The organism is Streptomyces sp. NPDC012637 (assembly GCF_042954805.1).
Lineage (GTDB): Bacteria > Actinomycetota > Actinomycetes > Streptomycetales > Streptomycetaceae > Streptomyces.
Genome location: NZ_JBIBDS010000004.1, coordinates 333,672 through 390,886 on the forward strand (window position 1 = coordinate 333,672; position 57,215 = coordinate 390,886).

46 protein-coding genes and 1 pseudogene (2 of these 47 cut by a window edge) are annotated in these 57,215 nt (G+C 71.6%); 28 read left to right on the forward strand and 19 right to left on the reverse strand.

Annotation, left to right across the window (positions count from 1 at the left end; genetic code table 11):
• Window positions 1–231: the 3' end of a hypothetical protein gene (locus ACFY8W_RS18555; protein ID WP_391106111.1), read on the forward strand. The gene continues 777 nt to the left of window position 1, outside the view; only the last 231 of its 1,008 coding nucleotides appear in the window; its start codon lies beyond the left edge, outside the window; it ends in the stop codon at window positions 229–231.
• A gap of 64 nt (window positions 232–295) precedes the next feature.
• Here the strand turns inward: ACFY8W_RS18555 and ACFY8W_RS18560 are convergent, their stop codons facing one another.
• Window positions 296–2,374, reverse strand: a complete 2,079-nt coding sequence (locus ACFY8W_RS18560; protein WP_391106113.1) for an alkaline phosphatase PhoX — start codon at window positions 2,372–2,374, stop codon at window positions 296–298.
• Between the two features lie 211 nt (window positions 2,375–2,585).
• Between ACFY8W_RS18560 and ACFY8W_RS18565 the strand changes: the two genes are divergently transcribed.
• From ACFY8W_RS18565 to ACFY8W_RS18595, 7 genes and pseudogenes are all read left to right on the forward strand, one after another.
• On the forward strand, window positions 2,586–4,667 hold the full coding sequence (locus ACFY8W_RS18565) for a VWA domain-containing protein (RefSeq protein WP_391106115.1): 2,082 nt from the start codon (window positions 2,586–2,588) through the stop codon (window positions 4,665–4,667).
• A gap of 103 nt (window positions 4,668–4,770) precedes the next feature.
• The gene (gene metG, locus ACFY8W_RS18570; protein ID WP_391106117.1) at window positions 4,771–6,378 is read left to right on the forward strand and encodes a methionine--tRNA ligase; all 1,608 of its coding nucleotides are present in this window, start codon (window positions 4,771–4,773) and stop codon (window positions 6,376–6,378) included.
• 247 nt (window positions 6,379–6,625) lie between these two features.
• Window positions 6,626–7,183, forward strand: a pseudogene (locus ACFY8W_RS18575) (Uma2 family endonuclease).
• Window positions 7,184–7,287: 104 nt separating this feature from the next.
• The gene (locus tag ACFY8W_RS18580) at window positions 7,288–7,824 is read left to right on the forward strand and encodes an SseB family protein (RefSeq protein ID WP_391106119.1); all 537 of its coding nucleotides are present in this window, start codon (window positions 7,288–7,290) and stop codon (window positions 7,822–7,824) included.
• Complete coding sequence (locus ACFY8W_RS18585; RefSeq protein ID WP_391106121.1) at window positions 7,811–8,458, forward strand: hypothetical protein; 648 nt, start codon at window positions 7,811–7,813, stop codon at window positions 8,456–8,458. Before ACFY8W_RS18580 ends, ACFY8W_RS18585 begins: the two co-directional genes overlap by 14 nt.
• Window positions 8,458–13,032: a putative T7SS-secreted protein gene (locus tag ACFY8W_RS18590; RefSeq protein ID WP_391106123.1), complete on the forward strand. Its 4,575-nt coding sequence runs from the start codon at window positions 8,458–8,460 to the stop codon at window positions 13,030–13,032. Before ACFY8W_RS18585 ends, ACFY8W_RS18590 begins: the two co-directional genes overlap by 1 nt.
• A 245-nt stretch (window positions 13,033–13,277) precedes the next feature.
• On the forward strand, window positions 13,278–13,493 hold the full coding sequence (locus tag ACFY8W_RS18595; RefSeq protein WP_391106125.1) for a hypothetical protein: 216 nt from the start codon (window positions 13,278–13,280) through the stop codon (window positions 13,491–13,493).
• Window positions 13,494–13,570: 77 nt separating this feature from the next.
• Here the strand turns inward: ACFY8W_RS18595 and ACFY8W_RS18600 are convergent, their stop codons facing one another.
• Window positions 13,571–13,780 carry a DUF397 domain-containing protein gene (locus tag ACFY8W_RS18600; protein ID WP_391106127.1) on the reverse strand — a complete coding sequence of 70 codons (210 nt, stop codon included), beginning with the start codon at window positions 13,778–13,780 and terminating at the stop codon, window positions 13,571–13,573.
• Window positions 13,777–14,655 (reverse strand): Scr1 family TA system antitoxin-like transcriptional regulator, encoded by an 879-nt coding sequence (locus ACFY8W_RS18605; protein WP_391106129.1) that lies wholly within the window; start codon window positions 14,653–14,655, stop codon window positions 13,777–13,779. The genes ACFY8W_RS18600 and ACFY8W_RS18605 overlap by 4 nt, the downstream gene beginning before the upstream one ends.
• Window positions 14,656–15,052: 397 nt before the next feature.
• On the opposite strand from ACFY8W_RS18605, the gene ACFY8W_RS18610 reads away from it, so the two are divergent.
• Window positions 15,053–15,994 (forward strand): helix-turn-helix domain-containing protein, encoded by a 942-nt coding sequence (locus ACFY8W_RS18610; protein ID WP_391106131.1) that lies wholly within the window; start codon window positions 15,053–15,055, stop codon window positions 15,992–15,994.
• Window positions 15,995–16,043: 49 nt separating this feature from the next.
• Window positions 16,044–16,928, forward strand: coding sequence for a hypothetical protein (locus tag ACFY8W_RS18615; protein WP_391106133.1), 885 nt, complete (start codon window positions 16,044–16,046; stop codon window positions 16,926–16,928).
• A gap of 73 nt (window positions 16,929–17,001) precedes the next feature.
• Here ACFY8W_RS18615 and aspS read toward each other — a convergent pair whose 3' ends face one another.
• Complete coding sequence (gene aspS, locus ACFY8W_RS18620) at window positions 17,002–18,825, reverse strand: aspartate--tRNA ligase (RefSeq protein WP_391106135.1); 1,824 nt, start codon at window positions 18,823–18,825, stop codon at window positions 17,002–17,004.
• Window positions 18,826–18,965: 140 nt separating this feature from the next.
• On the opposite strand from aspS, the gene ACFY8W_RS18625 reads away from it, so the two are divergent.
• Window positions 18,966–21,203 carry a SpoIIE family protein phosphatase gene (locus ACFY8W_RS18625; RefSeq protein ID WP_391106137.1) on the forward strand — a complete coding sequence of 746 codons (2,238 nt, stop codon included), beginning with the start codon at window positions 18,966–18,968 and terminating at the stop codon, window positions 21,201–21,203.
• Between the two features lie 78 nt (window positions 21,204–21,281).
• On the forward strand, window positions 21,282–22,103 hold the full coding sequence (locus ACFY8W_RS18630) for an MBL fold metallo-hydrolase (RefSeq protein WP_391106139.1): 822 nt from the start codon (window positions 21,282–21,284) through the stop codon (window positions 22,101–22,103).
• A 4-nt stretch (window positions 22,104–22,107) separates the two neighbouring features.
• Here the strand turns inward: ACFY8W_RS18630 and ACFY8W_RS18635 are convergent, their stop codons facing one another.
• The 3 genes from ACFY8W_RS18635 to ACFY8W_RS18645 all read right to left on the reverse strand — a co-directional run bounded on the left by ACFY8W_RS18635 (window position 22,108) and on the right by ACFY8W_RS18645 (window position 24,985).
• A complete protein-coding gene (locus ACFY8W_RS18635) occupies window positions 22,108–23,214 on the reverse strand; it encodes an AI-2E family transporter (protein WP_391106141.1) in 1,107 nt (368 codons plus the stop codon).
• Window positions 23,215–23,423: 209 nt separating this feature from the next.
• Window positions 23,424–24,386, reverse strand: a complete 963-nt coding sequence (locus ACFY8W_RS18640) for a pirin family protein (RefSeq protein WP_391106143.1) — start codon at window positions 24,384–24,386, stop codon at window positions 23,424–23,426.
• A 110-nt stretch (window positions 24,387–24,496) separates the two neighbouring features.
• Window positions 24,497–24,985: an SseB family protein gene (locus tag ACFY8W_RS18645; RefSeq protein WP_391106145.1), complete on the reverse strand. Its 489-nt coding sequence runs from the start codon at window positions 24,983–24,985 to the stop codon at window positions 24,497–24,499.
• Between the two features lie 187 nt (window positions 24,986–25,172).
• Here ACFY8W_RS18645 and ACFY8W_RS18650 point away from each other — a divergent pair, with 187 nt between their 5' ends.
• Window positions 25,173–27,002 (forward strand): acyl-CoA dehydrogenase C-terminal domain-containing protein, encoded by a 1,830-nt coding sequence (locus ACFY8W_RS18650; protein ID WP_391106147.1) that lies wholly within the window; start codon window positions 25,173–25,175, stop codon window positions 27,000–27,002.
• A gap of 171 nt (window positions 27,003–27,173) precedes the next feature.
• Window positions 27,174–28,469: a M18 family aminopeptidase gene (locus ACFY8W_RS18655; RefSeq protein ID WP_391106149.1), complete on the forward strand. Its 1,296-nt coding sequence runs from the start codon at window positions 27,174–27,176 to the stop codon at window positions 28,467–28,469.
• Between the two features lie 202 nt (window positions 28,470–28,671).
• Here the strand turns inward: ACFY8W_RS18655 and ACFY8W_RS18660 are convergent, their stop codons facing one another.
• A complete protein-coding gene (locus ACFY8W_RS18660) occupies window positions 28,672–30,483 on the reverse strand; it encodes a thioredoxin-like domain-containing protein (RefSeq protein WP_391106151.1) in 1,812 nt (603 codons plus the stop codon).
• Window positions 30,484–30,546: 63 nt separating this feature from the next.
• On the opposite strand from ACFY8W_RS18660, the gene ACFY8W_RS18665 reads away from it, so the two are divergent.
• The 4 genes from ACFY8W_RS18665 (at window position 30,547) to ACFY8W_RS18680 (ending at window position 34,371) form a co-directional block, all read left to right on the forward strand.
• Window positions 30,547–31,263, forward strand: coding sequence for a hypothetical protein (locus ACFY8W_RS18665; RefSeq protein ID WP_391106153.1), 717 nt, complete (start codon window positions 30,547–30,549; stop codon window positions 31,261–31,263).
• 384 nt (window positions 31,264–31,647) lie between these two features.
• Window positions 31,648–33,084 carry a hypothetical protein gene (locus ACFY8W_RS18670; protein ID WP_391106155.1) on the forward strand — a complete coding sequence of 479 codons (1,437 nt, stop codon included), beginning with the start codon at window positions 31,648–31,650 and terminating at the stop codon, window positions 33,082–33,084.
• 24 nt (window positions 33,085–33,108) lie between these two features.
• Window positions 33,109–33,861: a hypothetical protein gene (locus ACFY8W_RS18675; protein WP_391106157.1), complete on the forward strand. Its 753-nt coding sequence runs from the start codon at window positions 33,109–33,111 to the stop codon at window positions 33,859–33,861.
• 18 nt (window positions 33,862–33,879) lie between these two features.
• Entirely contained in the window at window positions 33,880–34,371 is a 492-nt protein-coding gene (locus tag ACFY8W_RS18680; RefSeq protein WP_391106159.1) for an LURP-one-related family protein, read from the forward strand.
• 41 nt (window positions 34,372–34,412) lie between these two features.
• On the opposite strand, the gene ACFY8W_RS18685 is transcribed toward ACFY8W_RS18680, so the two are convergent.
• Window positions 34,413–35,624, reverse strand: coding sequence for an aminotransferase class V-fold PLP-dependent enzyme (locus tag ACFY8W_RS18685; RefSeq protein ID WP_391106161.1), 1,212 nt, complete (start codon window positions 35,622–35,624; stop codon window positions 34,413–34,415).
• Window positions 35,625–35,697: 73 nt separating this feature from the next.
• Here ACFY8W_RS18685 and ACFY8W_RS18690 point away from each other — a divergent pair, with 73 nt between their 5' ends.
• Together ACFY8W_RS18690 and ACFY8W_RS18695 are read left to right on the forward strand one after the other, a co-directional pair.
• Window positions 35,698–37,161, forward strand: a complete 1,464-nt coding sequence (locus tag ACFY8W_RS18690; protein ID WP_391106163.1) for an aminotransferase class I/II-fold pyridoxal phosphate-dependent enzyme — start codon at window positions 35,698–35,700, stop codon at window positions 37,159–37,161.
• A gap of 210 nt (window positions 37,162–37,371) precedes the next feature.
• Complete coding sequence (locus ACFY8W_RS18695; protein ID WP_391106165.1) at window positions 37,372–37,980, forward strand: hypothetical protein; 609 nt, start codon at window positions 37,372–37,374, stop codon at window positions 37,978–37,980.
• A gap of 50 nt (window positions 37,981–38,030) precedes the next feature.
• Here the strand turns inward: ACFY8W_RS18695 and ACFY8W_RS18700 are convergent, their stop codons facing one another.
• Entirely contained in the window at window positions 38,031–38,813 is a 783-nt protein-coding gene (locus tag ACFY8W_RS18700) for a nitrilase-related carbon-nitrogen hydrolase (protein ID WP_391106167.1), read from the reverse strand.
• Between the two features lie 172 nt (window positions 38,814–38,985).
• Between ACFY8W_RS18700 and ACFY8W_RS18705 the strand changes: the two genes are divergently transcribed.
• A complete protein-coding gene (locus ACFY8W_RS18705; protein ID WP_391106169.1) occupies window positions 38,986–39,813 on the forward strand; it encodes a maleylpyruvate isomerase family mycothiol-dependent enzyme in 828 nt (275 codons plus the stop codon).
• 154 nt (window positions 39,814–39,967) lie between these two features.
• On the opposite strand, the gene ACFY8W_RS18710 is transcribed toward ACFY8W_RS18705, so the two are convergent.
• The 8 genes from ACFY8W_RS18710 to pdhA form a co-directional block, all read right to left on the reverse strand.
• Window positions 39,968–41,284, reverse strand: a complete 1,317-nt coding sequence (locus ACFY8W_RS18710) for an MFS transporter (RefSeq protein WP_391106171.1) — start codon at window positions 41,282–41,284, stop codon at window positions 39,968–39,970.
• A complete protein-coding gene (locus ACFY8W_RS18715) occupies window positions 41,281–41,943 on the reverse strand; it encodes an FCD domain-containing protein (RefSeq protein WP_391106173.1) in 663 nt (220 codons plus the stop codon). Before ACFY8W_RS18715 ends, ACFY8W_RS18710 begins: the two co-directional genes overlap by 4 nt.
• 165 nt (window positions 41,944–42,108) lie before the next feature.
• The gene (locus ACFY8W_RS18720; protein WP_391106175.1) at window positions 42,109–42,879 is read right to left on the reverse strand and encodes a hypothetical protein; all 771 of its coding nucleotides are present in this window, start codon (window positions 42,877–42,879) and stop codon (window positions 42,109–42,111) included.
• Window positions 42,863–44,134, reverse strand: coding sequence for a hypothetical protein (locus tag ACFY8W_RS18725; protein ID WP_391106176.1), 1,272 nt, complete (start codon window positions 44,132–44,134; stop codon window positions 42,863–42,865). The genes ACFY8W_RS18720 and ACFY8W_RS18725 overlap by 17 nt, the downstream gene beginning before the upstream one ends.
• Before the next feature lie 108 nt (window positions 44,135–44,242).
• Window positions 44,243–44,590, reverse strand: a complete 348-nt coding sequence (locus ACFY8W_RS18730; protein WP_391106178.1) for a hypothetical protein — start codon at window positions 44,588–44,590, stop codon at window positions 44,243–44,245.
• A 191-nt stretch (window positions 44,591–44,781) separates the two neighbouring features.
• Window positions 44,782–46,167 (reverse strand): 2-oxo acid dehydrogenase subunit E2, encoded by a 1,386-nt coding sequence (locus ACFY8W_RS18735; protein ID WP_391106865.1) that lies wholly within the window; start codon window positions 46,165–46,167, stop codon window positions 44,782–44,784.
• A gap of 31 nt (window positions 46,168–46,198) precedes the next feature.
• Window positions 46,199–47,179 carry an alpha-ketoacid dehydrogenase subunit beta gene (locus ACFY8W_RS18740; protein ID WP_093875189.1) on the reverse strand — a complete coding sequence of 327 codons (981 nt, stop codon included), beginning with the start codon at window positions 47,177–47,179 and terminating at the stop codon, window positions 46,199–46,201.
• Between the two features lie 2 nt (window positions 47,180–47,181).
• On the reverse strand, window positions 47,182–48,360 hold the full coding sequence (pdhA, locus tag ACFY8W_RS18745; protein ID WP_391106180.1) for a pyruvate dehydrogenase (acetyl-transferring) E1 component subunit alpha: 1,179 nt from the start codon (window positions 48,358–48,360) through the stop codon (window positions 47,182–47,184).
• Window positions 48,361–48,697: 337 nt separating this feature from the next.
• Here pdhA and ACFY8W_RS18750 point away from each other — a divergent pair, with 337 nt between their 5' ends.
• From ACFY8W_RS18750 to ACFY8W_RS18760, 3 genes are all read left to right on the forward strand, one after another.
• Window positions 48,698–49,357: a response regulator gene (locus ACFY8W_RS18750; protein WP_391106182.1), complete on the forward strand. Its 660-nt coding sequence runs from the start codon at window positions 48,698–48,700 to the stop codon at window positions 49,355–49,357.
• A gap of 143 nt (window positions 49,358–49,500) precedes the next feature.
• Window positions 49,501–49,962, forward strand: a complete 462-nt coding sequence (locus ACFY8W_RS18755) for a pyridoxamine 5'-phosphate oxidase family protein (RefSeq protein WP_391106184.1) — start codon at window positions 49,501–49,503, stop codon at window positions 49,960–49,962.
• Window positions 49,963–49,977: 15 nt separating this feature from the next.
• On the forward strand, window positions 49,978–51,009 hold the full coding sequence (locus tag ACFY8W_RS18760) for a phosphotransferase (RefSeq protein WP_391106186.1): 1,032 nt from the start codon (window positions 49,978–49,980) through the stop codon (window positions 51,007–51,009).
• 31 nt (window positions 51,010–51,040) lie between these two features.
• Here ACFY8W_RS18760 and ACFY8W_RS18765 read toward each other — a convergent pair whose 3' ends face one another.
• Entirely contained in the window at window positions 51,041–52,723 is a 1,683-nt protein-coding gene (locus ACFY8W_RS18765; protein WP_391106188.1) for a protein kinase, read from the reverse strand.
• Window positions 52,724–53,000: 277 nt separating this feature from the next.
• Between ACFY8W_RS18765 and ACFY8W_RS18770 the strand changes: the two genes are divergently transcribed.
• The 4 genes from ACFY8W_RS18770 to ACFY8W_RS18785 all read left to right on the forward strand — a co-directional run.
• Complete coding sequence (locus tag ACFY8W_RS18770) at window positions 53,001–54,653, forward strand: protein kinase (protein WP_391106190.1); 1,653 nt, start codon at window positions 53,001–53,003, stop codon at window positions 54,651–54,653.
• Between the two features lie 120 nt (window positions 54,654–54,773).
• On the forward strand, window positions 54,774–55,571 hold the full coding sequence (locus ACFY8W_RS18775) for a hypothetical protein (RefSeq protein ID WP_391106192.1): 798 nt from the start codon (window positions 54,774–54,776) through the stop codon (window positions 55,569–55,571).
• A gap of 96 nt (window positions 55,572–55,667) precedes the next feature.
• Entirely contained in the window at window positions 55,668–56,312 is a 645-nt protein-coding gene (locus ACFY8W_RS18780; RefSeq protein WP_391106193.1) for a helix-turn-helix transcriptional regulator, read from the forward strand.
• Between the two features lie 194 nt (window positions 56,313–56,506).
• On the forward strand, window positions 56,507–57,215 hold the 5' portion of the coding sequence (locus ACFY8W_RS18785) for an ATP-binding cassette domain-containing protein (protein ID WP_391106195.1). Its footprint extends 32 nt past the window's final position; the window shows 709 of its 741 coding nt (coding positions 1–709); the start codon lies at window positions 56,507–56,509; its stop codon lies off the right edge, out of view.

The window sequence follows — 57,215 nt, forward strand, 5'->3', positions numbered from 1 at the left end:
GGTCGCGAGCCCGGCGCGCCGGTCCGTCCCGAGGAGGTCGCGGAGCTCAACTACCTCGCGCACGCCGCCTGTTACGCGGGCGAGGTGGAGCTGGCCCGGGAACTGCTCGGGATGCTGGGGACGCGGGCGGCGTGGGTGCCGTGGGTGTACACGGGAGAGCCCGAGGAGCAGTTCGTACGGTTCAGGGAGGGCCTGGGGCTGGGGCCGGGCACGGGGCCGGGGACGGGCTGACGCCCGGCCCCGAGCCCGGCTCCGCCCCCTACCCCGGCCTTGGGTCCGGCTCCGGGGGCGTGTGTCAGACGCCGATGTCGCGGCCGTCGGCGCGCCACACGGCGACGACCGCCGGGCGGACGATCTTGCCGGGGCCGTCGGGCCAGACCGAGGCCGGCTTCTCGACGGAGGCCCCGTCGATCTCGCCCGGGTGCTGGACGGCGACGAGGACACGGCGGTCCTGGATGAGCGGGCCGCAGGTCTCGGCGCCGGCCGGGACGGTCAGGAACTGCTTCAGCTCACCGCGCCGTTCGCCGCGCGTGGCGACGCCGAAGAGGCCGTCGTGCGAGCCGAGCTGGTTGCCGTCCGTGGAGATCCACAGGTTGCCGTGCGGGTCGAAGGCCACGTTGTCCGGGCAGGAGATCGGGCTGACCTTGTCCTTCGGGAAGCCCGCGAAGTACGTGGCGGGGTCGTTCGGGTCGCCCGCGACGAGGAAGAGCCGCCAGGCGAAGCCGTCGCCGGCCGGGTCGTCCCAGTTCTCGGCGAGCTCCAGGATCTGGCCGTGCTTGTTGGCGTTGCGCGGGTTGGCCTCGTCGGCGGGGGCCTTGCCGGCCTTGCCGCGGTCCTTGTTGTTGGTGAGGGCCACGTAGACCCGGCCGGTGCGCGGGGAGGGCTCGACGTCCTCGGGGCGGTCCATCTTGGTGGCGCCGACCTTGTCACCGGCGAGGCGGGTGAAGACGAACACCTCCTCGGCGGTCATGCCGGGCACGTGCGAGACGGCGCCGTCGGGGCCGGCCGTGGCGAGCGGGATCCAGACGCCGGTGCCGTCGAACTCGCCGTCGCTCGGGTGCTTGCCGGTGCCGTCGATCTCCGCGGCCGGGGAGTCGCCGGTGAGCTTGGCGACGTAGAGGGTGCCCTCGTCGAGCAGGGTGAGGTTGTGCTCGCGCGCCTTGCGGGAGCCGCCCTTCGTCATCCGCTTGCTCGACACGAACTTGTAGAAGTAGTCGAAGCGCTCGTCGTCGCCCATGTAGACGACGGGGCGGCCGTCGGCGGTGAGGCGGGGCTGCGCGGCCTCGTGCTTGAAGCGGCCGAGCGCGGTGCGCTTGCGGGGAGTCGACTCCGGGTCGTACGGGTCGAGCTCGACGACCCAGCCGAAGCGGTGCGCCTCGTTGGGCTCCTGCGCGAGGTCGAAGCGCTTGTCGAAGCGCTCCCACTTGCGCTCGGAGGCGCCGGCGACCATGCCGTAGCGCTTGTCCGTGGCGCTCGACCCGTTGGCGAAGTACTGGTTGAAGTTCTCCTCGCCGTGCAGGGTGGTGCCCCACGGGGTGGTGCCGCCGGCGCAGTTGTTGAGCGTGCCGAGGACGGTACGGCCCTCGGGGTCCGCGGACGTCTTCACGAGGTCGCCGCCCGCGGCCGGACCGGTGAGCTCGAACTCGCTGGTGGTGTGCAGGCGCCGGTTGAGGTGGTGGCGGGTGACCGGGGTGAGCTTGCCGGTGCGGTGCTCCTCCTGGACCACGACCACGGACAGGCCGTGCGCGGCCCAGGCGATCTCGACCTGCTCGCGGGTCGGGTTCTCGGGGTCGTAACCCCGGAACATCAGGACCTCGTCGGTGTACTCGTGGTTGGCCACGAGGACCTGGCGATGGTGCTCGCCGCGCAGCGGCAGGAGGGAGAGGAAGTCGTTGTTGTAGCCGAACTGGCCGGCCTGGGCCGCGGCGGTCTGCTTCTCGGAGTCGAAGGCCGGCGCACCGCGCAGGATGGGCTCGCCCCAGCGGATGACCACGTTCTGGGAGTAGCCGGCGGGGACGGTGACCTGGTCGGCGGTGTTGGGCGCGACGGGCGCGAAGCGCAGACCGCGGGCGCCGTCGGCCCTGCCGGGCTGCGGCTCGCCGTGCCCGGCGTGGGCCTGGGCGGCGGCCTCGGCGGCGGGCGCGTTGCCGAGGGCGAGCGCGGAACCGGCGGCGGAGGCGACGGTCACGACCGCGGCGGCACGCATGACGGAACGGCGCGAGAGCGCGCCGGCTATGACGTCGCCGACGTACTCGTTGTCACTGGTGTTGGGGACCTCCTGGAAGCAGGCGTCGCCACAGCGGTAGCGGCACGTCATGGCGGAACGGCCGCCTCCGTGCGAGTGGTTGCTCAGCATCGGCAGCAGTTTGCGCACTTCGTCCTCCAGGTTTGAGCGCGGTCGGCGGTGACGTTATGTGCGCACGTCTGCACGGTGGAGGCGGGAGAGTGAACGCGCGATGAATGCGTGGCGACCGGGGGCGCCCGGGTCGTAGGGCGCGGGGAGGGCGGCCGCTAACCTTACGTGTCCGCCCTGGCCAGGGATGAAGGACGCATACCGCACCCAACTCATGCGAAGGGGTTACCCCATGGGTATTCGGAGCTTGCTGCGCAAGGTATTCGGCCGCGACCGCGCGAACACCGCGGAACTCGAGGTCCCGGCAACCTCCGTCCCGCCCCAGGGCACGTCTCGCGACGCGGAGGTGGACGCGGGGGCGAAGGCCGAGGCCAAGGCCGGGACCACGGCGCAGGCGAGGACAGAGGGCACGAGCGCGGCTTCGGCGCCTGCCGGCGCGGGCGCGGCTTCGGCCGGGGCCGGGGCCGGGGCTGACACCGCGGACGGCGGAAAGCCGTCGGCGGCCGAGCTCGCGGCGGCGGACCTGGTGGCGGCCTCCTTCGACAACCCGAAGATCCCGCCGGCACGGCGGGCGGGGGACGCGGAGACGTCGGCGGAGACGGCGGAGACGGCGGCGGACGCCGAGACGGCGGCGGACGCGGAGGCGTCGGCAGGCACGGCAGAGACGACGGCGGACGCGGAGGCGTCGGCAGGCACGGCAGAGACGGCGGCGGACGCGGCCGTGGTCGAGGCGACGGCCGAGACCGGTGCCGATGCCGAGGCCGAGAGCGCGACGGAGAAGCCCGTCGACAGTGCCGAGGGCGAGGCGGAGCCTGCCGAGGCCGCTGCCTCGGAGGAGCCCACCCTCGCGGCCGAAGCCGAGCCGGAGGCGGAGGCCGAGCCGGAGGCGCCGACCTCTGCGGCGGCCGGCGAGCAGGAAGTCCCGGCGGAGCCGGAGACCGAGGCCCCGGTGGCCGAGGCCGAGGGCTCCGCGGCCGAGGAGGCGGCCTCGACCGCCGAGGTCGAGGACCAGGTCGAGGCCCAGGTCGAGGTCGAGGCCCAGGTCGAGGCCGAGGTCGTCGCCGCGGACGCCGATCCCGCGGACGCCGTCGCAGCGAGCGCGGAGCCCACCCCGGCGGAGCAGGAGGCCGAGACCCCGGCCGCCGACGCCGTAAGCGAGCCCGAGGCCGAGCCCGACGCCGTAACCGAGGCCGAGGCCACCGCCGCCGCCACTGCCACCGCCGAGGAGGCGGCCCCGGCCGCCGAGGCGGACGAGGCGGACGAGGCTCCCGTACAGAGCGAGCCCGAGCCCGAAGCCGTGACCGAGGACGCCGCGCCGCAGGCGCAGGCGCCGGCCGAGCCCGTCGCCGCGGACGCCGTCCCCGCGGACGCCGTCGCAGCGAGCGCGGAGCCCACCCCGGCGCAGCAGGAGGCCGAGACCCCGGCCGCCGACGCCGTAACCGAGGCCGAGCCCGAGGCCGCCGCCACCGTCACCGCCATCGCCGACCAGACGGCTCCCACCGCCGAGGCGGAGGACACCGCGGACGAGGCGGAGGCCCTGGTGGCAGAGGAGACCGAGGAGGCCCCCGTCGCCGAGGCGGAGACCCCGCCGGCCGAGGAGGCCGAGGAGGAGCCCTCCGCGACCCCGACCGCCGCCTCCGCCGCCGCCCCCGCCCTCTCCCTCGCCAAGGTCAAGGCCGCCGCGCCCCACCTCGCCGACGCCTACAAGGCGGCCGGCGCCGTCCTCAAGAAGCAGGGGCTGACGGGCGCCCGCGCCGCCGTCTACCTGGTCGTGGACCGGTCCGGGTCGATGCGGCCGTACTTCAAGGACGGCTCGGTCCAGCGGCTCGCCGAGCAGACGGTGGCGCTCGCCGCGCACCTCTCCGAGGACGCCGCCGTGACCGCCGTCTTCTTCTCCACCGAGATCGACGGCACCGCCGTCCTCACCCCCGCCGACCTCACCCCGACCCGCGTCGAGGAGATCAACGCGACGCTCGGCCGGCTGGGCCGGACCAACTACGACCGCGCGGTCGAGGAGGTCCTCGCCCTCCACGAGAAGTCCGCGGACCCGGCCCGCCCGGCCCTGGTCGTGTTCCAGACGGACGGCGCGCCCGAGTCGAAGACGGCCGCCACGCAGGCGCTGACGGAGGCCGCGGACCGCCCGTACGCGACGCACTGGCGGTTCACGGTGTGGGGCGAGGAGGAGGCGAAGGCGTTCGACTACCTCCGTAAGCTCGCCACTCCTCGTACGGCCGTCCACTTCGCCGGCCCGACCCCGGTGGACACCCCGCACGCCGCCTTCTACCGCGAGCTGCTCGCGGACTGGACCGTCTGAGCCCCGTGGGACACGGCCCCCCGGCCCGGGCAGCAGCCCCGGGCCGGGGGGCCGAGGTTTATCCGTGTGAGGACAGCTCGCCCCGGCCGTTAAAATTCGCACCATGGCGGCCACTGGATCCGAGAAGCAGGGCTCGAAGGCGTACTACGTCACGACCCCCATCTACTACGTCAACGACGCTCCTCACCTGGGCCACGCCTATACGACCGTCGCAGGCGACGTGCTCACCCGCTGGCACCGCCAGCGCGGTGAGAAGGTGTGGTACCTCACCGGCACGGACGAGCACGGTCAGAAGATCATGCGCACCGCGGAGGCGAACGGCGTCAGCCCGCAGGAGTGGTGCGACAAGCTCGTCGAGGAGGCCTGGAAGCCCCTCTGGGAGCACCTGAACATCGCGAACGACGACTTCATCCGCACCACCCAGAAGCGTCACACCGACCGCGTCCAGGAGTTCGTGCAGGACCTGTACGACAAGGGCGAGATCTACAAGGGCGGGTACGAGGGCCCGTACTGCGTGGGCTGTGAGGAGTACAAGCTCCCCGGCGACCTCATCGAGGCGGAGGACGGCACGAAGCTGTGCGCCGTCCACAAGAAGCCGGTGGAGATCCTCAAGGAGGAGAACTACTTCTTCAAGCTGAGCGAGTACGGCCCGAAGCTCATCGAGTTCTACGAGGCGAACCCGGGCTTCATCCAGCCGGAGTCGGCCCGCAACGAGGTGCTGAACTTCGTCAAGCAGGGCCTCGAGGACCTGTCGATCTCCCGCTCGACGTTCGACTGGGGCGTGCCGGTCCCGTGGGACGACAAGCACGTGATCTACGTGTGGATCGACGCGCTCCTGAACTACGCGACGGCCGTCGGCTACAACGAGAACCCGGCGAAGTTCGACGAGACCTTCCCGGCGAACGTCCACCTCATCGGCAAGGACATCCTCCGCTTCCACGCGATCATCTGGCCGGCCATGCTGATGGCGCAGGGCCTGCCCGTCCCGGGCCGGGTCGCGGCGAACGGCTGGCTGATGGTCGGCGGCGAGAAGATGTCGAAGTCGAACCTGACCGGCATCAAGCCGCAGGACCTGACCTCGCACTTCGGCGTGGACGCGTACCGCTGGTACTTCCTGCGGGCGATCGCCTTCGGTCAGGACGGCTCGTTCTCGTGGGAGGACTTCTCCGCCCGCTACACGTCCGAGCTGGCCAACGACTACGGCAACCTCGCCTCGCGCGTGGCGGCGATGGTCGGCAAGTACTTCGGCGGCGAGCTGCCCGCCGCGACGGCGGACGGCGACGCGGAGAAGGCGCTGCACGAGGGCCTGGCGAAGGCCGTCGCGACGGCCGACGCGAAGATCGGCGAGGAGCTGGACTTCCAGGCCGGCATCCTGGCGATCTTCGACTTCGTGAAGCAGGTCAACGGCTACATCACGGAGCAGGAGCCGTGGAAGGTGGCCAAGGACGATTCGGAGGAAGGCCGCGCCCGCCTGGCGACCATCCTCTACACGGCCGCGGAGTCCCTTCGCGCCGTCGCCGTCCTGCTCAACCCGATCATGCCGGAGACCTCGCAGGCCCTCTGGGACTCGCTGGGTGCCGAGGCCTCCCTGGGCGCCCTGTCCGCCCAGCCGGTCCAGGACGCGGCCACCTGGGGTCAGCTCCCGGCCGGCGCGACGGTGACGAAGGGCGCGGTGCTCTTCCCGCGCCTGGAGGACCCGAAGAAGGACTGACGTCCGCGCCCTGCGTCCGAAGGCCGTCGCCCCCTGGTGGGGCGGCGGCCTTCGTCGTGCGGCGACCCGTCACCCACAGGGGTGAGATCGCCACGTTTCACAGCAACTAGACCCATGGCATATGCCACCGTCTGACCGTGGCGACAGCGACGAATCCGTCGCGCGACCGAACGAACACGTACCGTGGAAGGCACCACCGATCCCGGAGGAGGCCGCCGTGGAGGCAGTCGAGCAGCGGACCCGCGCCATGACCCTGGAGCTCTTCGAGGAGCTCGCCAGGGTCGGCGACCGACTGAGCGACGCCCTGCGCCTGGAGTTCATCGACGGGAAGATCGGGGAGAAGGCCTTGCCGGACGGCGGCCACGGGCGAATCTTTCAGTGACTCACCCGCCTCTGCATTCAGACCAACACGGAATGGTGACTGCACGCCGACCAGGGTCTCCGGGTCGAGACCTATCGCAAGGGCAACGCACGCCCCGACGGCGTGCTCGCGTCGAGCGACGCCTTCGTCGGCCAAGGCGAGAGGGCCTCCGCCGACGGCGTCCTCATGGCCGTCGAGGTCACCTCCCACCACTCGGACATCGACCGTCGCGACCGCATCGAGAAGCCGCGCGCCTACGCCGAGACCGGCATCCCCGTGTACCTCCTCATCGACCGCTCGGCCGGCGAGGTGCTGGTCCACTCCCAGCCGGGCGAGGGCCGCTACGACATGGTCGTGACCGTCACCTTGGGCAAGACCGTGACCCTGCCCGAGCCGGTGGGCATGGAACTGGACACCGCCCCGCTGAAGGAATGGGTCGGCTGAGGCGCGCGGGACGGCGGGCCGGCGAGACGGCGAGACGGCGAGACGGCGGCAATCGACCAGATTCTTCGTTGCTCATGGAAATGATCACATGACAGCATAAGTGCGTGACTGACAACGGGGATGGCACGGCGAAGCCTCAACGGGTCTCGCGACTGACGGAGTTGGCGGCGGCTTCGGTACTGGCAGGACCGGTTTCGGCGACGGAGGTGACGCCGACTCACGGAGGAACCGTCATCGACGAAGCGGCGGCGCGACGTGAGTTTGCGCGTTTGCTGGGTGAATTCCGGCGTACGGCCGTGCTGGTGCCGTTCGACGAGCACGACAGCCTGTGGACAGCCGACTTCAACGGAGTGCGGTGGATCTGCGCGTTCTCGGACGAGGAGGCGCTGGCGCGGTTCGCTGCGGCGCGGGGTGAGGCCGGGCGCGAGTGGACGTACCGGACGGTCCTGGGTGCGCGGCTGCTCGACGTGATGGTGCCGATGCTGCCGGGGCCGGCGGGCGTGGCGCTGGACGCGGGCAGTGCGGACGGGATGGTGTTCCCGCCGGTGGCGGGGGTCGTTCCGGACGAGGTGGCAGTGGATCTCGCGGAACCGCGAGCGAGCAGGTCGGTGACTACGGGGGGCGTACGTGGGCGGGAGTGAGCCGGAGCTGGTGGCGCCGGCGGCGGCGCTGGCGGAGATCGCGAAGGGCATCAATCTGGCGCATTCCGAGCTGAAGGATCTCGGGATGATCGGCGAGGCGACGGTGGGCCGCGGATTCTCGGATCTGGCGCTGTCCGGGCTGGAGTTGGGGCACAGCGGGTTGACGTCGCAGTTCGAGACGTTCTGCAACCGGTGGGAGTGGGGCGTCCGCGCGCTGACCCTGAAGGGGAACGGCTTCGCGCAGGGCGTCGGCCTGTCGGCGGGTTCGTTCGCCGAGCAGGAGCAGTACGTCAAGGACTCGTTCAAGATCGGGGTGAACTCCCTCAACGGGAACCCGCACCTGTCGGAGGACGAGGTCAAGCAGAAGAGCTGGGCGTCCATACGTGACCAGCACACCTGGGACGGCGCGGACTGGAGCCCGGAGTCGTTCACGGCGGCGCACCAGGAGGTCAAGCAGACCTGGAAGAACACCGCGTACGACGTCGAGGACTCGCTGCTGGACTCGATGGAGCGTTCCGGTGCGCTGGATCCGAAGCTGCGTGACGCGATGGACGAGGAGCTGAAGGACACGCTCGATCCCGATCAGGCGACGGTCGAGCAGGCCGAGCAGCCGCGGTGGGGGGAGAGCCGCTGATGGTCGACTGGCGGGAGTGGGGGGACAAGCTCGTCGACGGTGTCGACCGCGGCATCGACAAGGGCAAGGAACTCCTCGGCGAGGGCGTCGACTACGTCACCGACAAGACCGGCGAGGCGCTGGACAAGGTCGGTGCGCACGACTGGGCGGACGCGGTCGAGGACTGGGGCGACGAGACCGCCTCCTCGCTGGGCGCGGAGGTCGGGGAGCAGCAGCTCGGGCAGACGGAGCAGGCGGACGAGCTGATCCACGGCAAGCCGGACAAGATCGCCGCCACGGTGAAGAACCTGCGGGACTTCCAGAAGGCCTTCGACCTGGTCGGCGGCGGGATGAAGAAGCTGGATTCCAGCCACTGGAAGGGCGAGGCGGCCAACGCCTTCCGGGAGAAGTTCCAGACCTTGCCGACGGACTGGCTGCACGCGGCGGACGCGATGGAGAACGCGGCCAAGGCCCTGGAGACGTACGCGAAGGCGGTCGTCAGCGCGCAGGGCAAGGCGCGTGAGGCGATCGCGCTGTACAAGGAGGGCGACGAGGACTCCAAGACGGCCGCCGACAGCTACAACAAGAAGGTCGACGCCTACAACGCGGCCCGGACCGGGGACAGTCCGCTTCCGCACCCGGGAAAGTTCTCCGACCCGGGCGAGGCCAAGCGGCGGCGCGCCCGCGAGATCCTCGGCGACGCCCGCAAGGCCCGTAACGAGGCCGGCGAGACGGCGAAGGCGGCGGTCAGCGCCGCGCTCGCGCACGCCCCGAAGGAACCGACGGGCCTGGAGAAGGCCAAGCTGGAACTGATGGACTACGGCGTGGGCCAGAGCATGGAGCTGGCCCACTTCGGCGGCGGCATCGTCAAGGGCACGGCGGGCCTGATCAACTTCGTCCGCTCGGTCAACCCGACGGACCCGTACAACCTGACCCACCCGGCCGAGTACTACAAGGGCGTCAACATGACGCTCGCCGGCCTGGTCTCCACGGTGGCCAACCCGGACCGGGCCCTGAAGAACGCCTGGGACGCGGCGAAGGGCGACCCGTCCGAGTTCCTCGGCCGCCTGGTCCCGGAACTGATCGGCACGAAGGGCGCGGGCGGCCTGAAGTCCCTGACCCGCCTGAAGAACCTGTCGGATGCGCCGAAGAAGCCGGGCACTGTCCGCGGGGACCACGAGAACAACCCGGACGGCAACAGCCAGCGGTGCAAAGAGACGGTCTGCGAAGGCGACCCGATCGACATGGCGACTGGCCGCATGCTGCTGCCGCAGACGGACCTCAGCCTGGCCGGCTCCCTGCCCCTGGTGTTCCAGCGAGTCTACGACTCGTCCCGCCGCTCGGGCCGCTGGTTCGGCCCGGGGTGGTCGTCGACGGTGGACGAGCGGCTGGAGATCGACGCCGAGGGCGTCCTCCTGGTCAGTGACGACGGCAGCATCCTCGCCTTTCCGCATCCGGCACCCGGTGTTCCGGTGCTGCCGACCCACGGCACCCGCCGCTGGGCGCTGGACCGGGACGCCTCGGACGGCACGTACACGGTGTCGGACCCGGAGACGGGCGTCGTACGGCACTTCGCCACCGTCGGCGGCGGCGACGGCGACGGCGACGGGAGCGGGGACGAGGGTGTCGACGAGGCGGTCCTCGTCCAGATCGACGACCGCAACGGCAACTGGATCACCTTCGGTCACGACGCGGACGGCGCGCCCACGGAGATCGCCCACCACGGCGGGTACCGGCTCCGCCTGTCCACGGACGGATCGCGGGTCACGGCCCTGCACGTGGACGGCCAGGAGATCCGGCGCTACGACTACACCGACGGCCGTCTGACCTCCGTCGCCGACTCCGCAGGCCGCCCGCTGTGCTTCGGCTATGACGACCGCGGCCGGATGACGTCCTGGACCGACAGCAACGGCCGCCGCTACGACTACGTCTACGACGACCGCGACCGGTGTGTCTCTCAGTCGGGCCGCGACGGCGTCATGGCGGGCAGCTTTACCTGGGGCGACGGCGAGTCGACGTACACGGACGCCCTCGGCCGGACCACCCGCTACGAGGTCAACGAGCAGGCGAGGATCACCGCCGAGACGGCACCTGACGGTGGCGTCACCCGGTCCACGTACGACAGCCGGGGCCGCCTGCTGTCCCGCACGGACCCCTTGGGCCACACGACGCTCTTCGCCTACGACGGGGAAGGCCGGCTCACGTCCGTCACCCGCCCCGACGGGCGGACCACGACGGCCGAGTACAACGCACTCGGACTGCCGGTCAAGGTGAGGCGCCCGGACGGTACGACGGTCCGCCAGACGTACGACGAGCGCGGCAACCGCACGTCGGTGACGAGCCCCGCGGGCACGCGCACGGAGTTCGCGTACGACGACCGCGGACGACTGGTGTCCGTGACGGACCCGCTGGGCGCGGTCACCCGGGTCCGCACCGATGACGCCGGCCTCCCGGTCTCGGTCACCGACCCGCTGGGCGGGACGACGTCGTACGCGTACGACGCCTTCGGCCGTACGGTCCGCGTCACGGATCCGCTGGGCGCCGAGACCCGGCTGGAGTGGACGCCGGAGGGCCGGCTGAGCCGCCGGGTGAACCCGGACGGCGCCGTCGAGTCCTGGACGTACGACGGCGAGGGCAACTGCCTGACGCACACGGACGCCGTCGGCGGCACCACCGTCTTCACCTACGGCGACTTCGACGTCCTCGCGACCCGCACCACCCCCGACGGAACGCGCTACTCCTTCACGCACGACGCGGCGCTGCAGCTGACGGCGGTCACCACCCCGCAGGGCCTGACCTGGACGTACGAGTACGACGCGGCGGGCAGGACGGCGTCCGAGACGGACTTCGACGGCCGGACCCTGACGTACGCGTACGACGCGGCGGGACGCCTGGCATCCCGGACCAACGGCGCCGGTGAAACGATCCGCTTCGAACGGGACCCGCTCGGCCAGGTGCTCCGCAAGGACGCGGGCGGTGCGGTCACGACGTACGAGTACGACATCTTCGACGAGCTGGCGATGGCGGTGAGCCCGGACGCGACGCTGACGCGTCTCCGGGACCGCTACGGCCGCCTCATGTCGGAAACGATCAACGGACGGACGCTCGCGTTCTCCTACGACGCGGTGGGCCGGCGAACGGGCCGCACGACACCGGGCGGGGCGGTGAGCGCGTGGTCCTACGACGCGGCGGGCCGCCGCACGGAGCTGACCACCTCCGGCCGGACGGTGTCCTTCACGCACGACGAGGCGGGCCGCGAACTGACCCGTGCGGTCGGTGACTTCGCGTTGCTGACCTCCGCCTTCGACGAGGCGGGCCGAGTGACCGCCCACGAGGTGACGAGCCGGGGCAACCGCCTGCAGCACCGCGCGTACCACTACCGCCCGGACGGCGGCCTGGTCGGCATCGACGACCACCTCGCGGGCCCGCGCCGCTTCGACCTGGACGCGGCGGGCCGGGTGACGGCGGTCCGGGCAGACCGGTGGACGGAGCGGTACGCCTACGACGAGGCCGGCAACCAGACGGATGCCGACTGGCCACGCGCCACGGAGGCGACGGGCCCGCGCGCGTACTCCGGCACCCGCATCACCCGCGCGGGCGGCGTCCGCTACGAGCACGACGCGCAGGGCCGCACCGTCCTCCGCCAGAAGACCCGCGTGTCGAGGAAGCCGGACACCTGGCGCTACGCGTGGGACGCGGAAGACCGCCTGACATCGGTGGTCACGCCGGACGGCACGGAGTGGCGCTATGTCTACGACCCGCTGGGCCGCCGCATCGCCAAGCACTCCCCCACGGAGACGGTCCACTTCACCTGGGACGGCGCGACCCTGTGCGAGCAGTCCACCGAAACCCTCACCCTGACTTGGGACCACGCGGGCCTGCGCCCGCTGGCCCAGACGGAACGCCGCCGCGACACCGACGAGACCCGCTTCTTCGCAATCGTCACGGACCTGATCGGCACCCCGACGGAACTCGTCGACGAATCGGGCGAACTGGCCTGGCGCTCCCGCACCACCCTCTGGGGCACGACCTCCTGGACCCGCGACGCCACGGCGTACACCCCGCTCCGCTTCCCGGGCCAGTACTTCGACCCGGAATCGGGCCTCCACTACAACTACTTCCGCTACTACGACCCCGAACCGGCCCGCTACCTCACCCAGGACCCCCTGGGCCTGGCCCCGGCCCCGAACCCGGCGACGTACGTCCACAACCCGCATACGTGGAGCGATCCGCTGGGGCTGACGCCATGCCCGCCGGAAGGCTTCACCGACCTCGGTAATGGCTCTTACCAATCCCCCGGCGGCCTGATTTATGGCCCTGGGTCCGCCCACGGACACCGCTTGACTCACGTAATGGAGCATGCAGCACCCGATCCGACCAAGCTGACACACGGCGTTTTCAAGAACCCCGATCAAGCAGATATCCTGAATCTACTCGATGAGGCATGGGCGAAGCGAGGCACTCCAGACCCGAGCGATCCCGCCAGGTACATGGTCGACATGGAGCGCGAAGTTGGCACCCTGGGCGAGAAGAGAATACGCGTTGTCGTAATCCCAGGAACAACTAAAGTAATCACAGCGTTTCCGGAGTTCTGAGGTGAAGATCGCATGAAATGGTGCCCTCGATGCGAACAGGGCTGGGTAGTGAAGTGTCGGATCATTGACACCGACTCGATCTACCAGGTATGCAAGGAGTGCGACACAGTCTGGGAATTCGGAATCGAGCCCTCAGGGAATCCCCCATTCGTCATTCTTGACGAGGTCCTCTCCCGTTTGGGGAAGGCTCCCCTCTGGAGCAATCTCCAGGTTCTGGAAGGCTCTTGACCGGGAAGAAATCGTCGATGCACTCCCGAGACGCCTGCGTGCACTGCGGGCAGGACTGGCCGCGGAGCTACCGGGCAAAGGGCAGCGGGCACGTCTTCCGACTCTGCCTGGAGTGCGAGTCGCTGTGGCTGGACGGGCAGCACTTGGGCGAAGAGACCGATCTCTACCTCAGCGAGTTTCTCGAATCGCAGGGGATCGGCTGGGGTGACATCGAGGAGGTCGCGGCGCGCTGATGCCGCCCCCAGCCTCTGGCAGCGGAAGGCTGCCAGAGGCTGGGGCGGGAAGCCGTGGGTCTTGTGCGGCGAGCGGCTCAGTGTGTCGCGGCGTACGTGACGAAGCCTGCCCACGCGGTCGGGGCGAGGGTCAGGGTCGGGCCGTTCGTGCACTTGGAGTCGCGGACGTGGATCGTGCCGGGCGTGGTGGCGACCTCGATGCAGGAGTCGCCTTCGCTGCTGCTGCTGTAGCTGCTCTTGAACCACGCCAGTTCGGAGGTCTGCCCAGCCGAGGTGTTGCGGATCATGTCTCTCCCAGCAGGTACTCAATGAGGGCCGACGACTCCCGGGGCGTGAGAGCCTGCGACCGGATGATGCCATAGCGCAACTCCAGGATATGAAGCTGCTTCCGGTCCGTCACGGGGCGGCCGTTGGCCACGACCGGGGAGCGTCCCACCGCCGAGCCGTCCGCGAACTTCAGCACCTCGATGCCGCCGGCGATCCCGGCATGCTCCTCACGGTCCATCGGCATCACCTGGAGTTCGACGTTCCTCATCCGGCCGACCTCCAGCAGGTGCTCCAGCTGCGGGCGGAGCAGCGCCCTTCCTCCCAGTGGGCGGCGGAGTGTCCACTCCTCCAGGACGAAGCTCAGCTCCGGGGCAGGATCGCGTTCGAACACCGACTTCCGGGCCATGCGGCCCGCCACCATCCGCTCCACCTCGTCCTGCGTGTACGCCGGGCGCCGCATCATCAGCAGCCCCCGTGCGTACGCCGGTGTCTGCAGCAGGCCGTGGATGTTGAGCGGATCGTAGAGCTGGATCTCGACCGCGCTCGCCTCCATCTTGGCCAGGGCCCGTACCTTCTGCGGGTACCGGACCTTCGCCACGTCGTCCTTCATCGCCGAGATCAGACCGTCCGCGCCCAGGACCTCGTCCGCCTTGTCCAGGTACTCGGGCCTCGGAATGCGCCGTCCGCCCTCGATCTTGTAGACCATGTCCTCGCCGTAGCCGACCGCCACCCCGAAGTCGACGGCCCGCATCCCCACCGCCTCTCGCCGCAGCTTCAACTGCCGTCCCACGGTCGCGACTACGGCCACACCCCAGTCGTCGTCCGGGTCCACCTCCCAGCCCGGCTCGTCCTCCTCGGTCTTCAGCCGCCCCACGCCGTCGTCCAACGCCGTCATGCCGCGCCCTTCCCCTCGTTCGTCCGTCCCTGTCGTCGCAACGCACCGGCCCTACCCGTCCCCAGGGCATCGGCATTCCGGACAGCGGTGGACAAGCTCGGGACAGACGCCGGGAATTCGTGCTGTCACCGGAGTTCGGTTGCGCGGGCTCCGGTGGGCCGGGCGGTACCAACTACCAAGTACGGGAAGCGAAAAGACCTCACCAAACCCACCCTTTCCCTCCAGGTTCGGCAACGTCACCCATGCAGGTGAAATATGCCAACTGGACTGGCGGCTGGCCTGGTTGCTTGATCTACGCTCGGCTCGACCGACCGACAGCAGACATGCGTCGGCCCCCGCCGGGACGGCAATCCCAGTGCGAGGGCCTGACCATCAAGGAAGACATAGGCCCTTCCCGATGGATGACCAGAACACTAGCGTGCGACCGCCTGCCTCGTCTCGTAACGGCGGCAAGAACCACCCCCATCGGGGGACGAACAGCGGCGTCGTTCACGAGCACACACCCCACGCTTCGCGCTTCACCGTCGTCGGCAACCACCTCGCCCAGCATCCCGAGTTGTCGGGGCTGGCCATCGGCATCGGCGTGCACATCCAGTCGTTGCCCGCCGGCGCGCCCGTCGACATCAAGACCATCGCCAAGAAGATGCGCGAGGGCACCACCCGCACCGCCGCCGCCATGCGCGAGCTGGAGGCCCACGGCTATCTGCGGCGTGAGCGCGTACGGCTGCCGAGCGGGCGGATCGTGACGCGGACGGTGTTCTGCAACCAGCCTGGACAAGGCAGGGCTGGCTCCACACGCCCAACGCCGCGGCCGAGGTCGAGGCCGAATCCGGAGCCGGAGCCGGAGCCGGAGACTGAGCGGAAGCCCGTGCCCCACCGGCCCGCCGTGCCCCACCGGCCCGCCGTGCCGCCCCGGTCCGGGCCGCCGCGGCGCCGCGCCCTGCCTGTCGTGCCCCAGCCCGGATACCCCGCCCCCGACCTCCTGCTCACCGCCGTCGGCGTCCTCACCGAGCTTCGCGGGGTCGACCCCCGCCTGCTGCTCTCCGCCGCCGACACCGAGCACCTCGCCCCGGGTGTCGCCGCCTGGCTGGAGCGGGAGGCCTCGTCCGACGCCGTACGGCATGCGCTCACCGCCGATCTCCCCGAACCCCTGTACCGGCCCGCCGCCCTCCTGGCCCACCGGCTCACCGCCCTGCTGCCGGCTCCGCCACCGTTCCAAGCGCCCCGGCAGCACCCGTACCAGATCTGCGACGGCTGCGAACGCCCGTTCCGGGCCCCCGCCCCCGCCCTCTGCAGGGACTGCCGTACCAGTGCGGAGGTCGGTCACCCACTCGAGTGAATCCCGCTCAACCGACCCACCCCGCCATGACCGCACCACAAGGACGCCCATGGTCAGCTCACCCCACGAAACGATGCACCGCATCTTCCAGCACGATCCTCACCTCTTCAGTCGGCTGTCGGACGTGCTGGGAATCCCCCTGCCGGCAACCGTTGAGGCGGTCGTCCTGACCACCGGTGCCACCGGGAGACGCCCTGTCGAACGCCGCGTGGACACCCTGCCGAGACGCAACAGCACAGGAGACGGCTCGCTCCTCCTCGCCATTGCGGCACAGCACGAGAAGGACCCGGCGAAGCCGGCGACCTGGGCGTACGACACCGCGTACCTGTGGACGACGTACGGGATGCCGACCGCCCTGCTGGTCGTGTGCCAGGACCGCGCCACGGCCGAGTGGGCCGGACAGGCCGTTCCCGCCGGGCCGGCCTCCATGCCCAACCTCACCATCCAGCCGATCGTCGTGGGCCCGCACAACATGCCCGTCATCACCGATCCGGCCGAGGCCCGCGCGGACCTGGCGGTGGCCACGCTGGCGGCGATCGCTCACGCAAGGGATCCCGACATCGGCGCCGTGCTGAGGGCGCTGTCCACCGCGCTGCGGGAGGTCCCTGAGAACGTCGCCGATCCGATCGTCGAATGTGTCGCGCAGGGTCTGGGCGATCGCCCGGCCATGGAAACCTGGAGAAACCTGGTGGCCTCAGACCTCTCCTTCTACACGTCGTACCTGTCCGAACAGATCCGGGACGAAGGCCGGGCCCAGGGCCTTGCCGAGGCCGTACTGACGGTCCTGTGGCAGCGCCGTCTCCACGTGTCCGACGACGCCCGCCGGCGCATCACCGCCTGCGACGACCCTGAAGTGCTGCGCCACTGGATCGCGCGCGCTGTCATCGCCTACTACGCCGAGGAGATCTACGCGGACGCCGATAGGGACGGGTAGCACCAGCACATACGAAAGGGCCCGGAACCGTGGAAACGGTTCCGGGCCCCTCAGAGCCGGAGGCTCAGGCGGTTCAGCCGCGGGCCGCGTCCGGGTGGACGGCCTCCGTGATCGGGCGCTCGTCGGCCGGCTTCGTCGTCGCGACCGGCTTGCGGAGCTGGATGTTCAGCTCGCGCAGGCGGGCCTCCTCCAGCTCCGTCGGGGCGCCCATCATCAGGTCCTGGGCGTTGCCGTTCAGCGGGAAGGCGATGGTCTCGCGGATGTTGGGCTCGTCGGCGAGGAGCATCACGATGCGGTCGACGCCCGGGGCGATGCCGCCGTGCGGCGGGGCGCCGAACTGGAAGGCGCGGAGCATGCCCGCGAACTCGGTCTCGACGGTCTCGCGGCTGTAGCCGGCGATCTCGAAGGCCTTGAACATGATCTCGGGCTCGTGGTTCCGGATGGCGCCGGAGGAGAGCTCGATGCCGTTGCAGACGATGTCGTACTGCCAGCCGAGGACGTCCAGCGGGTCCTGGTTCTCCAGGGCCTCGAGGCCGCCCTGCGGCATCGAGAAGGGGTTGTGCGAGAAGTCGATCTTGCCGGTCTCCTCGTCCTTCTCGTACATCGGGAAGTCCACGATCCACGCGAAGCGGAAGACGTTCTCCTCGAACTGGCCCGCGCGCTTGGCGGCCTCGACGCGGACGGGGCCCATGATCTTGGAGACCTCGTCGAACTCGCCGGCGCCGAAGAACACCGCGTGGCCGGGCTTCAGGCCCAGGCGCTCGGTGAGGACCTTGACGTTCTCCTCGGTGAGGAACTTGGCGATCGGGCCGGTCAGCGCGTTCTCCTCGCCCACGCGGACCCAGGCCAGGCCCTTCGCGCCGAGGGAGACGGCGAAGTCGCCGAGGCCGTCGAAGAACTTGCGCGGCTGGTCACCGGTGTCCGGGACGGCGAGCGCGCGGACGTGCTTGCCCGCGAAGGCCTTGAACTCGGAGTTCTCGAAGACGTCGGAGATGTCGACGAGTTCGAGCGAGGTGCGCAGGTCCGGCTTGTCGTTGCCGTACTTCAGCATCGACTCGCGGAACGGGATGCGCGGGAAGGGCGAGGTGACGTGGCGGCCGTTGCCGAACTCCTCGAAGAGCTCGGTCATCAGCTTCTCGATCGGCTGGAAGACGTCCTCCTGCTCGACGAAGCTCATCTCCACGTCGAGCTGGTAGAACTCGCCCGGCGAGCGGTCGGCGCGGGCGTCCTCGTCGCGGAAGCAGGGCGCGATCTGGAAGTAGCGGTCGAAGCCGGAGATCATCAGCAGCTGCTTGAACTGCTGCGGCGCCTGCGGCAGCGCGTAGAACTTGCCCGGGTTCAGGCGGGAGGGGACCACGAAGTCGCGCGCGCCCTCGGGGGACGTCGCCGTCAGGATCGGGGTCGCCATCTCGTTGAAGCCGAGGGCCACCATCTTCGAGCGGATCGAGGCGATCACGGCGCTGCGCAGCATGATGTTCCTGTGCATGCGCTCGCGGCGCAGGTCGAGGAAGCGGTACTCGAGCCGCCGCTCCTCGTTGACGCCGTCGTCGGTGTTGATGGTGAAGGGGATCTGCTGGGCGGCGCCCAGGACCTCGACCTCGGCGGCCTCGATCTCGATCTCGCCGGTGGCGAGGTCCGGGTTCACGTTCTCGGCACCGCGCGAGACGACCTTGCCGTCGACGCGGACGACCGTCTCCTTCGTCAGCTTGTCGAGGACCTCGGCCGCGGCGGTGCCGGGGCGGGCGACCAGCTGGGTGATGCCGTAGTGGTCGCGCAGATCGATGAAGAGGATGCCGCCCAGGTCGCGCCGATTGTGCAGCCAGCCGCTCAGCCGGACGTCGGTGCCGACGTCAGAGGCGCGGAGCTCGCCGCAGGTGTGGGACCTGTACCGATGCATCGTCGTTCATCCAGTTCTTCGGGATCCGTGATGGAGAAGCTTGACAGCGTCAAGCCTTCCCAAGCCTACCGGGCGACCCAAGATCGCGATTCGAATACTCTCAGTGGCGACCTTCTGTCCGATATTCATAAAGTGGGGCAATGCGCACCGAGGACCTCCTGGCCGCGATCGCGACCGGCCTGTGGCGCTGGGACAACGCCTCCGGGCTCGTCACCCTCGACGCCGAGGCGGCCCGGCTCCTCGGGCTGCCCGCCGAACCCGCGCGGCTCACCGAAGCGCAGGTGCGGTCCCGGTTTCATCCGGTCGACTGGAACGAGATCGACGGGGTGGTGAACCTCGCCGTCGCCGAGGGCACCCTCGCCGAGGCCCGGCTGCGGATCATGGACGAGCACGGCCGCGTGATCCGTACCGTACGGAGCCGGTCCAAGCCCCTGGTCGAGGGAACCGACTACCAGCTCGTCGGCACCCTCCAGGAGGTCGCCGAGCCGCAGCCCGGCACCGCCGGGCCGCACACGCCCATCACCGGCGACTGGCGCCGCTCCCGCGAGGCCTTCCTGCTCGACGCGGGCCGGGCGCTCGCGGAGGCCCGGTCGACGGCCGAGGTGCTGCGGGTGGCGGCCTCCCTGTCGATGCCCGGGTTCTCGCCGGACGGGCTCGCCGTCTTCGGGATGTCCGGCGAGCGGCTCACGGTGATCGGCCACCACGGGCACGGCGACGGCGACGAGGGGCCGTTCACCTCCATGACCCTGGACACCGACTACCCGGCGGCCGAGGTCGTACGGACCGGGCGGGCGATCTATCTGCCGAGCCCGGAGGAGTACGCCCGCCGCTTCCCGATGACGTGGCCGCTCGCACAGCGCTTCGGCCGCCGCTCCTGGGCCTTCGTCCCGCTCGTCGTGGCCGGGCGGACGATGGGCGCGTGGATGGCCGCGTTCAAGCATCCGGTGGCGTTCACGCCGGACGAGCGCAGCGTCCTGACGACGGTCGCCCGGATGCTGGCGCAGGCGCTGGCCCGGGCCGGGGTGGCGGAGTCGGAGCGGGAGCTGTCGCTGGGACTGCAGCGGGCGATGATGCCGGTCCTCGGGCCCGGCATCCCCGGCATCCAGGTGGCGGCCCGTTACGTGCCCACCGGCGGCGGACTCCAGGTCGGCGGCGACTGGTACGACATGATCCGGCTGCCCGGCGGGTCCGGCGCCGGCCGGATCGCGCTGGTCATCGGGGACGTGCAGGGCCATGACGTGCGGGCCGCCGGGCTGATGGGGCAGCTGCGGATCGCCCTGCGCGCCTACGCCTCCGAGGGCCACCGCCCGGACGCCGTGCTCTCGCGTGCCTCGCGCTTCCTGTACGGCATCAACGACGGCACGGACCGGGCGGCCGGGGCAGGCGGCACGGGCGGCATCACCGGCACGGGTGGCGCGGCCGGAGCAGGCGGCGCGGACACCGGGGGCCACGGGGGCAGCGGGGGCCACGGGGAGTTCGGCGAGGATCCTTACGGCGGGCCCCGCTTCGCGACCTGCCTCTACCTGGAGGTCGACCTGGAGACGGGCACGGTCGACATCGCACGGGCCGGGCACCCGGACCCGGCGGTACGGATGACCGACGGAACGGTTCTGCTGAGGCCCACCGCCGGCGGCCTGCCCCTCGGCATCGTCCCGGACACCGACTACCCCACCACCCGGCTCACCCTGCAGCCCGGCGAGACCCTGATGATCTGCACCGACGGGCTCCTGGAGACCGGCGGCCACGACCTGGACAGCGGCTGGGAACGGGTCCGCAAGCTCCTGGAGTCCGACGACGGCGAGGACCTGGAGGCGCTCGCCGACCGGCTCGTCGAGGCCGTCCACGGGCCCGGTTCGCACCACACCACCGGGCCGCTCGCCGACCGCCGCGAGGACGACATCGCCGTCCTGCTCCTCTCCCGCCAGGGCGCGGCCGTACGGGAGGCCCCGCGCCGCACGATGATGACCGTCGCCCAGGCCGAGCCGGAACGCATCGCCGCCGCACGCGAGCAGACGCGCCAGCTGCTGCACGACTGGAACGACGGCGAGCAGGTCGACTCGGCGGTCCTGATGGTCTCGGAGATGGTCACCAACGTGCTGGTGCACACCGACGGCGACGCGCTGCTCGTCGCCGAGGTGGTCTGCCGCGACCACACCCGCCGCCTGCGGGTCGAGGTGGCCGACGCGAGCGACGAACTGCCGCACAAGCGCCATCCGGGCGAGATGGCCTCCAGCGGACGCGGGCTGATCCTGATGGAGATGCTGGCGCACCGGTGGGGCGTGGACCCGCGGGGCGAGGGCAAGGCGATCTGGTTCGAGCTGGAGGAGCCGGCGTCGGGGAACGGCGACCGAGGGGCGAGGCAGGCCCCGGGCCCGTGACAGGCGGCCCGCGTCCGCCCGGCGCAGACTGGTGAGGTACGGCCGCTGGAGGCACCCGGGGGGACCACGGAGTTCGTCATGGATACCCACAAGGTCGGCAGTGACACCACGGTCCTGGCAGACAGCCTGGAGGTTCCCGGGATCGGCCATATCCCCGTCAACGCGTACGTCCTCACCGCCCGCGAGCCGGTCGTTGTCGACACGGGCCTCTCGGTTTCCGACCGCGACTTCGTCGCCGCTCTCGGCGAGGTGATCGACCCGGCCGACGTCCTCTGGATCTGGCTCACCCATCCCGACCGGGACCACACGGGCGGCATCTTCGACCTGCTGGTGGCCGCGCCCCGGGCGCGGGTCGTCACCACGTTCATCGGCGCCGGGATCATGACCACCGAACGCCCGCTGCCGATGGACCGGGTCTACTTCCTCAACCCCGGCCAGAGCCTCGACGTCGGCGACCGCATGCTGCGCGCCTTCCGGCCGCCGCTCTTCGACAACCCGGCCACCGTCGGCTTCTACGACGACAAGACCCGGATCTGCTTCAGCTCGGACTGCTTCGGCGGCCCGATGCCCACCGCCGAACTCGCCGAGAGCGGGCACGCGAACGACCTCAGGCCGGACGAGCTGCGGGCCGCGCAGCTGCTGTGGGCGACGGTGGACAGCCCGTGGGTGCACGTCGTCGACCAGGCGAAGTACCGGGCGTCGATCGAGCCGCTGCGGGAGATGAACCCCGAGATCGTGCTGTGCACGCACCTGCCGCCGGCCGTACGGGTGACGGACGCGATGCTGGAGACGATCGCGATGGCGCCGGACGCGGACCCGTTCGTGGGCCCGGACCAGGCCGCTCTCGAGCAGATGCTGAAGGCCTTCGAGCCGGGCAGCACCCCGGCGGCGGCCACCTAGGACCTCATCCCGGCCCCGGCCCGCCGGACAGGTCGCGGACGGAGCCCGGGCCTTCGGGGCTCCCGTACCGGCCGCGCAGCTCCCCGATGACCCCGAAGAAGGCGGCGGTCAGCGGTACGGCGAGCAGCATGCCCAGGACCCCGGCGACGGAGGCGCCCGCGGTGATCGCCAGCATGACCACCGCCGGGTGCATCTGCACGGTCCGGGACTGGACGACGGGCTGGAGCACGTTGCCTTCGAGGACCTGGACGGCGAGGACCACGCCGAGCACCCACAGCGCGATGACGAAGCCGCGGTCGGCGAGGGCGACGAGGACGGCGACGGCCCCGGAGAGGAAGGCACCGAGGTAGGGGATGTAGGCGGTGACGAACACCAGCGCGGCGAGCCCCACCGCGCCCGGCACCTGGAGGACGAGCAGTCCGACCCCGATGAGCACGGCGTCGACGAAGGCGACGAAGGTCGTGCCCCGCATGAAGCCCTCGACGGCCTCGAAGGCGCGCCGCCCCATGGCCTCCAGCATGTCGCCGGTGGAGCGCGGCGCGAGCGAGCGCAGCACCTCGGCGGCGCGGTCGGAGTCGCGCAGGAAGAAGAAGATGAGGAGCAGGGCGAGGACGGCGGTGGCGAGCATCTGGCCGACGACGCTGAGCCCGGAGATCAGCCCGGAGGCGGCGGTCCCGCCGAACCTCTCCAGGAGCTGCCGGGCGTTCTTGGCGAGGTCGTCGAGGGAGGTGCCGGCGGCCCCGAAGTGCTCGGCGATGTCGACGGCGGCCTGCCGCAGCGATTCGACGATCTGGGCGCCGGTGTCGACGAGCGCGGCGACCACGATGTAGGTGGCGCCGCCGACCACCACGAGCACGGCGAGCACGGTGAGCCCGGCCGCGAGCGACTTCTGCACCTTCATCCGGAGCAGGCGCCGGTAGAGGGGGCCGAGGAGCGCGGTGCCGAGGAGCGCGAGCAGGACGGGGGTGACGGCGGTCTCGAAGACCACGCACAGCCAGATGAAGACGGCCGCGACGCCGGCGACGAGCAGCGCGACGGCGCACCAGGCGGCGGTACGGCGGGCACCTTCGGGCAGCAGGGGACGGTCGGCGGCGGGGCGGTCGGTGGACACGCCTCCACCGGACCACGCCGTCCGGCGTGTCGTCGCGCGCTGGACGCCGTACGGGTGACGCCACGTCAGGGACGGTCGGGGAGGGGGCGGCGACGCCAGGCGGGCCGACGCCAGGCGGGGCGGCGCCGGGCGGGGCGACGCCAGGCGGGGCCCGGGCTCCCGCCCGCCCCCCGCCCGTACCGCTCCCGCTCTGCGAGGGCGCGCCGGTGCTACTCGCCCATCCCGTGCACCGCCGGGATCGTGCCGAGCCGGCCGGCCTGGAAGTCCTCGAAGGCCTGGCGGAGTTCGGCCTGGGTGTTCATGACGAACGGGCCGTAGTGCGCCATCGGCTCGCGGATCGGCCGGCCGCCGAGGAGCACGACCTCCAGGTCGGGGGTGTGTCCGTCCTGCTTCTCGTCGGCGCGGACCGTCAGGGCTCCGCCCTTGCCGAAGACGGCGGTCTGGCCCATGTGGACCGGCCGCCGCTCCGCGCCGACCGTGCCGCGGCCGGCCAGGACGTACGCGAGGCCGTTGAAGTCCTCGCGCCACGGCAGGTTGATCTCGGCGCCGGGGCGCAGGGTGGCGTGGATCATCGTGATCGGGGTGTGGGTGACGCCCGGGCCCTGGTGGCCGTCGAGCTCGCCGGCGATGACGCGGAGCAGCGCGCCGCCGTCGGGAGAGGTCAGCAGCTGGACCTGGCCGCCGCGGATGTCCTGGTAGCGCGGGGCCATCATCTTGTCGGAGGCGGGCAGGTTCACCCACAGCTGGAGGCCGTGGAAGAGGCCGCCGCTGACGACGAGGTGCTCCGGCGGGGCCTCGATGTGGAGCAGGCCCGAACCGGCGGTCATCCACTGGGTGTCGCCGTTGGTGATGGTGCCGCCACCGCCCTGGGAGTCCTGGTGGTCGAAGATCCCGTCGATGATGTAGGTGACGGTCTCGAAGCCGCGGTGCGGGTGCCAGGGCGTGCCCTTGGGCTCGCCGGGCGCGTACTCCACCTCGCCCATCTGGTCCATCATGATGAACGGGTCGAGGTACTGGTAGTTGATGCCGGCGAAGGCGCGGCGCACCGGGAAGCCCTCGCCCTCGAAGCCCTGGGGCGCCGTGGTCACGGCGAGGACGGGGCGGGCGGCGGCGTCGGCGGCTGCGCTGACACGGGGCAGGGTGAGCGGGTTCTCGACAGTCACGGCAGGCATGGCGGGACCTCCTTGTGCGACCAGTTTAGTTGAATTCTGAACTTCCTGCCACCCGGAACACGAAACGCCCGGGAGGAATTCCTCCCGGGCGCCTCGGCATCAAGCCTGACTCAGCCGTACATCCGTCGCATCGCGTAGTCGACCATCTGCTCCACGGCCTTCGCGTCGAAGACCATCCGGTGGTCCCCCTCCATGTCGAGGACGAAGCCGTAGCCGGTCGGGAGCAGGTCGATCACCTCCGCGCCCGTGATGACGAAGTACTTCGACTCCTTGCCGGCGTACCGGCGCAGCTCCTTGAGCGTGGTGAACATCGGGATGACCGGCTGCTGGGTGTTGTGCAGCGCCAGGAAGCCCGGGTTGTCGCCGCGCGGGCAGTAGACCTTCGAGGTCGCGAAGATCTGCTGGAAGTCCTCGGCGGAGAGGGTGCCGGTGGTGAAGGCCCGCACCGCGTCGGCGAGCGACGGCGGTGACGGCTCCGGGTACAGCGGGGGCTGCTGGGCGTAGCCGCCCTGCATGCCCGGCTGCATGCCCGGCATCCCCTGCTGCGGGGGCGGGCCGTACTGCTGCTGGGCACCCGGATTCTGCTCGTAGCCGTACATGCGGGCCAGCCTATCGAGGCCCGGGCGGGGCGTGCGGCCCGCGTCACAGATGTCCGGATAGGGGTTGCCTTTTATTACCGGTGGGTAGCATCATCGTAGAGAGCGTGGGCTACTCACCGGTAGTACGCCGATTCCGAGTACGCGCACGAGGACATCCGCCTCCCCGAGCCTTTACGGAGCCGTCGCCATGGGGCACTACAAGTCGAATCTCCGCGACATCGAGTTCAACCTCTTCGAGGTGCTCGGCCGCGACAAGGTGTACGGCACCGGTCCGTTCGAGGAGATGGACGTCGAGACCGCGAAGAGCATCCTCGACGAGATCCGCCGCCTCGCCGAGAACGAGCTGGCCGAGTCCTTCGCCGACGCCGACCGCAACCCGCCGGTCTTCGACCCCGAGACCAACACCGCCCCGGTCCCGGCCTCCTTCAAGAACTCGTACAACGCCTTCATGGAGTCCGAGTACTGGCGTCTGGGCATCCCGGAGGAGATCGGCGGCACCGTCTCCCCGCGCTCGCTGATCTGGGCCTACGCGGAGCTGCTGCTCGGCTCGAACCCGGCCATCTGGATGTACTCCTCCGGCCCGGCCTTCGCCGGCATCCTCTACAACGAGGGCAACGAGGCGCAGAAGAAGGTCGCGCAGATCGCCGTCGAGAAGCGCTGGGGCTCCACCATGGTGCTCACCGAGCCCGACGCGGGCTCGGACGTCGGCGCCGGCCGCACCAAGGCGATCCAGCAGGAGGACGGCTCCTGGCACATCGAGGGCGTGAAGCGCTTCATCACGTCCGGTGAGCACGACATGGAGGAGAACATCCTCCACTACGTCCTCGCCCGCCCCGAGGGCGCCGGCCCCGGCACCAAGGGCCTGTCGCTCTTCCTCGTCCCGAAGTACGAGTTCGACTGGGAGACCGGCGAGCTCGGCGCCCGCAACGGCGTCTACGCCACCAACGTCGAGCACAAGATGGGCCTCAAGGCCTCCAACACGTGCGAGATGACCTTCGGCGACAAGCACCCCGCCAAGGGCTGGCTGATCGGCGACAAGCACGACGGCATCCGCCAGATGTTCCTCATCATCGAGTTCGCCCGCATGATGGTCGGCACGAAGGCGATCTCCACCCTCTCCACGGGCTACCTCAACGCCCTGGAGTACGCCAAGGAGCGCGTCCAGGGCACCGACCTGGCGAACTTCATGGACAAGAACGCGCCCAAGGTCACCATCACGCACCACCCGGACGTCCGCCGCTCGCTGATGACGCAGAAGGCGTACGCCGAGGGCATGCGCTCCCTCGTCCTCTACACGGCCACCATCCAGGACGAGATCGCGATCAAGGAGGCGGCCGGCGAGGACGCCAAGGCCCTGCACGGCCTGAACGACCTGCTGCTCCCGATCGTCAAGGGCTACGGCTCCGAGAAGGGCTACGAGCAGCTCGCCCAGTCGCTCCAGACCTTCGGCGGCTCCGGCTTCCTGCAGGAGTACCCGATCGAGCAGTACATCCGCGACGCCAAGATCGACACCCTCTACGAGGGCACCACGGCGATCCAGGGCCAGGACTTCTTCTTCCGGAAGATCGTCCGCGACCAGGGCGCGTCCCTGAACGCGCTGGCCGAGGAGATCAAGAAGTTCCTCGCGGTCGGCACCGGCGGCGAGGAGCTGGCCGGCGCCCGCGACGCGCTCGCCAAGGCGGCCGTGGATCTCGAGGGCATCGTCGGCGCGATGCTGACCGACCTCACCGCCACCGGCGAGGACCTCAAGAACATCTACAAGGTCGGCCTCAACACCACCCGCCTGCTGCTGGCCTCCGGTGACGTCGTCGTCGGCTACCTGCTGCTGCGCGGCGCGGCCGTGGCCGCCGAGAAGCTGGCGTCCGGTGCCGCAGGCAAGGACACCGCCTTCTACCAGGGCAAGATCGCGGCCGCGAAGTTCTTCGCCGCCAACGTCCTGCCCGGCGTCTCCGCCGAGCGCGTTCTCGCCGAGAACGTGGACGGCTCCCTGATGGACCTGGACGAGGCCGCGTTCTAGTACCCGCACAGGTACCGCACAGGTTCGCGCCTGAGTCCGCACAAGGAACGGCTCGCTCCCGGGGAGGGGAGCGGGCCGTTCCGTTTTTATCCACAGGCTTTTCCGGCCGGTTGTCCACAGGGGGACCACGGGCCCGCGTCCGCATTTCGAGACCTGCGTAAGGTGAACGGCATGAGTAGCGCACCTGTCCGCTTCGACCGCGGCCACACCGATGACCTCATGACCTTCCTGGCGGCCTCGCCGTCGCCGTACCACGTGGTGGCGAACGCCGCCGAGCGGCTCGAGAAGGCCGGTTTCCGCAAGGTCGAGGAGACCGACGCCTGGGAGGGGACGGCAGGCGGCAAGTACGTGATCCGCGGCGGCGCGATCATCGCCTGGTACGTGCCCGAGGGCGCCGCCCCGCACACCCCGTTCCGGATCGTCGGCGCGCACACCGACTCCCCGAACCTGCGGGTCAAGCCGCAGCCCGACTTCGGCCGCGAGGGCTGGCGCCAGATCGCCGTGGAGATCTACGGCGGACCGCTGCTCAACAGCTGGCTCGACCGCGACCTGGGCCTGGCCGGCCGGCTCACGCTCCGCGACGGCTCCCACCAGCTGGTCAACGTGGACCGGCCGCTGCTGCGCGTGCCCCAGCTCGCCATCCACCTGGACCGCCAGGTCAACGAGGGCATGAAGCTGGAGCGCCAGCGCCACATGCAGCCGATCTGGGGCCTCGGCCAGGTGCACGAGGGCGACCTCATCTCCTTCGTCGCCGAGGAGGCCGGCGTCGACGCCGAGGAGGTGACCGGCTGGGACCTCATGGTCCACGCCCTGGAGGCCCCCGCCTACCTGGGCCGCGACCGCGAGCTGCTCGCCGGCCCCCGCATGGACAACCTGATCTCCGTGCACGCCTGCGTCGCCGCGCTCACCGCCGCCGCTGCACAGGGCGAGGCCCTGCCGTACATCCCGGTCCTCGCCGCCTTCGACCACGAGGAGAACGGCTCCGAAGCCGACACCGGCGCCCACGGCCCCCTGCTCGGAAACGTCCTGGAGCGCTCGGTGTACGCGCGGGGCGGCGGCTACGAGGACAAGGCCCGCGCCCTCGCCGGCTCGGTCTGCCTCTCCTCCGACGTCGGCCACGCCGTGCACCCGAACTACGGCGAGCGCCACGACCCGACGCACCACCCCCGTCCCAACGGCGGCCCCATCCTCAAGGTGAACGTCAACCAGCGCTACGCCACCGACGGCAGCGGCCGCGCCGTGTTCGCCGCCGCCTGCGAGAAGGCCGGCGTGCCGTGGCAGTCCTTCGTCTCCAACAACGACATGCCCTGCGGCACCACGATCGGCCCGATCACCGCCGCGCGGCACGGCATCTCCACGGTCGACATCGGCGTGGCCTGCCTGTCGATGCACAGCGCCCGCGAGCTGTGCGGCGCCGAGGACCCGCACCACCTGGCGAACGCGCTGGTGGCCTTCCTGGAGGGCTAGGCCGTTCCTCCCGGCACGGCAAACGCGGCGAGGTGCCGTGCCGGACAGGCCACGGACCCGGCCAGGATCCGGAAGAGGCGGCCCGCCGGCCGGTTCGCCGGAGGCCCCGGCCGGCCGGGCCGCACCCTCGGACGCGAGCGCCCCGGCCGATCCACCGGCCGGGGCACGTCCGTCAGGCGTCCATCCCCGCGAGGATCACCCGTCAGGCGTCCATCCCCGCGAGGATCAGCGGAAGCCGGGCCGCGCCGCCCTCCGTGATCCGCACCGGGACGCCCCAGTCCTGCTGGTGGACGTGGCAGGCCGGGTACTCGTTCTCCGGGTCGTCGTCGCAGGACGCGGCCATCGCCGAGACGTGCAGGACGCCCTCGGTCAGCTCCGGGTTCAGCTCGAGCTCCCGGAAGAGGTCCGTGCCCTTGCCCTCGCCGGAGAGCAGCAGCTCCGGCGGGGTCGAGGAGACCAGGAGACGGGTCGAGGGGCCGTAACGCTGGTCCAGCTTCTGGCCCTTCGGGGCCTGGAAGACCACGTCGAGGCGCAGCCGGCCCGCGGCGACGTCGGTGGCCTCGCGCTGCGTGCGGTGGGCGACCGACTCGACCTGTACGGCCTCCTCCGGGAGGCGCAGCCGGGTGAGCCGGTGCCGGGCCGACTCGACGACCACGACGTCCTCGCCGACCACGACCGCGTCGCTCGGCTCGCGCAGATCCGTGGCGAGGGTGGTCACCTCACCGGTCGCCGGGTCGAAGCGGCGCAGTGCGTGGTTGTACGTGTCGGAGACGGCGACCGAGCCGTCCGGCAGGGCCGTGACGCCCAACGGGTGCTGGAACAGGGCCTGGTCGGCGGCGCCGTCACGGTGCCCGAAGTCGAAGAGGCCGGTGCCGACTGCGGTGTGCACCGTCCCCTCGGTGTCGATCCACCTGAGGGCGCTGGTCTCGGAGTCGGCGATCCACAGCCGGTCGGCGGTCGCGGCGAGCCCGGACGGCTGGGCGAACCAGGCCTCGGCGGCGGGCCCGTCCACCAGACCCTCGTTGGTGGTGCCGGCCGCGACCTCGACGGTGCCCGTCTCCGGGTCGTAGGTCCAGATCTGGTGCACGCCGGCCATCGCGATCCACACCTTGCCCTGCCACCAGGCGACGTCCCACGGCGAGGACAGGTCGACCTCGAGGGCGGGGCCGGAGGTGGGGGAGCCCTGCCACCACTGGCGGCCGGTGCCCGCGATCCGCTCGACCGCGCCGGTGGCCGGGTCGAAGAGCCGGAGCGCGTGGTTCACGGTGTCGGCCACGACGACCTTCCCGTCCGGGAGGACGGCCAGGCCCTGCGGCTCGCGGAACACCTCGCCCTCGGCCCCGATCCGCCGGACCACGGTCTCGCCGTCCTGCTCCAGCTCGACCAGCTGGTGCCGGGTGGTGTCGGAGACCAGGAGGTTCCCGGAGGGCAGCAGGACCGCCTTGCCGGGGAAGCGCAGATCGGTGGCGACCGGCTCCGGCGGCACGTACGGCCCGTCGCCGCGGCGCAGCGTCCCCTTCGCCTCGTGCTCCGCCTCCAGCTCCTCGACGAGGGTGCGGATCGCGTTGGCGTGCCCCTCGCCGGCGTGCTGCGCGACGACATAGCCCTCGGGGTCGATGACGACGAGCGTGGGCCAGGCCCGCACGGCGTACTGCTTCCAGGTCGCGAGCTCGGGGTCGTCCAGGACCGGGTGGTGCACCTCGTAGCGCTCGACGGCGTCGACGACGGCCTGGTGCTCCGCCTCGTGCACGAACTTCGGCGAGTGCACGCCGACGATCACGAGCGTGTCCCGGTGCTTCTCCTCCAGCTCGCGCAGCTCGTCGAGGACGTGCAGGCAGTTGATGCAGCAGAAGGTCCAAAAATCCAAGATCAATGTGCGACCTCGGAAGTCGGCGAGCTTCAGATCCTTCCCGCCGGTGTTGATCCATCCGCCCTTGCCGATCAGCTCGGGAGCACGGACACGGGCACGGCGGGGCGCGGGCGCGGGGGTGGGCGCCGGGGCAGCATCGTTCATTCTTCAAGCTTGCCATCCTGGTATGAACGTCGGATCACACGCATAGGGCGGGGGGAGCGACGAATGACTGCAGACGGGAACGAGGCGACTGCCAGTGAGACGGCGCGGACGGAACAGAGCTTCATGGCGCTGCCTGACCGCACCGAGGACAAGTGGGAGCCATTCGCCACGTGTCTGGAGGAGGTCGTCCGGATCCTCGGGCTCGCCGTCACTCCCGAGCCTCAGCCGGGTGGACCCCTGACCTGGGAGCACCGCGCTCGGGCGGCGCTGCGTGAGGCTTGCCGCCAAGGCATGGACCTGTCCGAGGCAGCGTTCGACGCACTCGTCAAGGCGGCCGTCCACGATCCCAACCCGAGTTTCAACCGTGGTTTCATCGAGCCGGCTCTGAACGCTTTCGGACACAGCCGCGTCCAATCCGCGCTGCTCGGGTACCTGCGGACCGGCACGGACCTTGAGCGAGCGGGCGCCGCGCGGGCCTGGTACTGGTCAGCCCTACCCCTACGGATGCCCCTCGTACGGGCCAAGAGCCCCGGATTTGCCGGTCAGGCTGAGCCCGATGACGGCTCGGCCGTGGTGGCCGAGTGGAATGAAGCTGCTCTGCGCGAGTTCGTGAGCAACGAGCACCTGGATGTCCGACGCTGCATCCTGCCGGGTCTGTCGCTCCGGAAGTCGACCTACCCCCCGGAGCTGCACGACCTGGTGGAAGCGGCGGTGGCGATGGCCCGGTCCCACCCGGACGAGTACATCCGCCACCGCGTGGAACACCAAGTCGGCGATTGACACGCTCAATGGGCACGCTCGACCACCGCGACCTCCGAGAACTCCCGGAGGAAGGTCATGTGACCTGTCCAAAAATCAACAACAACGCACTCACCTCGCAAGTCAGCGAGGGTGAGTTCCTTGCCTCCGGTGTTGAGCCAGCCGCCCTTGCCGATCAGCTCGGGGGCTCGGAGACGGGCGCGACGGGGCGCGGGCGCGGGGTGGGCGCCGGGGCGGCATCGTTCATGGTTCAAGAGTGCCGCACGGTTCGCCGGACGGGTGAAAGAGGGGTCCGGGTGGCGGGACGGGCGCGTGTCCTGCCCCGGGCGGGTGCCGAGGGCATGGCAAGCATGGCGAGCAGTGCGCGACCGGAACGATCATCCGACTATTCGGCCGGGAGGTGTCATGCGGCCCCGTCACGCCCCTCTGTTACTGCTGCTGTTACTCCTGTTGCTCCTCCTGCCGTCCCCGACGGGCCCGCAGCCCGCCCTCGCGGGCGGCGCCGGCGACGGCGCGCTCGGGATGACCGTCAGCGTCAACGGCTCGACCGCGGAGGCGGCCGTACGGGCCGGCGGAACGGTCGTGAAGCGCTATCGCCTGGTCAACCGGGGCGAGGCCGACCTCCACCGGGTACGGGTCAAGGATCCCGACGTGCCCGGCGGGCTGGTCCGCTGCCCGGCACGGCCGCTCGCGGCGCTCCGCGCGACGGTGTGCACGGCGCGGTTCCGGGCCCTGCCCGGGCGCCATGCCGCGACCGCCCGCGCGACCGGCGAGATCCCCTCGCTCGGCCTGCGCCCGACGGCCACGGCCCGCTCCGCGTACGACGGCGTGGCCGGCGCCCTCGCCCTCACCGAAGGGGTACGGATCGGGCCGCCGGGCACGGCCACCGTGCGGTACGCGGTCACCAACCGCGGCGACCGGCCCGTCCACGCGATCCGGCTCACCGACCGGACCCTCGCCGCCACGCCGAGCGGGCTCGTGTGCACCGTGCCGGTCCTCGCGCCGGGCGTCTCCGCCGCCTGCGCGGCGACGGTGCGGCGCGGGCCGGGCGACCACCGCAGCGCGGGCCTTGCCGAGGGCAGCGACCGGATCACGACGCTGGGCGAACACGGCGAACGCCTCCCGCCGCCGCTGCTCACGGCCCGCGCGTCGGCCGCCTTCCGAATGCCGGCGCCACCGGCGCCGGCGGCGCCACCGCTGTCCGCGCCGCCCGCGGCCGCGCCGCCCGCGTCGGCGCCCCCGGCCGTACGGACCCGGCCCGGGCCCCCGCCGTCCGCCGGAGCGGCGGGGGCGGGGGCGGCGGGAGCGGCGGGTACGGGTGCGGGGGCCGCCGGTCCCGCGACGGGTGCCGCCGGTCCTTCGGGTGCCGCGGCAGCCCTTGGCGCATCCGGAACACCGGGCACCGCCGGAGCCGTACCACCGGGCACGGCAGGCGCGCCGGGCACAGCACCTGCGGAAGCAGCGGCGGCGGCCGCGGCGGCCGCCCTCGCCGATGCGGCCCTCGACGCCGTGGGCGCCGGCGCGCTGCCGCCGGGCGCCGCCCCGCCTCCCGCACCGTTCGTGCCTCCCCCGCCACCGGCGCCACCCGCCGTCCCGCCTGCCGGGGCCCGGCCTCCCGCCGCCGTCGGCGCCGGCGAGGCACCGGCCACCGGCGAAGTGCCCGCCCTCCGGCCGCCCCCGGTACCGCCCGACCGGGTCACCGCCGCCGGGGACGAGGGGCTGCTGCCGCGCCTGCAGCGCCGGTCCCGCGAACTCCCGCGGCTCGGCGTCGTCCTGACGCTGCTGCTGATCCTCATCCCCGCCGCCGTCGCCGCCGCCCTGCTCGGCAGCCGCCACCACTGAGCGCCCGGAGAGACCTCGGACCCCATGGCCCTGCTGGAAACCCTCGCCGTCATCTTCGCCGTCGCCCTCGTCGCCGCGGTCGCCGTGTACGTCAAGACCAGGCTCTTCCCGATGCGGGAGGGCGAGGAGCCACGCGAGGACGTCGCCGAGTACATCTCGATGATGGTGTCGGTCTTCTACGCGCTCGTGCTCGGCCTCTGCCTGGTCTCCGTCTGGGACAACCGCGCCGCCGCCGACGACCGCGTCCAGGCCGAGGCCAGCGCCCTGCACCAGACGTACCTCCTGGCCGACGCCCTCCCCGCCGAGCAGCGCCGGCCGCTGCGCGAGGCGGCCCGTACGTACGCCGGCCACGTCGTGGACGTCGAGTGGGCGAGGATGGCCGAGCGCGCGCCCCTCGGCAGCGAGGGCTGGACGCTGCTCGACCGGCTGCGCGCCGCGGGCGAGCTGCGCGGGAAGGGGACCACGTCCCAGCAGATCGCCGCCCAGGAGGTGCTGGCCCAGATCGGCTACGTGGACGACGCCCGCCGCGGCCGTGAGACGGCGGCCGGCGAACGCCTCTCCGTCGTGCTGTGGGCGGGACTCGTCATCGGCGGCGTGCTCACCGTCGCCTTCATGTTCCTCTTCGGGCTCAACCGCAGCAGCACCCACGTCATCCTGGTGATGGGCCTGTCCGGCTTCATCGCGTTCACGGTGCTCCTGATCCACCAGCTCGACACGCCCTTCGGCACCGAGCTCGGCGTCAGTCCCGACCCGTTCACCCGCTACTTCTTCCCGTGACGGGGAAGGCATTCCGTCATGAAATACCTGGTACGGGACAAGATCTTCGCCATCGGCGACGACTACTGGATCGAGGACGAGCTGGGCCGGCACGCCTTCCTCGTCGACGGGAAGGCGCTGCGGCTGCGCGACACCCTGGAGTTGAAGGATCCCGACGGGCGGGTGCTGATCACGCTGCGGCAGAAGATGTTCAGCCTGCGGGACACCATGACCATCGAGCGGGAGGAGCGGACCCTCGCGACCGTGCGCCGCAAGCGGCTCTCGCTGCTGCGCAACCACTACCGCGTCACCCTCGTCGAGGGCACCGAACTCGACGTCAGCGGGCGGGTGCTGGACCGGGAGTTCACCGTCGAGTACGACGGCGAACTCCTCGCCCACATCTCGCGCCAGTGGTTCCACGTCCGCGACACCTATGCCGTGAACGTGGTCCGGGAGGACGCCGACTCCGCGCTGCTCGTCGCGGTCGCGGTGTGCGTGATCCGGATGGCCGAGCGGGAACGGGAGGACTGACCCCGCCCGGCCGGCACAGGCCCCGGCCCGGGAGCCCGGGCTCAGACGGTCCCGGCCGCGGCGGCCTTCTCCAGCGCCTGGGCCAGGTCCGTCCACAGGTCCTCGACGTGCTCGATGCCGACGGAGATCCGGACCGTGCCCGGGCCGATGCCCGCCGCCGCGAGCGCCGCCTCGTCCAGCTGGCGGTGGGAGGTCGAGGCCGGGTGCATGACCAGGGTCTTCACGTCGCCGAGCGAGACGCTCAGCGAGGCCACCCGCACCGCCTCGACGAACGCCCGCCCCGCCTCCCGGCCGCCCGCGAGGTCCAGCGAGATCACTCCGCCGCCGCCCCGAGGCAGCAGCCGGACGGCCACCTCGTGGTCCGGGTGCCCGGCGAGCGCCGGGTGGCGGACGGCGGCGACGGCCGGGTGGGCGGCGAGCCGCCCGGCCAGCTCGGCGGCGTTCGCGCACTGCCGCTCGACGCGCAGCGGCAGGGTCTGCAGTCCGCGCAGCGTCAGCCACGCGGCGAACGGGTCGGTGACGGCGCCCTGTTCGACCGCGTGCCGGCGGATCCGGCGGTGCGTCCCGACGTCCTTGAAGACGGCGATCCCGCCGAGGACGTCGGCGTGGCCGGCGAGGTACTTGGTCGCGGAGTGGACGACGATGTCCGCGCCGTACGCGATCGGCCGGCACAGCAGCGGCGAGGCGAAGGTGTTGTCGACGCAGCTCGGCACGCCCGCCTCCCGCGCGACGGCGATCAGCGCCGGCAGGTCGGACACCCGGGTGGTGGGGTTGGCGATCGTCTCCAGGTACAGCAGCCGGGTCTCCGGCCGCAGCGCGGCGCGCACCTCCTCGGCGTCCGTCCCCGAGACGTACGTGACCTCGACGCCCCAGCGCTCGGCCAGGTCGGTGAGGACGGCGTACGTGCCGCCGTACAGGCAGCGCTGGGCGACGACGTGTCCGCCGGTGGACAGCAGCGCGAGCAGGACGCCGTTGATGGCGCCCATGCCGGAGGCGTACGAGTGCGCGTCGGCGCCGCCCTCCAGGCGGGCGACGGCGGTCTCCAGGGCGCGGACGGTCGGGTTGCCCATGCGGCTGTAGAGGAAGGCGTCGGGCGACTCGAAGGCCTCGGCGAGGGCGTCGGCGCTCTCGAAGGCGAAGACGTGCCCCTGGTGGAGGGGCACGCCGAGGGGTCGGCTGCCGCGGATCTCCGGCTGCGGGGAGTGGACGGCGAGGGTCTCGGGGCGTGACGTGTCGGGGAGGTCGGCGCTCATGGCGTCCAGTCTGTGGACGGCGGGCTTGCGCCCACAGAGCCAATCCCGGCAGATTGGTCCGCCGATGGATCCAATGACACCGTCCCTGGGCGAACTGGTGGCCTGGCTCGGCCGCTGGTCGGCCGGGCGCGGGCCGATGTACCTCCTTCTCGCCGCCCGCGTACGGCAGTTGATCGACGAGGGTCTGCTGCCGCCGGGCGCCGCGCTGCCCCCGGACCGGCGGCTCGCGGGCGCGCTCTCGGTGGGCCGGACGACGGTGGTCGCCGCGTACGAGACGCTGCGGCAGGAGGGGCGCCTGGTGCGCCGGCAGGGCAGCGGCACGCGGGTCGCGCCGGCCGCGCTCACGCCGCCGGGTGAGCCGCGAGTGACGGAGACGTCCAACCCGATGTTCCTGCACCTGCTCGAACCCGGCGACGACGTCCTGCTGTTGAGCTGTGCGGCACCGCCGTCGCCGCCGGCCGCGCTCGCGGAGGCGTACGCGCGTCTCGTGCTGCCGACGGACGACCTCGGCTACCACCCGGCCGGCCTGCCCGCGCTGCGGGCCGCGGTCGCCCGCCGCTACGCGCACCGCGGCCTGCCGACGGATCCGGCCCAGATCCTGGTCACCACCGGCGCCCAGCAGGCGATCGGCCTGCTCACCCGGCTCCTCGTGGCGCCGGGTGACGGGGTCCTGGTGGAGGCGCCGACCTATCCGGGGGCGCTCGAGCTGTTCCGGGAGGCGGCGGCCGTGGTCCATCCGGTGGCGGTGGGCCGCGACGGGCTCGACGCGGACGCGGCGATCCGGGTGATGGAACGTCACCGCCCGGCGCTGGCGTACGTCATCCCCCGCTTCCAGAACCCGACCGGCACGGTCCTGCCGCCACTGCTCGGGCGGCGCCTGGTCGAGGCGGCGGAGGCGTACGGCGTGCCCCTGGTCGACGACGAGGTGCTGGGCGAACTGCGCTTCGACGGGGCCGACGCCGGGCCGCCGCCCCTCTCCTCGTACGGCACGGAGGTCGTCGGCCTCGGCTCGCTCAGCAAGTCGGTCTGGGGCGGGCTGCGGATCGGCTGGGTGCGCGGCCCGGCGCCGCTGATCGCGCGGCTCGCACGGCTGAAGGCGCTGCACGACCTCGGCAGTGACGTCCCGGCGCAGCTCGTGGCCGCCCGGCTGCTCGACGACTTCGACGCGATCGTCCGCTCGCGCGTGGCGGAACTGCGGGCCGGACACGACCTGTTGCGGTCCGAGCTGGCCCGGCTACTGCCCTCCTGGGACTGCCCGCCCGCGGCGGGCGGCCAGACGCTGTGGGTACGGCTCCCGTACGGCGACGGCGTCTCGTTCGCGCAGCTCGCGCTGCGCCACGGGGTCGCCGTCCTGCCCGGCTCGACCATGGACGCCCTCGGCGGCAGCGCCCGCATGCTGCGGCTGCACTTCCTCCTGCCGCACGACACCCTCGTGGCGGCGGTACGGAGACTGGCGGCGGCGTGGGCCGAGTACGCGCCGGCGGCCGCCCCGGAGGCCAGGGCACGGCCCGCCGCCCTGAACGCCATCACGGTCTGAACGCGTCACCGTCCGAACGCCGTCACCGTCCGAGCGCCGCCCTCGTCCGCGCGCCGTCACCATCCGACCGCCATCACCGTCCGAGCGCCGTCACCATCCGACCGCCATCACCGTCCGACCGCCGTCACCGTCCGACCGCCGTCACCATCCGACCGCCGTCACCATCCGCGCGCCGCCCTCGTCCGCGCGCCGTCCGAAGGAGCCGTATCCGTGCACACGACCGTCACGCCGTTCACCCTGCACCGCTGGCAGGAGGGGAAGCGGCCGGAGCGGCTGAACGGGTGGCGGGGCGTCTCGCCGGAGTTCGGCGAGATCACGCTGGTCTGCCCGCTGCCCCGCACGCTCCCCGAGATCGTGGTGTCGGAGCTGCGCGGCGGACTGCTCCCCCCGGCCAGCTTCGAGTCGCGCGGGATGCACGCCGAGAACCTCACGCTGCCGACCCTGAACCGGTCCACGCTGCGGGTCGGCGACCGGATCGTGTACATGACCCGCAACCGGCTGGGCGCGACGCTGCACCAGCGCGCCCTGATGCTGCGTCACGCGGGCGACCACTACCGGCTCTCGGCCCTCGACAAGCACGGCTACGTCCTCTCCCGCAGCGGCGATGACGAGGACCCGGGCGTGACGGTCACCGTCCGCGAGTCGGGCCGGGGCAAGGGCCGGAGACTGACCGTCCACGCCGCCGGGCGGGCGGAGGGCGGCGACCTCTCCCTGGCGCTGATCTTCGCGGGCGTCGACCGCTCGGCCCTCACCCGGTTCGGCGCCGTGAAGGCGGGCGTCCGCCGGGCCACCGAGCTCTGGGCCGAGGCCAACTCCTAGGGACGGTCCGGCCCCGGCCCGGGACAGGCCCAGGGGCCTTCCGGTCTCTTTCAGGGGCGGCCCAGGACCCGGTCCTTCAGCGCCGGGAACTGCTCCCGGGTCGCCGTGACCTTCGCCGGGTCGAGGTCGACCCGCAGGATCTCCTCGCCGGGGCCCGCCTCGGCCAGGACCTCGCCCCAGGGGTCGACGACCAGCGAGTGCCCGGCCTGCTCCACGCCCGCGTGCGTGCCGCCGGTCCCGCAGGCCAGCACGTACGCCTGGTTCTCCACGGCGCGCGCCCGCGCGAGCAGCGTCCAGTGCGCGAGGCGCCGGGCCGGCCAGCCCGCCGGGACCACGAAGGCCTCGGCGCCGGCGTCGACGAGGCCGCGGAACAGCTCGGGGAAGCGCAGGTCGTAGCAGGTGGCGACGCCGACGGTGAGCCGCGGCAGGTCGACGGTCACCAGGTCCTCGCCGGCCGCCATCAGCACGGCCTCGCCCTTGTCGAAGCCGAAGCGGTGGATCTTGCGGTAGCTCGCGGCGAGCTCGCCGTCGGGGGAGAAGACGAGCGAGGTGTTGTACAGGGCGCCGGCGGCCGCCTCCACGATCGAACCGGCGTGCAGCCACACCCCGGCGTCCCGAGCCGCCGCGGACATCGCCTCGTGGGTGGGGCCCTTCACCGGCTCGGCCTCGGCGGCGAACGCCTCGTAGGCGAAGGCGCCCATCGGCCAGAGCTCCGGGAGGACGACGAGATCGGCGGCGCCCCGCTCCTCCCGCACGAGCCGGGCCACACGCGCCCGCCGGTCCTCGACCGGTTCGTCCGGGTCTACCGCGATCTGGATCAGTGAGGCGCGCACACTACCACCGTCCTGGCATTCGAGCCGTCAACACCGGCCTACGATCGTCACACGAAAGCACTGCCGGGGTGCCTTCGGGCAGCGTAACTTAGCGTCCGAGCCTCCACGCAGTCATGTTTCAGCCCGCCCGCTACGCCAGCAGCCCGAGCACGAAGAACCGCCGAGGGGTCCCGTGACCGTCCATCCCAGCCTCCAGAACTACGCCGACGCCTGGACCCACTCCATCGAAGCGATAGCCGAGCTGGTGCAGCCGCTCGTCGAGGGCGAGTGGAACCGCGCCACGCCGTGCCCGGGCTGGTCCATCCGCGACATCGTCTCCCATGTCATCGGCATGGAGACCGAGATGCTCGGCGACCCGCGACCCATCCACACCCTGCCCCGCGACCTCTACCACGTGCGCACCGACTTCGCCCGCTACATGGAGATGCAGGTCGATGTGCGGCGGCACCACACCGCGCCGGAGATGACCTCGGAGCTGGAGTACGTCCTGATCCGCAGGGCCCGCCAGCTCCGCAACGAGAACCGGCAGCCCGACGCCCTGATCCGCGCTCCCCTCGGCGCCGAGCAGACCCTGGAACTGGCCTACCGGATGCGCGCCTTCGACTGCTGGGTGCACGAGCAGGACCTGCGCGCCACGCTCGGCACGCCGGGCAACCTGGACTCCCCCGGCGCGTACGTCACCCGTGACGTGCTCCTGGAGGCGCTGCCGAAGGTGGTCGCCAAGGACGCCGGGGCGCCCGCGCACTCGGCCGTGGTCTTCGACGTGAGCGGCCCGGTGGAGTTCCTGCGTACGGTCCGGGTGGACGCCGACGGCAACGGCACCGTCGACGGCGCCCCGTCGCTCGGCCCCGCCGTGACGCTGACGACGGACTGGGAGACGTACGTCCGCCTGGCCTGCGGGCGCGTCCGTCCCTCCGACGTCGCCGACCGCGTCAAGGCGGAGGGCGACGAGCAGCTGGCGCAGGCGATCCTGGCGAACTTCGCGGTGACGCCGAACTGATCCGGGGCCGCGCGCTCGTCACCCGGGGCTTCACGTGCGGAGAGCCGCGCGTGGAGGGCCGGGCGGGAGAGCCGCGCGCGGAGGGCCGTGCGCGGAGGGTCGGGCGGGGAGCGTCGGACGGGGAGCGCAGGGCGCGGAGGGTCGGGCGGAGGCGTCACACCGGGACGTGCACGGCCTCCACGCGGCTGGCGACCAGCCGTTCCCGCTCCCGTCGCGCGGTGCGCGACTTGAGGCGGAGGATCTGGACGACGCCCAGGGCCTCCAGGACGAAGACGGAGGAGAAGGCGATCCGGTAGTTGTCACCCGTCGCGTCGAGCAGCACGCCCACCGCGAAGAGCGTCGTCATCGAGGCGACGAAGCCGCCCATGTTGACGATGCCCGAGGCGGTGCCCTGCCGCTCCGGCGGATTGGCGGGGCGGGCGAAGTCGAAGCCGATCATCGAGGCCGGTCCGCAGGCGCCGAGCACGGTGCAGAGGGTGACGAGCAGCCACATCGGCGCGTGGTCGCCGGGATGGACGAGGATGGCCGCCCACAGGGTGGCCGTCACGGCGATGGTGCCGAGCGCCAGCGGTGCGCGGGCGGCGTGGTGCCGGGCGATGACCTGGCCGTAGACGAGCCCCACCAGCATGTTGGACGCCACCACAAGGGTCAGCAGTTCTCCGGCGGTCTCCCGGGTGAGGCCCTGCGCCTCGACCAGGAAGGGCAGCCCCCAGAGCAGCAGGAACACCATGGCGGGGAACTGGGTGGTGAAGTGCACCCACATGCCGAGCCGGGTGCCCGGCTCGCGCCAGGACTCGGCGATCTGCCGGCGGACGAAGGCGGCGCCCGCGTGCGGGACGGGCTCGGGCTCGTGGCCCTCGGGGTGGTCCTTGAGGAAGAGCAGCAGCAGGACGAGGACGACCACACCGGCGGCGGCGCTGCCCGCGAAGGCCGCGGTCCAGCCGACGCCGTGCAGCAGCCGGGCGATGACGATCGTGGAGACGAGGTTCCCGGCCATCCCGACGAGACCGGCGAGCTGGGCGACCAGTGGCCCGCGGCGGGCCGGGAACCAGCGGGTGCCGAGCCGCAGCACGCTGATGAAGGTCATCGCGTCACCGCAGCCGAGCAGCGCGCGGGAGGCGAGTGCCATCGGGTACGAGGGGGAGAGCGCGAAGCCCAGCTGCCCGAGGGTGAACAGCAGGACGCCGATGGTCAGCACCTTCTTGGTGCCGAGGCGGTCGACCATGAGGCCGACGGGTATCTGCATGCCCGCGTACACGAGCAGCTGGAGTATGGAGAAGGTGGAGAGCGCGGAGGCGTTGACCCCGAACCGGTCGGCCGCGTCGAGTCCGGCGACGCCGAGGGACGTGCGGAAGATGACGGCGACGAAGTAGACGGCGACACCGACGCCCCAGACGAGGGCGGCGCGCCGGCCGCCGGGCGGATCGCCCGGCAGGCTGACGACGGAGCCGTGTCCGTCACGTCCGCTCATCGCTCGTCACCCCGCACCAGGACCTTGACCCAGCTGAGGTGCTGCCGCACGCAGTGCGCGGCCCCTTCGACGTCCCCGGCCTTGATCCGCTCCAGGATCTCGGCGTGCTCGGTGATGTTCTTGGCGATCCGGTCGGGCTGCGACTGCATGACGGCGACGCCCATCCGCAGCTGCCGGTCGCGGAGCTGGTCATAGAGGCGGGCCAGGATGTGGTTGCCGGCGTGCTTCACGATCTCGGCGTGGAAGCAGCGGTCGGTGACGGCCACCTCGGCCAGGTCACCGGCGGCGGCCCGCCGCTTCTGCTCCTCCAGGAGCTCCTCGAGCCGCGCGACGAGCGCGGGCGGCGCGGGCACGGCCCGCCGTACGGCGAACTCCTCGACGAGCAGCCGGGTCTCGACGACGTCCGCGATCTCCTGCGCGGAGACGGCGAGCACCAGCGCGCCCTTCTTCGGGTAGAGCTTCAGCAGCCCTTCCATCTCCAGCTTGAGCAGCGCCTCGCGCACCGGCGTCCGCGACACCCCGACGGCCTGCGCGAGCTCCCCTTCGGTGAGCAGCGTGCCGCCCTCGTAACGCCGGTCGAGAACCGCCTGCTTGACGTGCATGTAGACGCGGTCGGCGGCGGGTGGCTGTCTGATGGACAAAGGCGCTGGTGACGGCATGCGCACAGCATAGATACAACAGGGGTGCAAGAGGCAGCCCCGTCCGCATCGCGGACGAGGCCGTCGGCCTGGGGCGGGCCGGAGCGGCGCGGGCTGGTCGGAGCGGCGGGGGGACGGACGTGGGCGAGCCGGACCGACATGGGCGGGCCGGAGCGGCCCGGCGGGTCAGACCGGCGGCATCAGATCGCTCTCGCTGACGGTGCACGTCAGCAGGGGATAGACGAAGTCCGCCTCCTCGTTCTCCCGGCGTCGGAGTCGGTAGAACTCCTGCCTCCGCTCGTCGTCGGCCACCACGAGGCGCGCACCCTGCGGCAGGTACGCCTGCCCGTCGCGATACCGGACGAGGGTCTTCGACGTCCGGAACGTCACGCCCAGCCACGGGTTGTCCGCCGTCCCCGCGGGCGCGTCCCAGACGATCTTGTGTCTGAGCCGCCGATTCGCCTCGACGGAGAACGCGACGACACCGTTGTGGGCGAGGGGGATCTCGAACTTCTCCCCACTGGATTCCTTCGATTCGAAGACCAGCTTCCTCGACGGGCTCGCCGCGGAATCCCGATAGCAGGAGAAGAGCGCGATGAACGACTCGTCGGCAAGATCGAGCGCTTGGTCGGAATGGCTGCCCATCGTCCGGTAAGCGTTCGTGTAGGTCTCGACGAGAGCGTTGTTGAACCCGACCGAAAGCGCCGCGCATTCCTGAATCCGTTGCGCCAGCCGTTCGTGCGGCGCTCGGAAAAGCTGCGCCGGACTGCCGTATCGGGTGGTCGTGCGGACGAGAGGCACACCACCCGTCTCGTCGGCCTTGGTGATCACGGCGCCCCGGCGGCCTTTTCCCACGTCCTCCCAGTGAACCGACGCGGACAGCTCCGCGAAGACGTTCTCCTCGGGCGGCAGAACGAGCGAGACGATCTCGTCCGAGATGCTAGAGGCGGGGGGCAACGTAGTCTCCCGTGTTCATGCTGAAGAGGAACGCATCGCCGTAGTCGATGAAGGACGAGGTCCTGTTCTCCTCGGCGTACAGCCTGCGCAGTTCGCCCATGCCGGTCTGCGTGGGCGGCTCCAGCTTCGCCAGACCGCCTCCGGCCGTCTTGAGGAACGTGTCGCCGTTCTTGTGCACGGCTTCGGCGCTCGAACAGCGCACCACGTACCCGAGGCGGGTCGGGAGCAGCTCGGCGTCCAGCGCCGAGGGCCGGATCTCGTGCGTGTACAGGCGGTTGGTGGACAGCGGCATGAAGAACACGGAGCCGGGATGGAGGGTCACGGTGAACTGCGACGGGAACGCGGCCCCGTCGCCTCCTTCGACCGGCTCGACCGGCTCGACCGGCTCGACGGGCTCGACGGGCTCCTTGAGCTGGAACCGGAGCCTGGTCAGCGCGCTGACGCCCTTCACTCCGTGGTCGAAGGCGTCCTCGGCCAGCGGCTGCAGCCGGTCGAGCCGGTCGTAGAAGGTGCAGAAGGCCATGATGCCGTTGGCGGGCATGTCCTTGGTCTTGTCGGCGTGGGCCGAGATCCTGGCCTTGGACTGCTTGCGCTCCGCCGTGGCGGGGGTGTTGTGGTAGATCTGCGCGAGCACGTGGTTGAGCGGCGCCTGGTTCCTGAAGACGGCGGCGGCCTCGCGGTTCAGCTCCTCGACGATGCTCGTGTCGGTCGGGCCAAAGCCCTCGGTGGGCCCCGAGAGGTTCGTGGAGCACCGGAGCAGGCGGAAGTGCAGTTCGTCGCCGTGCTGTGTGACGGGCGTCAGGTAGATGCCGCTGCGATGGGCGGCTCCCGGTTTGGTGGACTCCGTCAGGGACTGGAAGGCGTGCTCCGCACGGATCCGTCCGAAGTGATCGGCGTCTGGCCCGAAGAAGCGGCGGTAGTACACGCCGACGCCGTGCACCCGGACGGGCACCCGGCCGAGGCCGACGGCGGTCCACGGTCCACCGGCGTCCTCGCGGTAGCCCTGCGACAGCTCGCGGACCACGAACACCCGGTCGGCCGCATCCAGTTGACGGTCACTGATCCCGGACAGGTCGCCACACAGGTAGACGGTCTTCTGCGCGAGGTCGGGCGAACCGGAAGCGAGGTCCTCCGGCGTGATGACGGACCCGAAGAAGTTCCGGATCAGGTTGTCGTCTCGCAGCGTCGAGGGCGCGACCAAGAGGTTGCGCGCATCCTCGATGCGGGCTTCATCCGCCGGCACTGTCGCGTCCATCGAACGGCACCTCCACCCCGACCGTGGAGTTGATCGTATCGAGGTCCCCGGTTGGGGACGGCGCCGTCCCCAACCGGGTGTGTTTCACGTGAAACGGTCAGACTCGGGCTAGCTGGGCCAGGAGATCCAGTCCGAACAGCCCTTGTGGTCCTCACAGACGCGGAACTGCTTGATCTGCGAGCTGTACGTGGCCCACGGCCCCCAGTCCCCGTGGGCGCCGTTGCCGTCCCACTGCGAGACATGGGCCCCGTTGGCCAGGTAGGCGTCGGCGTACACGCCGTTGCCGTCCGACTCACCGTCGTACGCCCGCATCGAGTACGCCGTGGCCTGCGCCCGGTCGTCTCCGTGTGACGCGGTGACGGTCGCCGAGGCCGAGGTGGCGGTGGTGACCGCGAGCAGCGCGGCTCCGCCCAGGATGGTCGAGGCCCGGAGAGCCGTCTTCAGCGACAGCTTCATGATTCCCCCTTCGTGTCGATCTTGGGTCGAGCGAAGTGGTTCTCGGTCGGCGACGACTCTAGGAATGCCCTTCGGTGTGACACCACAGGCATTTACGCCAAAACACCCGGCCGGGGACGGTGTCGTCCCCGGCCGGGTGTTTCACGTCATTCCGACCGGAAGCCTTCCCTTGGGGCGGTCGGACCGGCGCCTTACGCCCAGGTGATCAGCCGCTTCGGCTGCTCCAGGATCGCGGCGATGTCCGCCAGGAACTTCGAGCCGAGCTCGCCGTCGATCAGGCGGTGGTCGAAGGACAGTGCCAGGGTGGTGACCTGGCGGGGCTTCACCTTGCCCTTGTGGACCCAGGGCTGGAACCGGATGGCGCCGACCGCGAGGATCGCGGACTCGCCCGGGTTGATGATCGGCGTACCGGTGTCGACGCCGAAGACGCCGACGTTGGTGATGGTGAAGGTGCCGCCCTGCATGGCCGCCGGGGTGGTCTTGCCCTCGCGGGCCGTCGAGACCAGCTCGCTCAGGGACTTCGACAGCTCCGGCAGGGTCTGGGCGTTCGCGTCCTTGATGTTCGGCACGATCAGACCGCGCGGGGTGGCCGCGGCGATGCCCAGGTTCACGTAGTGCTTGAGCACGATCTCCTGGGCGGCCTCGTCCCAGGCCGCGTTGACGTCCGGGTTGCGCTTCATCGCGACCAGGACCGCCTTGGCGATCAGCAGGAGCGGGTTGATCCGCAGGCCCGCCATGTCCTTGTCGGACTTGAGCTCCTCGACCAGCTTCATCGTGCGCGTGATGTCGAAGGTGATGAACTCGGTGACGTGCGGCGCGGTGAAGGCCGAACCGACCATCGCCGCCGCCGTGGCCTTCCGTACGCCCTTGATCGGGATACGGGTCTCCCGCGCGTCCGACGGGACAGCGGGCGCCTGGGCCGTAGCGGCAGCCGGGGCCGCGACCGGAGCGGGGACCGGGGCCGCCACGGGCGCCGGGGCCTCGACGGCCGGCGCGGGGGCCGCCGCCTTGTGCACGTCCTCGCGGGTGATGATGCCGTCCGGGCCGGTCGGGACGACCGTCGCCAGGTCGACGCCGAGGTCCTTCGCGAGCTTGCGCACCGGCGGCTTGGCCAGCGGGCGCCCGGCGGTCGCGGAACCGTGGCCGTTGAGCTCGCCCTGGATCGCGGCGGCGGCCTGGGCCGGCACCGCCGCGCCCTTGCGGGCCCGGCGCTTCGTGGAGGACGCGGCCACGCCGTAACCGACGAGGACCGGCTGGCGGCCCTCCGGGGCCTGCTCGGCGGCCGGCTCGGCGACCGGCTCCTGCGCCGGCGCGGCGGCCGCGGCCGGCTGGGCCGGCATCGCGGGCTCCGTCCCGCCGCCCACGTTCACCGAGATGATGACCTGGCCGACGTCGACCGTCGTGCCCTCGGGGAACAGCAGCTCGTGGACGGTGCCGTCGAACGGGATCGGCAGCTCCACGGCCGCCTTCGCCGTCTCGACCTCGCACACGACCTGCCCGTCGGTGACGGTGTCACCGGGCTGGACGTACCACTTGAGGATCTCGGCCTCGGTGAGGCCCTCGCCCACGTCGGGCATCTTGAATTCGCGGATGGTCACGGTGCTCTCCTCAGTACGCCAGCGAGCGGTCGACGGCGTCGAGCACGCGGTCCAGGCCCGGCAGGTACTCCTCCTCCAGGCGCGCCGGCGGGTACGGCGCGTGGTAGCCGCCGACCCGCAGGACGGGGGCCTCGAGGTGGTAGAAGCAGCGCTCGGTGATCCGGGCGGCGATCTCCGCGCCGGAGCCGAAGAACACCGGCGCCTCGTGCACCACGACCAGGCGGCGGGTCTTCTCCACCGAGGCCTGGATCGTGTCGAAGTCGAGCGGCGAGATCGACCGCAGGTCCACGACCTCGATCGACTTGCCCTCCTCGGCGGCGGCCGCGGCCGCCTCCAGGCAGGTCTTCACCATCGGGCCGTACGCGACGAGCGTCAGGTCCGTGCCCTCGCGGGCGACCCGGGCCTTGTGCAGCTCGCCGGGGATGGCCTCGGTGTCGACCTCGCCCTTGTCCCAGTAGCGGCGCTTGGGCTCGAAGAAGATGACCGGGTCGTCGCTCTGGATGGCCTGCTGGAGCATCCAGTAGGCGTCGGAGGAGTTCGCCGGGGTGACGACCTTGAGGCCGGCCACGTGCGCGAAGAGCGACTCGGGGGACTCGGAGTGGTGCTCGACCGCGCCGATGCCGCCGCCGTAGGGGATGCGGATGACGACCGGCATCTTCACCGTGCCGAGCGAACGGGCCCGCATCTTCGCCAGCTGGGTGACGATCTGGTCGTACGCCGGGAAGACGAAGCCGTCGAACTGGATCTCCACGACGGGCCGGTAGCCGCGCAGCGCGAGGCCGATCGCGGTGCCGACGATGCCGGACTCGGCGAGCGGGGTGTCGACGACCCGGTCCTCGCCGAAGTCCTTCTGCAGGCCGTCGGTGATGCGGAAGACACCGCCGAGCTTGCCGACGTCCAGGCCCATGATGACGACCTTGGGGTCGGTCTCCAGGGCCTTGCGCAGCGACTCGTTGAGCGCCTTCGCGAGGGGAAGCTTCTGAACAGCCATGATTACTCGCCCTCTCCGCCCTCGAAGGACGCCTGGTACGCGGCGAACTGCGCGCGCTCCTCGTCGACGAGCGCGTGCCCGTCCGCGTACGTGTGGTCGAACATCGCCATGTGATCCGGGACGGGCATGGCGCGGACGACCTCACGGACGTGCTTGCCGAGCGCCTCGCTCTCGGCCTCCAGCTCCTCGAAGAACGCCGCGTCGGCGTGACCCGCGTTCTCCATGTACGCCTTGAGGCGCAGGATCGGGTCCTTGGCCTCCCACGCCTCGCGCTCCGCGTCGCGGCGGTAGCGGGTCGGGTCGTCGGAGGTGGTGTGCGCGGCCATGCGGTAGGTGAACGCCTCGATGAGCGTCGGGCCCTCGCCGCGGCGGGCGCGCTCCAGGGCGGAGCGGGTCACGGCGAGACAGGCCAGGACGTCGTTGCCGTCGACGCGGACGCCGGGGAAGCCGAAGCCGCGGGCGCGCTGGTAGAGCGGGACGCGGGTCTGCTTCTCGATGGGCTCCGAGATGGCCCACTGGTTGTTCTGGCAGAAGAACACGACCGGGGCGTTGTAGACCGCGGAGAACACGAACGACTCGTTGACGTCGCCCTGGCTGGAGGCGCCGTCGCCGAAGTAGGCGAGCACGGCCGAGTCCGCGCCGTCCTTGGCGATGCCCATGGCGTAGCCCGTGGCGTGCAGGGTCTGCGAGCCGAGGACGATCGTGTACAGGTGGAAGTTGTTGGTGCTGGGGTCCCAGCCGCCGTTGTTCACACCGCGGAACATGCCGAGCAGGTTCGTGGGGTCGACCCCGCGGCACCAGGCGACACCGTGCTCGCGGTAGGTCGGGAAGACGTAGTCGTCGTCCCGAAGGGCGCGGCCGGAGCCGATCTGGGCGGCCTCCTGGCCGAGCAGCGAGGCCCACAGGCCCAGCTCGCCCTGCCGCTGCAGCGCGGTGGCCTCGGAGTCGAACCGGCGGGTGAGGACCATGTCGCGGTACAGACCGCGCAGCTCCTCGGCGCTCAGGTCGATGTCGTACTCGGGGTGCTGGACGCGCTCACCCTCGGGCGTCAGCAGCTGAACGAGCTCGGGCTCGGCGCTCTGCGCCACCGGTGCCTTCTTCGCGCTCGCGGCGCTGGTTGTGCGCTTGGCGCCGCTGCTGCGTCGCGTCGTCTTGCGCGCGGCAGTGCTCTCCACGGTCACGTGCGTGCTCCTCCGTCGGTCCAGCCTCCGGGTTCGCCTGAGGCCAGTGCGGCTCCGCCTTCTCCGTACCCTTCGCACGGGGTGGGTGCGACGCGGCCGGGGTCGGCGTGACAGGTGATCCGGCAAGCGTCGTCATAGGCACGTTACCCACAGTGCGGCATTCCTGCGAAACCCCACTTGACCTGCGATTTTGCTTGGATTTCCAAGTAAATCGAGAAAACGGGTATTCGCCGCTGGTCAGCGCATGGGACAGCGGCCCGACGCCCTCGTCGGAACACCCGGCACGTTATCCCGGCCACCCCGGGCGCGGGAAGAGCCAATATGTGAGACTGACCGCGTGCGCGAAGAAGGAAAAATCCGGGTATTTCTGCTGGACGACCATGAAGTCGTGCGGCGCGGCGTCCACGAGTTGCTCTCCGTGGAGGACGACATCGAGGTGGTCGGCGAGGCCGGCACGGCAGCGGACGCCCTGGTCAGGATCCCCGCGACCCGCCCCGACGTGGCCGTGCTCGACGTCCGGCTGCCCGACGGCAGCGGGGTCGAGGTGTGCCGCGAGGTCCGCTCGCAGGACGACTCCGTCAAGTGCCTGATGCTCACCTCGTACGCGGACGACGAGGCCCTCTTCGACGCGATCATGGCCGGAGCCTCGGGTTACGTCCTCAAGGCGATCCGCGGCAACGAGCTCCTGAACGCCGTCCGGGACGTCGCGGCCGGCAAGTCGCTGCTCGACCCGGTGGCCACCGCCCGGGTGCTCGAGCGGCTGCGGGACGGGAACAGCCCCAAGGGCGACGACCGGCTCGCCAATCTCACCGAGCAGGAGCGCAGGATCCTCGATCTGATCGGCGAGGGCCTGACCAACCGGGCCATCGGCGAGCGCCTCCACCTCGCGGAGAAGACCATCAAGAACTATGTCTCCAGCCTGCTGTCGAAGCTGGGCATGGAGCGGCGTTCCCAGGCCGCCGCGTACGTGGCGAGGATGCAGGCCGAGCGCCACTGACGGGCGCTCGCTGCCGCCCGGCCCGGCCGGTTCACCCGAACGGGTCCGCGGGGCCGGGCGGCCCGCATTCGGGACCTATGTCCCCGTGGACCGGGGCCGGGGCCCCTTTCCCGACACGGTGCCGGTGGCGGAGAGTGGAAGCCATGTCCACCGAGGAGCAACGCGCCATCGAGCTGCTGAACCGCGTGTCGTACGGGCGGCTGGCCACGAGCATGCGGGCGATGCCGTTCGTCGCCCCGGCCCGCCACATCGTGGCGGACGGCGGCGTCCTGATCCGCATGCACCGCGGTCTCGGCTACCACCGGGCCTGCAACGGCAGCGTCGTCGCGTACGGCGCGGACAACCTCACCTCCGGCGCCGAGAACCTGTGGTCCGTCCAGTTCACCGGCACCGCGGCGATCATCGAGCCGACCGAGGAACAGCTGGCGGCCTTCGGCCGGGCACCCCGCTCGGTGGACGGCGAACCCTTCGAGCCGGTCTACATGCGCATCGAGCCCCGGTTCGTCACCGTGCACACCCTCGACTACTCGTCCGACCAGGCCGAACAGCCCGAACAGGCCCTGGACGTGCACTCGCTGGAGCGACATCTCCACCACGTAGCGTGATCTAACATCTGCGGAGTGCCGCGCTCATCTGCACCTCCCCTGGTTCCCCCGGTCGGCGCCCTGCTGCGCCGCTACACGGACGCGGGCCAGCCGCTCTCCTGCCAACCCGTCGCCCAGGGGCTGCTCAACCGCGGCTACCGGCTGGCCACGACCCGCGGCGCCTACTTCCTCAAGCAGCACCTGGACGCCCGCACCGCCGACCGGGACACCATCGTCCGGCAGCACCGGGCCACCCAGCGGCTGCACGCCCTCGGTCTGCCCGTCGCCCCGCCGCTGCCCGACGCCACCGGCCGCACCGTCGCCGTCATCGGCGGCCACTGCTACGCCCTGCACCCGTGGATCGACGGCCGGCACCGCGACGGCGCCCAGCTCACCACCGCCGGCTCCCGCCGGCTCGGCACCCTCCTCGGGCACGTCCACACCTGCCTGGCCCGCGTCATGGAGTCACCGCAGCCCGGCGGCGGCCCGGACACCGGCCACGAGAGCGCCCGCCCCGAGGACACCTTCCGGCTGATCGACGAGCTGCTCCGGCTGGTCCGCTCCCGCCGCCCGCGCGACGGCTTCGACGAGCTCGCCGAGCACCGGCTGCGGGAACGGCGGGTGCTGCTCGCCGCGCACGCCCACCGACGCCCGCCGGCCGCCGCCGCGACCGGCTGGGTGCACGGCGACTTCCACCCCTTCAACCTGCTCTACCGGGGCGCGGAACCGGCCGCGATCGTCGACTGGGACCGGCTCGGGGTCCGCCCGCGGGCCGAGGAGGCCGTACGGGCCGCCGCCATCTTCTTCGTACGGCCTGCGGGCGAGCTGGCCCTCGACAAGGTGCGGGCGTACGCGCGCGCCTACCGGCGGGCGGCCGGCGCCGACGGCGCCGAACTGGCCGCGGCCGTCGACCGGGTGTGGTGGGAGCGGCTCAACGACTTCTGGACCCTGCGCTGGCGCTACCAGCTGCACGACCGCAGGGCCGACCCGCAGTTCCCCGCGGTGTCGGCCCTGGCCGTGTGGTGGACCCGTGAGTACGAGGCGGTGCGCGACGCGTTCACGGACTGACGGGCTGACGGATCGGCCGTCGGCCGGTGGGTCAGCCGGTGGTCCCGGTGGAGCTTCCGGTCGTCGTGCCCGTCGTCGTGCCCGTCGAGGTCCCGGTGGACGTGCCGGTGGAGGTGCCCGTCGAGGTGCCCGACCCGGAGGAGGTGCCGGTCGAGGTGCCGCTGGACGTGCCCTCGGTCGTGCCCTCGCTCGAACCCTCGGTCGTGCCCTCCGTGCCGCCCTCGGTCGAGCCCTCGCTCGTCCCCGTACCGCCGTCCGTCGTGTCCGTCGGATCGGTCGACGGCTGGGTCGTCGGCGGCGGGGTCGTCGGCCGGTACGTCGGCCGGTACGTGGGCGGCGTCCACCCGCCGTTGCCGCCGCTCGACGAGTCCGGCGACTGGCTGTGCGTCGGCGGGTCCTCGGACGGGGTCGGCGACTCCTCCTTCGTGGAGGGCGAATTGGTGACCGCCGGCGGCTTCGTGTCGCCGCCGCCCTTGTTGCCGGCCTTGTCGATGGCGTACGCGACACCCGCGACGATCGCGATCAGCGCGAGCGCCACGAACAGCAGCGCCTTGCCCCGTCCGCCCTTGCCGCCCTTGTTGCCGTGCGGGCCGTAGCCGTCCTGGACGTAGCCTCCGTGGCCCCCGTGACCGCCGTCGTAGCCGTATCCGCCGTCGTCCGGGTTCATCGGCGGCAGGATCGGGCCCTGCGAGGTCTCGTGGTGCATCGGATGACCCATGGCGGTCGTCGCGGCGACGCCGCCGACCGGCGTGTGCAGGCCGTCGTGCACCTCCACCGGGCCGGTGTTCCACACGCCGGTGTGGCCGCCCTGCTCCTGGAGCATCTGCAGGCCGTACTGCACGAGCCCGCGCATCTCCTCGGCGCTCTGGAACCGGTCGTCCGGGTCCTTCGCGAGCGAGCGCATCACGAGGCCGTCCAGCTCCGGCGGCGCGCCGTGCGCGACCTCGGACGGCGGGACCGGGGCGTCCTGGACGTGCTGGTAGACCACCGACAACGGTGTCTCGCCGGTGAAGGGCGGCCTCAGGGCCAGCAGCTCGTAGAGGAGACAGCCCGTCGCGTACAGGTCCGAACGGTGGTCGACGGCCTTGCCGAGCGCCTGTTCGGGGGAGAGGTACTGCGGCGTGCCCATGACCATGCCGGTCTGCGTCATGGTCGACTGCGCGCCGTGCAGGGCGCGCGCGATGCCGAAGTCCATGACCTTGACCGCGCCGGTGTGCGTGATGATGACGTTCGCCGGCTTGATGTCGCGGTGCACGATGCCGTGCTGGTGCGAGTAGGCGAGCGCCTCCAGGACACCGGAGACGATGATGAGGGCCTGCTCGGGCCCCGGCGCCTCGGCGCTGATCAGCAGGTCGCGGATGGTGCGGCCCTCGACCAGCTCCATCACGATGTACGGCACCGACCGGCCGCCGACGACGTCCTCGCCCGAGTCGTAGACGGCCACGATCGCGTGGTGGTTGAGGCCCGCGACGGACTGCGCCTCGCGCGTGAACCGGGCCTTGGAGACCGGGTCCTCCGCCAGGTCGGGACGCAGCAGCTTCACGGCGACCGTGCGCCCGAGGCGCACGTCCTCGGCCGCGAACACCTCGGCCATGCCGCCGCGGCCCAGACGGTGCGTCAGCCGGTAGCGGCCGTCGCCGACGACACCGCCGATGCCCCAGGACTCGGCGGACGCGTCCGGCACACCGCCGCCAGCTTCGGATTCGGGTGCCATCAGTCCTCGCCGTCGTCTCTCGTGCCGTGTCCGGTCGTCACGCTACAGGCTCCGTACGACATCACGGTCCGCGACGGATCGGCCATCGAACTCCGCGCACGTACACCTGTGCAAATTCCGTGGCGTTCCTGTCACGCTTCCGGGACATCCGCTGTGCGGAGGGTCACGGATCGGGCACCGAACCCGTGCCCGGCTTGACGTGTCACTGCCCTCGGGCAGACTTGGCCAGGAAATTCCGGATCAGCGCCGCCACGCGCGCGTATGGGGGAAGCACGAGATGAGCCAGGACGGCGCACAGGGCCGCTATGCGGGCGGTTCGGTAGCGGGCGGCCGGTACCAGCTGCGCGACCTGCTCGGCGAGGGCGGCATGGCGTCCGTCTACCTCGCGTACGACAGCGCGCTGGACCGCCAGGTCGCCATCAAGACGCTGCACACCGAGCTCGGCCGCGAACAGTCCTTCCGCGAACGGTTCCGCCGCGAGGCGCAGGCCGTCGCGAAGCTGTCGCACACCAACATCGTCTCGGTCTTCGACACCGGCGAGGACAACCTCGACGGCTCCGTCATGCCGTACATCGTCATGGAGTACGTGGAGGGCCAGCCGCTCGGCTCGGTGCTCGCGGCGGACGTGCAGCAGTACGGCGCGATGCCGGCCGACAAGGCGCTGAAGGTCACCGCCGACGTGCTCGCGGCCCTGGAAACCAGCCACGAGATGGGCCTGGTCCACCGGGACATCAAGCCGGGCAACGTGATGATGACCAAGCGCGGCGTGGTCAAGGTCATGGACTTCGGCATCGCCCGCGCCATGCAGTCCGGCGTCACCTCGATGACCCAGACCGGCATGGTCGTCGGCACCCCGCAGTACCTCTCCCCCGAGCAGGCCCTGGGCCGCGGCGTCGACGCCCGCTCCGACCTGTACTCGGTCGGCATCATGCTGTTCCAGCTGCTCACGGGCCGTCTGCCGTTCGACGCGGACTCGCCGCTGGCCATCGCCTACGCGCACGTCCAGGAGGAGCCGGTAGCGCCCTCCTCGGTGAACCGCTCGGTGACGCCGGCGATGGACGCGCTGGTCGCCCGCGCCCTGAAGAAGAACCCGAACGAGCGTTTCCCGAGCGCCGCCGCGATGCGCGACGAGTGCCTGCGGGTGCTCTCCGCCGGCCAGACCGGCGCTCCGATGATCGTCGCGGGCGGCCCGGTCAACAGCGGATCGGGCGTCGGCTCGGCCGTCTTCCCGCCGGTCGGCCAGACCCCGCCGCCGAGCACGCACGGCATGCAGACGCCGTACCAGCCGGTGCCGCACACCCCGCAGCCCGGGCCGTACGGGCCGCCGACCCCGGCCCCCGCGTCCTCGTACGGCTACCCGCAGCAGGCTCCGACGCCGGCCCCGTCGCCCGTCTACCAAACGCCTGCGCCCGCCCCGGCGCCCGTGCCCGGGCCGTACACCGTGCAGTCGCACCACGCGGGCGCCGCCTCCGCCGGTGGCGCCGGCGGGAACCGGAACAAGATCGCCATCGGTGTCATCGCCCTCCTCCTGGTCGCCGGCGTGATCACGGGCATCTCGCTGATGAACCGCGAGTCGGACCAGAACGCGGGCGGCGGGACCGACCCGAGCCAGAGCGCGAGCAACGCCCCTGATCACAAGGGTCCGGACTACTCGAAGACCATCGACCCGAAGAAGTGCTCCGAGCCGCGCGAGTCCTCCAGCGACCCGGCCAAGTTCGAGGTCCCGGACCTCACGTACAAGAACATCAAGTCCGTGAAGGACTGCCTCCAGGCCGCCGGCTGGAAGATCAAGGCGGAGACGTCGGTCGACGAGGCGACGTACGGCCAGGGCACGGTGATCACCCAGTACCCGCCCGCGGGCCAGGACATCACCAAGGAGGACGCCGAGTTCACCTTCCAGGTGTCCACGGGCAACCCGCCGCAGCAGTAGTCCGCGGCCGCCGTCCCGGACGGGCGCCCACGGGCGGACCCGTCCGGAGTGCCGGTTCCCTCCCGTCATGTGACGCTGAGTCCAACGACTCGGCGGCTCGGTACGGGAGGGGGTCACCCGGTGACTCCAGAACCACGTCCTCGGGCACGGGCGCTCGCGCCCGGCCTCGCCTGCCGGCTGGTGACGGGCCTGACCTGCGCCGTGACGGCCGCGGGACTCCCCGGACCGGTCGCGTACGCGGCGGAGGCGCCGCCCGTCGCCACGCGCAGCGCCTCCGCTCCCACCTCCTCGGCACCCTCGAAGCACGCGACGTCTGCCGCGCCTCCGGTGCCCGCGGCGCCCGCGCCGTCCGCCGCCACCGGCGCCCCGCGCCCGCGACCCACGGCGAGCGGTGACCCACGGCCCTCCGCGACCGTCTCCCCCGCCCCCGCGCCGAGCGGCTCCGCCGTGCCCTCCGGCTCCGCAGCGCCGCCCGAGCCCTCCGAGCCGGCGGCGCCCAGCGACCCGGCCTCCTTCGCGGGGCGTCCGGCGGGCGAGGGGCGGGAGCGTCCCGGACGGCCCGCCGCCCCGTCCGGGTCACCCGCGTCATCCGATTCATCCGAGACGTCCGAGTCGTCTGATCCCTCCGAGTCGCCGACGGCGACCTCGACGGATCCCGCCGACCCCGCTCGTACCAAAACGGCAACAGAAGGGGAGTCGGAGGCGGAGCCCGACGAGGCCGGCGGCGTCGTACCCGAGACGGACGCCCCGGCCGCCGATCCCACGCACGAGCGCGTGCCGGCGGCGGCGCCGCGGATCGGCACGGAAGCCACCACGAGCCTCTCCGACCGGCAGGTTCCCGTGCTGACGCTGGGTGTGGGGTTCGCTCTGATGGGGCTCGGCATCGGCTTCCTCGGGGTGCGGATGCGACGCCGCTGAGCCCTCCGCGACCGCCCGGGTCCCCCTTGAGACGGACCCCCGAGGTCCGTCGGAGGACGCTTGTGACCGTCGACTTACTCGGTATACATACTCGGTATGTCGATCCGCCACGGGCTTCTCGCCCTCCTCGAACGCGGCCCTCGCTACGGCTCGCAGCTCCGTACCGAGTTCGAGTCCCGCACCGGTGCCACCTGGCCGCTCAACGTGGGCCAGGTGTACACGACGCTCAACCGCCTCGAACGGGACGGGATGGTCGTCCAGGACGGCGAGGACGAGGCCGGCCACGCGCTGTACGCGATCACCGAGAGCGGTCGCGCCGAGCTGCTCAGCTGGTTCGAGAACCCCGTCGACCGCACCAGCCCGGCCCGTGACGAGCTGGCCATCAAGCTCGCCATGGCCGTCGGTGCGTCCGGCGTCGACATCCGCGACGTCATCCAGTCGCAGCGCCGCCACACGGTGAAGGCCATGCAGGACTACACCCGGCTCAAGGCGCAGGCCATCACCGCCGTCGAGAAGGCGGTCGCGGACCCCGGGGCACAGGAGCGCGACGACGTCGCCTGGCTGCTCGTCCTGGAGCAGCTGATCTTCCAGACCGAGGCGGAGGCGCGCTGGCTCGACCACTGCGAGGCCCGACTGATCCGCCTCTCGGCGGCGGCCGCCGCCTCCCGGGCGGCTCCGGCGCCGAAGGGGCACATCCCCCCGGTCACACCACGCGCCGGCAGCACCACCCGCTCGTCCTGACCGGACAGCCCGGACCCAGACCGGTCCAGACCCAGCCCAAAGCCAGACCCAGACCGGTCCGGACCCAGCCCAGAGCCAGACCGACCCAGAGTCCGACCGACCCAGACCCAGACCAGACCCAGACCGTACGTCCGGCGCCGTCAGCAGCCGTTCCGCACACGGCCGTTCGCCCGCGTACGCCCGAGGGGGATTCCATGACCACCACACAGCAGCAGCCCGTGCTGCGTCTGCAGAACCTGACCCGTGTCCACGGTTCGGGCGCCACCGAGGTGCACGCCCTGCGCGGCATCGACCTCGACGTCCATCCCGGTGAACTCGTCGCCGTCATGGGCCCGTCGGGCTCCGGCAAGTCGACCCTGCTCACCATCGCCGGCGGCCTCGACAGCCCCACCTCCGGCCGGGTGATCGTGGAGGACACGGACATCACCGCCGCGAGCCCCAAGCAGCTCGCCGCGCTGCGCCGCCGCAGCATCGGTTACGTCTTCCAGGACTACAACCTCATCCCGGCGCTCACCGCGGCCGAGAACGTGGCCCTGCCGCGCGAACTGGACGGCGTCTCCGCCCGCAAGGCCCGTGCCGAAGCCCTCGCCGCGCTCGCCGAGATGGACCTCGGGCACCTCGCCGAGCGCTTCCCCGACGAGATGTCCGGCGGCCAGCAGCAGCGCGTGGCCATCGCCCGCGCGCTCGTCGGCGACCGCCGGCTGGTCCTCGCCGACGAACCGACCGGCGCCCTCGACTCCGAGACCGGCGAGTCCGTGCTCGCCCTGCTGCGCTCCCGCTGCGACGCGGGCGCCGCTGGCGTCCTGGTCACCCACGAGCCGCGGTTCGCCGCCTGGGCCGACCGCGTCGTGTTCCTGCGGGACGGCGCCGTCGTCGACCAGACCGTACGCAGCGAGGCCGACT

What these genes read in the sequence shown, in the direction of transcription:
- ACFY8W_RS18565 (WP_391106115.1), top strand. Translation starts at nt 2,586, where the DNA reads ATGGGTATTCGGAGCTTGCTGCGCAAGGTATTCGGCCGCGACCGCGCG.
- metG (WP_391106117.1), top strand. Translation starts at nt 4,771, where the DNA reads ATGGCGGCCACTGGATCCGAGAAGCAGGGCTCGAAGGCGTACTACGTC.
- ACFY8W_RS18590 (WP_391106123.1), top strand. Translation starts at nt 8,458, where the DNA reads ATGGTCGACTGGCGGGAGTGGGGGGACAAGCTCGTCGACGGTGTCGAC.
- ACFY8W_RS18595 (WP_391106125.1), top strand. Translation starts at nt 13,278, where the DNA reads ATGCACTCCCGAGACGCCTGCGTGCACTGCGGGCAGGACTGGCCGCGG.
- ACFY8W_RS18600 (WP_391106127.1), bottom strand. Translation starts at nt 13,780, where the DNA reads ATGATCCGCAACACCTCGGCTGGGCAGACCTCCGAACTGGCGTGGTTC.
- ACFY8W_RS18605 (WP_391106129.1), bottom strand. Translation starts at nt 14,655, where the DNA reads ATGACGGCGTTGGACGACGGCGTGGGGCGGCTGAAGACCGAGGAGGAC.
- ACFY8W_RS18610 (WP_391106131.1), top strand. Translation starts at nt 15,053, where the DNA reads ATGGATGACCAGAACACTAGCGTGCGACCGCCTGCCTCGTCTCGTAAC.
- ACFY8W_RS18615 (WP_391106133.1), top strand. Translation starts at nt 16,044, where the DNA reads ATGGTCAGCTCACCCCACGAAACGATGCACCGCATCTTCCAGCACGAT.
- aspS (WP_391106135.1), bottom strand. Translation starts at nt 18,825, where the DNA reads ATGCATCGGTACAGGTCCCACACCTGCGGCGAGCTCCGCGCCTCTGAC.
- ACFY8W_RS18625 (WP_391106137.1), top strand. Translation starts at nt 18,966, where the DNA reads ATGCGCACCGAGGACCTCCTGGCCGCGATCGCGACCGGCCTGTGGCGC.
- ACFY8W_RS18630 (WP_391106139.1), top strand. Translation starts at nt 21,282, where the DNA reads ATGGATACCCACAAGGTCGGCAGTGACACCACGGTCCTGGCAGACAGC.
- ACFY8W_RS18640 (WP_391106143.1), bottom strand. Translation starts at nt 24,386, where the DNA reads ATGCCTGCCGTGACTGTCGAGAACCCGCTCACCCTGCCCCGTGTCAGC.
- ACFY8W_RS18645 (WP_391106145.1), bottom strand. Translation starts at nt 24,985, where the DNA reads ATGTACGGCTACGAGCAGAATCCGGGTGCCCAGCAGCAGTACGGCCCG.
- ACFY8W_RS18650 (WP_391106147.1), top strand. Translation starts at nt 25,173, where the DNA reads ATGGGGCACTACAAGTCGAATCTCCGCGACATCGAGTTCAACCTCTTC.
- ACFY8W_RS18655 (WP_391106149.1), top strand. Translation starts at nt 27,174, where the DNA reads ATGAGTAGCGCACCTGTCCGCTTCGACCGCGGCCACACCGATGACCTC.
- ACFY8W_RS18660 (WP_391106151.1), bottom strand. Translation starts at nt 30,483, where the DNA reads ATGAACGATGCTGCCCCGGCGCCCACCCCCGCGCCCGCGCCCCGCCGT.
- ACFY8W_RS18665 (WP_391106153.1), top strand. Translation starts at nt 30,547, where the DNA reads ATGACTGCAGACGGGAACGAGGCGACTGCCAGTGAGACGGCGCGGACG.
- ACFY8W_RS18670 (WP_391106155.1), top strand. Translation starts at nt 31,648, where the DNA reads ATGCGGCCCCGTCACGCCCCTCTGTTACTGCTGCTGTTACTCCTGTTG.
- ACFY8W_RS18675 (WP_391106157.1), top strand. Translation starts at nt 33,109, where the DNA reads ATGGCCCTGCTGGAAACCCTCGCCGTCATCTTCGCCGTCGCCCTCGTC.
- ACFY8W_RS18680 (WP_391106159.1), top strand. Translation starts at nt 33,880, where the DNA reads ATGAAATACCTGGTACGGGACAAGATCTTCGCCATCGGCGACGACTAC.
- ACFY8W_RS18685 (WP_391106161.1), bottom strand. Translation starts at nt 35,624, where the DNA reads ATGAGCGCCGACCTCCCCGACACGTCACGCCCCGAGACCCTCGCCGTC.
- ACFY8W_RS18690 (WP_391106163.1), top strand. Translation starts at nt 35,698, where the DNA reads ATGACACCGTCCCTGGGCGAACTGGTGGCCTGGCTCGGCCGCTGGTCG.
- ACFY8W_RS18710 (WP_391106171.1), bottom strand. Translation starts at nt 41,284, where the DNA reads ATGAGCGGACGTGACGGACACGGCTCCGTCGTCAGCCTGCCGGGCGAT.
- ACFY8W_RS18715 (WP_391106173.1), bottom strand. Translation starts at nt 41,943, where the DNA reads ATGCCGTCACCAGCGCCTTTGTCCATCAGACAGCCACCCGCCGCCGAC.
- ACFY8W_RS18725 (WP_391106176.1), bottom strand. Translation starts at nt 44,134, where the DNA reads ATGGACGCGACAGTGCCGGCGGATGAAGCCCGCATCGAGGATGCGCGC.
- ACFY8W_RS18730 (WP_391106178.1), bottom strand. Translation starts at nt 44,590, where the DNA reads ATGAAGCTGTCGCTGAAGACGGCTCTCCGGGCCTCGACCATCCTGGGC.
- ACFY8W_RS18735 (WP_391106865.1), bottom strand. Translation starts at nt 46,167, where the DNA reads ATGCCCGACGTGGGCGAGGGCCTCACCGAGGCCGAGATCCTCAAGTGG.
- ACFY8W_RS18740 (WP_093875189.1), bottom strand. Translation starts at nt 47,179, where the DNA reads ATGGCTGTTCAGAAGCTTCCCCTCGCGAAGGCGCTCAACGAGTCGCTG.
- ACFY8W_RS18755 (WP_391106184.1), top strand. Translation starts at nt 49,501, where the DNA reads ATGTCCACCGAGGAGCAACGCGCCATCGAGCTGCTGAACCGCGTGTCG.
- ACFY8W_RS18765 (WP_391106188.1), bottom strand. Translation starts at nt 52,723, where the DNA reads ATGGCACCCGAATCCGAAGCTGGCGGCGGTGTGCCGGACGCGTCCGCC.
- ACFY8W_RS18770 (WP_391106190.1), top strand. Translation starts at nt 53,001, where the DNA reads ATGAGCCAGGACGGCGCACAGGGCCGCTATGCGGGCGGTTCGGTAGCG.
- ACFY8W_RS18780 (WP_391106193.1), top strand. Translation starts at nt 55,668, where the DNA reads ATGTCGATCCGCCACGGGCTTCTCGCCCTCCTCGAACGCGGCCCTCGC.